Consider the following 52,780-nt stretch of genomic DNA (forward strand, 5'->3'; position numbering starts at 1 on the left):
CCTGGATCTGGCAGGCCTGCTGGGTGGCGGCGCCGATCTCGGCCTTGAAGATGACCTTGCCGTTCTCGATACGGGCGAAGGAGCGGCCGGAGCCGACGAGTTCGGCGACCCGGGCCTGGTAGAGAAGCCCGCCGTCGCCGGCCATCGGGGAGATGCCGACCTCTTCGGTGAACATGGCCACGCACGCGGGCATGATCAGGTCCATCTCGTTCTTGCGGATCCGCCGGACGTACGGATCGGGGGCGATCTCGGCGGCCGGCGCGGTGGTGACCATCAGCGGCTGGTGGGCGCGGATCTCGCGGGCCGGCCCCCAGGACGGCTCCAGGAGCGACCACAGCTCGGCGGTGGACTCCGCGGGGCCGACGATGGAGGAGCAGCGGCGGCCCTGGCGGCGGGCGCGTTCGGCGAAGCCGCGGACGGCTTCGGGGGTGGCGCAGACCGGGACGAGGTTGGCGCCGGCGTAACACAGCGACTCCAGGCGGCCGCCGACGTACCAGCCCCACATCTCGCCGCCCAGCCGCCAGGGGTCGAGGCCGGCGACCTGGACGCGGGCGGCGACGAAGGCGTTGGCGACCGGGTCGCGGTCCAGGACCGCGAGCGCATCGTCGAGGTCCCCGGGCTCGAGGACCTTGATGGTGGTGGTCGTCAGCACGTGTCGGAAAGCCTCACCGTTACGGGCCTGGGAGGCCAGGCGGGAGCAGGTTCTGGCACTTTACCTCCACCTGCGCGGGAGCACCCGGGCGCCGGGGACGGATTGTCCCGGGCAGCTGCGAGCCCCGCGGCCCGGTGCGGGCGGCGGGGCTCGGGGACCGCGGGCGGCGCCGGGTCAGCCGGCGACGGCCACGGTCGGCTCGCCGGAGGCGATGCCGTCCTTCTCCATCTGCTCGGCGATCTTCATGGCCTCTTCGATGAGGGTCTCCACGATCTTCGATTCGGGGACGGTCTTGATGACCTCGCCCTTGACGAAGATCTGTCCCTTGCCGTTGCCGGAGGCGACGCCGAGGTCGGCCTCGCGGGCCTCGCCGGGGCCGTTGACGACACAGCCCATGACGGCGACGCGCAGCGGCACCTCCATGCCGTCCAGGCCCGCGGTGACCTCGTCGGCGAGCTTGTAGACATCGACCTGGGCGCGGCCGCAGGAGGGGCAGGAGACGATCTCCAGCCGGCGCTGGCGCAGGTTGAGCGACTCCAGGATGGAGATGCCGACCTTGACCTCTTCGGCGGGCGGCGCGGAGAGCGAGACGCGGATGGTGTCGCCGATGCCCTCGCTGAGCAGTGCGCCGAAGGCGACGGCGGACTTGATGGTGCCCTGGAAGGCGGGGCCGGCCTCCGTGACACCGAGGTGGAGGGGGTAGTCCGACTGGGCGGCGAGCTGGCGGTAGGCGTTGACCATCACGACCGGGTCGTTGTGCTTGACCGAGATCTTGATGTCGCGGAAGCCGTGCTCCTCGAAGAGGGACGCCTCCCACAGCGCGGACTCGACCAGCGCCTCGGGGGTGGCCTTGCCGTACTTCTGCAGCAGGCGGCGGTCCAGGGAGCCGGCATTGACCCCGATCCGGATCGGGGTGCCGGCGTCGGAGGCCGCCTTGGCGATCTCCTTGACCTTGTCGTCGAACTGCTTGATGTTGCCGGGGTTGACGCGGACCGCGGCACAGCCGGCGTCGATCGCGGCGAAGACGTACTTCGGCTGGAAATGGATGTCCGCGATGACCGGAATCTGCGACTTCCGGGCGATCACCGGCAGCGCGTCGGCGTCGTCCTGCGTCGGGCAGGCGACCCGGACGATCTGGCAGCCGGAGGCCGTCAGCTCGGCGATCTGCTGCAGTGTGGCACCGATATCGGACGTCCGCGTGGTCGTCATCGACTGCACCGAGACCGGTGCGTCTCCGCCCACGGCGACCGGGCCGACCTGGATCTTGCGGCTGACCCGGCGGTCGGCAAGTTTGGTCGGTACGTCCGGCATTCCCAGTGAAATGGCAGTCATCTGGCGAGCAACCCCAAGGTGTGGATCTAGGCCCCGCAACGGCGGGCTCCGGTCTTCGAGATTACGTCACGGGCGTTGCGATGAGCACATCGCGCCCCTGTGCCGCCACGAAAGGAGACGGCCGGACACCTCCAAACGCCACGGAGGTGCCCGGCCGCCGCCAAACGTGCTTTCTAGGTCAGCTTCACCGGGTTCACCACGTCGGCGACGAGCACCAGCAGCGTGAAGCAGATGAAGATCCCGGCGACGACGTAGGCGACCGGCATCAGCTTGGCCACGTCGAAGGGGCCGGGGTCGGGACGCCGGACGATCTTGGCGAAGGCCCGCCGGACGGACTCCCACAGGGCGCCGGCGATGTGCCCGCCGTCCAGCGGCAGCAGCGGCAGCATGTTGAACAGGAACAACGAGAGGTTGAAGCCGGCGACCAGGAAGAGCATGGTCGCCACCCGCTGCTCCGGCGGGATGTGCAAGGAGAAGACCTCGCCGCCGACCCGGGCCGCGCCGACCACGCCCATCGGGGAGTCCTGCTTGCGCTCGCCGCCGTTGAAGGCCGCGTCCCACAGGTCCGGGACCTTCGCGGGGAGGCTTATCAGCGAGGAGACGCCCTGCTCGACCATGTTGCCCATGCGGTCGACGGACTGGCCGAAGGACTGCTGGATGACACCGCTGGCCGGGGTGAAGCCGAGGAATCCGGCGGTGACGAACTGTCCGGGGACATAGCCGCCGTGGCCGTCGGTCTTGGCGACCTTGTTCTCGATCAGGTCGGCGTGCAGCGTCTGCCGTGCGCCGTGCCGCTCGACGACGAGGGTGGCGGGACCCGTGGTGTCGCGGATCTGCTGCTGCAGGGCGCCCCAGTCCGGGACGGCGTGGCCGTTGAACGAGACGATCTTGTCGCCGGCGCGCAGGCCCGCGGCCTTGGCCGGGGAGTCCTTGGCGCCGTGCGGGCACTTGTCGGTCTTGGCGGCGGCCGAGATGACACAGTCCGAGACGGAGCCGACCGAGGTCGTCTGGGTGTTGATGCCGAAGCCCATCAGCACGCTCATGAAGATCACGACCGCCAGGATCAGATTCATGAACGGCCCGGCGAACATCACGATGACGCGCTTCCAGGGCTTGCGGGTGTAGAAGAGCCGCTTCTCGTCGCCGGGCTGCAGCTCCTCGAAGGCCGCCGAGCGGGCGTCCTCGATCATGCCGCGGAACGGCGAGGTGGAGCGGGCCTGCAGCTTTCCGTCGTCGCCGGGCGGGAACATCCCGATCATGCGGATGTAGCCGCCGAGCGGAACGGCCTTGATGCCGTACTCGGTGTCGCCCTTCTTACGGGAGAAGACCGTCGGCCCGAAGCCCACCATGTACTGCGGCACGCGGATACCGAACAGCTTGGCCGTGGAGAGGTGACCGAGCTCGTGCCAGGCAATGGAGAACAGCAGACCGACGACGAAGACGACTATGCCGAGGATGGTCATCCAGGTCGTCATGCGCGAGCCTCCGAAGGTGTCCGTGCCGCACGGGCGGCCAGTTCGCGGGCGCGGGCGCGCGCCCAGGTTTCCGCCTCGAGGACGTCGGCAACCGTCAGGGAAGTTCCCCTGGCCGGCGTCCCGTGCTCGGAGACCACTGCGGCGACCGTATCCACAATCCCTGTGAAGGGCAGCCCGCCCTGGAGGAACGCGTCCACGCATTCCTCGTTCGCGGCGTTGAAGACGGCGGGGGCGGTGCCGCCCAGATCACCGACGTGGCGGGCCAGCGGGACGGAGGGGAAGGCCTCCTCGTCCAGCGGGAAGAACTCCCAGGTCTGCGCCTTCGTCCAGTCCACGCCCGGTGCGGCGTCCGGGACCCGCTCGGGCCAGCCGATGCCCAGCGCGATCGGCATCCGCATATCGGGCGGGCTGGCCTGGGCGAGGGTGGAGCCGTCGGTGAACTCCACCATCGAGTGGATGTAGGACTGCGGGTGGACGGCGACCTCGATGCGGTCGAACGGCACGTCGAAGAGCAGATGCGCCTCGATGACCTCCAGGCCCTTGTTGACGAGGGTCGCGGAGTTGATGGTGACGACCGGGCCCATCGACCAGGTGGGGTGGGCGAGTGCCTGCTCGGGCGTGACCGCGGCCAGCTCCCGCTTCGTACGGCCGCGGAACGGGCCGCCGGAGGCGGTGACCACGAGCTTGCGGACCTCGGCGCGCTCGCCGCCGGCCAGCGCCTGGAAGAGCGCGGAGTGCTCGGAGTCGACGGGGATGATCTGGCCGGGCGCGGCGACGGCCTTGACCAGCGGGCCGCCGACGATCAGCGACTCCTTGTTGGCGAGTGCCAGCACCCGGTCCGCCTTCAGGGCGGCCAGGGTCGGGGCGAGCCCGATGGAGCCGGTGATGCCGTTGAGGACGGTGTGGCAGGGGGAGGCGGCCAGCTCGGTGGCCGCGTCGGGGCCGGCCAGGATCTCGGGCAGCGGCTCGCCCGCGCCGTAGCGGTCGGCCAGCGCGGTGCGCAGCGCGGGCACCGCGTCCTCGCGCGCCACGGCCACGGCGCTCACCCGCAGCTGGTGCGCCTGGTCGGCGAGCAGCTCGACCCGGCCGCCGGCCGCGGAGAGCGCGGTCACCCGGAACCGGTCGGGGTTGCGCAGCACGATGTCGATCGCCTGCGTGCCGATCGACCCGGTCGAGCCGAGGATGACGAGGGAACGGGGGCCGCTCGGGCCGTCGGAATCGGCGGCGGCCGGCTCGAAGCGCAGATGCGGGTGGGCGAGGGAGTCCGTCATGTGGTCCATTGTGGCCGGTCGCCGGGGGGCCGCGGACACCCAGGGCGGGTCATGCCGATCATGCGTGCCCGCTCAGCGCTGTGGGCCGCATGCCCCGGGGCCGGTCCGGGCTTCCGGACCGGCCCCGGGGTGCGGAAAGCCGCGGGCCGCTCAGCGAACGGGCCGCCGGACGTTGTCCGTCCGGCTCGGGCCCGGGGTGGCATCGGCGATCCAGGGGCCGTCGCCGCTGGGGTCGATCATGCCCTCCTCCAGCCAGGTGTAGCTGCCGTCGAGGACCCCGTCGACGACCTTGCGGTCGAGTTCGTCGGTGTTGCTCCACAGCCGGCCGAACAGCTCCTCGACGCGGATCCGCGCCTGCCGGCAGAACACGTCGGCCAGCTGCTGCGCCTCGCGGCCGTGATCACCGGTCTCGGTCAGGTACTCGGCCCGTACGCAGGCGGCGCTCATCGCGAAGAGTTCGGCGCCGATGTCCACGATCCGGCCGAGGAAGCCCTGTTTGGTCTCCATCCGGCCCTGCCAGCGGGACATCGCGTAGAAGGTGGAGCGGGCGAGCTTGCGGGAGGTCCGCTCGACGTAGCGCAGATGGCCGGCCAGCTGTCCGAACTCCTGGTAGGTGCGCGGGAGCTGGCCGGGCCCCGCGACGAGTTTGGGCAGCCAGCGGGCGTAGAACCCACCGGCCTTGGCCGCCGCCCGGCCCTTGTCGGCGAGCGACTTGTCGGGGTCGATGAGGTCCCCGGCGACCGACAGGTGGGCGTCCACCGCCTCGCGGGCGATCAGCAGGTGCATGATCTCCGTGGAGCCCTCGAAGATCCGGTTGATGCGCATATCGCGGAGCATCTGCTCGGCGGGGACGGCGCGTTCGCCGCGGGCGGCGAGCGAGGGGGCGGTCTCGTAGCCGCGCCCGCCGCGGATCTGGACCAGCTCGTCGGCCATCAGCCAGCCCATCTCGGAGCCGTACAGCTTGGCGAGGGCGGCTTCGATGCGGATGTCGTTGCGGTTCTCGTCGGCCATCTGGGAGGAGAGGTCGACGACCGCTTCGAGGGCGAAGGTGGTGGCGGCGATGAAGGAGATCTTGGCGCCGACGGCCTCGTGCTTGGCGACCGGCCTGCCCCACTGCTCACGGGCCGCGGACCACTCCCGGGCGATCTTCAGGCACCACTTGCCGGAGCCGACGCACATCGCGGGCAGCGAGAGCCGGCCGGTGTTGAGGGTGGTGAGGGCGATCTTCAGGCCGGCGCCCTCGGGGCCGATCCGGTTGGCGGCGGGGACGCGTACCTGGTGGAAGCGGGTCACGCCGTTCTCCAGGCCGCGCAGGCCCATGAAGGCGTTGCGGTTCTCGACCGTGATGCCGGGCGAGTCGGCCTCGACGACGAAGGCCGTGATGCCTCCCTTGTTCCCTTCGGAGGCGGGCACCCGCGCCATCACCACCAGCAGGTCGGCGACCACCCCGTTGGTGGTCCACAGCTTGACCCCGTCGAGGATGTAGTCCGTGCCGTCCGGGACCGCCAGGGTCGCCAGCCGGGCGGGGTCCGAGCCGACGTCGGGTTCGGTGAGCAAGAACGCCGAGATGTCCGTACGGGCACAGCGCGGCAGGAAGGTCTCCTTCTGCTCCTTGGTGCCGAACAGCTTCAGCGGCTGCGGTACGCCGATCGACTGGTGCGCGGAGAGCAGCGCGCCGATGGCGGGGCTGGCGGTGCCGACCAGGGACAGGGCGCGGTTGTAGTAGACCTGGGTGAGTCCGAGGCCGCCGTACTTCGCGTCGATCTTCATGCCGAACGCGCCGAGCTCCTTGAGCCCGTGCACGGTCTCGTCCGGAATCTTTCCCTCCCGCTCGATCCGGGCGCTGTCGATCTCGCTCTCGCAGAAGTCGCGCAGCGTGGCGAGGAACTTCTCGCCACGGCGTACGTCGTCGACCGCGGGGGTGGGGTGCGGATGGATGAGGTCGAGCCGGAAGCGCCCCAGGAACAGTTCCTTGGCGAAGCTGGGCTTGCGCCAGTCCTGCTCGCGGGCCGCCTCGGCGACCTGGCGTGCTTCGCGCTCGGAAACGTTGCGGATGGATGGAGCGGTCATCAGGAGCTCACCTCGCCGCGGGATCGGGAGTTCAGCGCCGGCGGGCCGGTCGGCCGCTGGACAGCGCTACTTGTGAGAGTTACCCGATCCGCGCGGGTTGCACCACGGGAGGTGGCGGGAGAGAGCCGCACGGAAGGTCACTCCATGCCAAGTGGGACATACCCCCCTGGCACCGGCCCGGGGCCGCTCGCCGCCCTCCGCCGTTCGGGGGGTACGGCATACCGCGCTGGTTGTACACGGGGCCCCTGCACCTCCCCCGGGGGACCGCCGCGACTCCCTCTCAGACAGGAGGAAGGGAGGGCCCCGTGCCGCTTACCGTCAAGATCCGGCATGACGGGAGAGGTGATGCCGGAAACGGGGGACGCGGCGCGCTCCGGAAACAGGGTGCCGGAGCGCGCCGCGTCGAGGGCCGGCGCCGGGGCGCCGGCCGGGTCCGGTTGGTGTGACGGCCCAAGGGACGGCCGCCGCTGTCCACCTGTCCGGACCAGGTCGGATCGGATCGGATCGGATCGGATCGGATCGGGCGGAGGTTACAGCGCGAGGCCGGTGAGGACCAGCACACGCTCGTAGGTGTAGTCGTCCATCGCGAACCGCACGCCCTCGCGGCCCACACCGGACTGCTTGACGCCGCCGTACGGCATCTGGTCGGCACGGTAGGACGGCACATCGCCGACGATCACGCCGCCGACCTCCAGCGCGCGGTGGGCGCGGAAGGCGGTCTGGACGTCATGCGTGAACACGCCGGCCTGAAGGCCGAACTTGGAGTCGTTGACGGCCGCGAAGGCCTCCGCCTCCCCGTCGACCTTCTTGAGGGTGAGCACCGGGCCGAAGGCCTCCTCGCAGGCGAGGGTGGCGTCGGCGGGCACGTTCTCCAGCACGGTCGGCGCGTAGGAGGCGCCGTCGCGCTTTCCGCCCGCGAGCAGCTTCGCGCCGCGCTCCACGGCCTCGTCGACCCAGCTCTCGACGCGCTTGGCGGCGTTCTCGTCGACCAGCGGGCCGACCTCGGTCGCGTCGTCCGACGGGTCGCCGGTGACCTGTGCCTCGACGGCCGCCACGATCTTGGGCACCAGACGGTCGTAGACGGAGGCGTCGGCGATCACCCGCTGCACCGAGATGCAGGACTGACCGCCCTGGTAGTTGGAGAAGGTGGCGATGCGCTGCGCCGCCCAGTCCAGGTCCGCCTCGGAGGAGAAGTCCGGCAGGACGACGGCCGCGCCGTTGCCGCCGAGCTCCAGCGTGCAGTGCTTGCGCGGCACCGAGTCGAGGATCGCGTAACCGACCTTCTCGGAGCCGGTGAAGGAGACGACCGGCAGCCGCTCGTCCCGGACCAGCGCCGGCATCCGGTCGTTGGGCACCGGGAGGATCGACCAGGAACCGGCCGGCAGCTCGGTCTCGGCCAGCAGCTCGCCGAGGATCAGGCCGGAGAGCGGGGTGGCCGGCGCCGGCTTGAGGAGGATCGGGGCGCCGGCCGCGATGGCCGGGGCGATCTTGTGGGCGCAGAGGTTCAGCGGGAAGTTGAACGGGGCGATGCCCAGGACCGTGCCGCGCGGGAAGCGGCGGGTCAGGGCGAGCCGGCCGGCGCCGCCCGCGTCGGTGTCCAGGCGCTGCGCCTCGCCGCCGTTGAAGCGGCGGGCCTCCTCGGCGGCGAACCGGAACACGGAGATCGCCCGGCCGACCTCGCCGCGCGCCCACTTCATGGGCTTGCCGTTCTCCGCGGAGATCAGCCGGGCGATCTCCTCCGTACGCTCCACCAGCCGGCGGTGCACATGGTCCAGCGCGGCGGCCCGCACATGCGCGGGGGTCGCGGCCAGCTCGTCCTGGACCGCGACGGAGGCGGCGATGGCCTCCTCGACCTGGGCCTCGGTGGGGACGCTCACCGTGCCGACGAGGCGTCCGTCCCAGGGAGAGGTGACGTCGAAGGTGGCCTCGCCGGTGGCCTCGCGGCCGGCGAGCCAAAAGGCGGTGGGGGCTGCATCAGTGGGGATCGGCACAGTGGAACCCGGCCCTTCAGAAGTGGTGGGTGATGCGCATGGCTCAGGGAGCGGCTCTGCGGTTTTGACTCGGGATCCACGGTAGGGGTGCGGCGGCGCCGTGGCGTTTGTCCGAAGCGTAGTAATCGGTGGGGCCGTCTCTCCGTGGTGGAGGGGAGCGTACGGGCTACGTACGGGGCGCGGTGGAGAGAGGCGAGGGGGCGTACGGAGCGCGGCGGAGAAGGTGTCCGGACCGCGGCGGAGAAGGTGTCCGGACCGCGGCGGAGGAGGTGTCCGGACCGCCGTGGAGAAGGTGTCCGGACCGCGTGGAGGGGGCGGAGGGAGCGTACGGGCGCGGTGCAGGGGACGTACGGAGCGCCTGCCGGCAGGCCGGCCCTCACTCCCCCTGGGAACGAGCTACTCCCCCGGTGCGCCCGACGTCGCCTTGAGCGCCAGCCACAGCTCCATCCGGACATCCGCGTCGTCCAGCGAGCGGCCCAGGATCTCCTCCACCCGCCGCATCCGGTAGCGCAGGGTGTGGCGGTGTACGCCCAGGTCGGCGGCGGCCGCGTCCCACTGGCCGTGCCGGGCGAGCCAGGCGCGCAGCGAGGCCACCAGATCACCGCGGCCCCGGGCGTCGTGCTCCCGCAGCGCCCGCAGCAGCCCGTCCGCGAAGGCGCGGACGGCGTCGTCGGCGAGCAGCGGCAGCACGGAACCGGCCGCCACGTCCTCGGGCTCGACCAGCGCACGGCCGCGCCGGCGGGCCACCGACAGCGCCTGCTCGGCCTGGCGGTAAGCGTTCGCGGCGGCCATCGGCCCGGTCGGCGCCGACAGTCCGACGGCCACCCGCTCCGTGTGACCCGCCTCGGCCCGCCCCGCCCGGCCACGCGACCGCGGCTGCGCACCGGTGCGGGCCTCGGCCGCGGCGGCGTACGCCGCACAGGCGTCCGCGGCCGCCCCGCCGTCCGCCACCAGCACGATCAGCCGGCTGCCGTCCGGCACCGCGAGCACCGCCTCACCGGTCCGCGCGGCCGCGGAGTCCATCGCATCGGCAAGCCCGTCGAGGACGCCCGATGCCCCGACGCCCGCGGCCGGCGCCGACGCCTGCTCCTCGCCGGCCACCGCCTCCGCGACCACCATCCGGAACGGCGCGTCCAGCAGCCCGCCGTAGAGCCGGCCCGCCACCGCCCGTGCATGGTCCGGCTCCCCCGCGAGCAGCATCTTGAGCACCGCGGCACCGAGCCGCTGCTCGGCGTCCTGAAGCGCCCGGGACCGCTCGGTGGTCAGGGTGAGCAGCGCGACCGCGGAGTGCACGGCATAGCGCTCGGCCGTGCCGAGCGGCGCACCGGTCCCGACCGCGAGCACACCGCGGGCCCGGCGCCCGGTGCCCAGTGACTGCAGTTCGACCCGGTCGTCGCCGTCGGTGTCGCTGACGACCGAGCTGGCGGGAGCGGGCCGCTCGCGCAGCCGCCCGACGTCGTCGGCGAGCCGGGCCGCGCGGCGGGCCGCCCAGTCGGGGGCGGCGGCCACCACCGCGCCCGACGCGTCGTAGAGCGCGGCCCAGCCGTCCAGGTGCGCCGCGAGCCGGGCCAGCAGTTCGGCCGGCCCCTCGGCGCTGAGCGCCGCCCGGGTCAGCTCCCGCTGCGCCTCGAACCCCGCGGTCACCGCGCGGTACTGGTCGGCGGCGACGGCGGCCGAGACCGCCTTGCTGATCGCGATGAACGGGGTCCTGCGAGGCACCCCGAGCAGCGGCAGCCCCTGCTCCCCGGCCGCCTCCACCAGTGCCTGCGGAACGCCCTCGTAATTGACCCCGACCGCGAATCCCAGCCCGACGACCCCGGCCTCCGCGACCCGCCGCACATACCTGCGGGTCGCCTCGGCGTCCTCCGCGTCCAGCTTGAGCGCGGTGATCAGCAGCAGTTCCCCGCCCTCCATATAGGGCACCGGATCGATCAGCTCACTGGCGTGCGCCCAGCGCACCGGCACCTCCAGCCGCCCCTCCCCCGCGAGCACGGTCAGCTTGAGCGCGGTGTGGTTGACCAGGGAAGCGAGGGTGTGCGGCATGGAACCTTCATGGCGTCGACGACTGCGAGGAACGACCGGCCGGCAACCGGCCACCGACCGGCCACCGACCGGTCACAGACCGATTCTTTACGCCGCCTCGTATGAACGGCCACTGCCGATTCTGCCTCAGCGGAGGAATCCGGGGGAGCTCCGCTCCGGCCAAATCCACCCGGCCCGGCGAGCACGGGCCCCCGACGAGGGGCGACGGGGCCTTGCCACCCCCGTCGCCCCACCGACCACCGACCGACCACCGACCGATCACCGACCGGCCGGCCGACCGGCGCCCACCGCCCTCAGGACCGCAGATCCACCAGCACCGGCGGCGCATGCTCCCCGGCCACCGAGGTCACGGAGAGGACCGCATGACCGGGGGGAACGGCATTGGCGAGATCAGAGGCGGACCACCGCTCGCGCTCCACGGTGCGCACGGTGACGGCCTTGGCGGTGACCGCCTTGCCGGTGACCAGGTGACGAAAGAGGTGGAACGCCTTCATCGCGGCACCCTCCGCAATGATCTGACGGTCCGTGACATCACGGGTCTCCACCCACTCCTTGCCCCACACCTCGGCGAACCGGGCGCCGTCCCACGTCGTCACGCCCGCGAACGCCATCCGGCAGCCGACGGTGCCCAGCAGCGTGCCGCGCAGCGCATCGGGGATGTCGTCCAAAGAGCGCAGCGTCAGCACCGCGCCGGCGTTCGCCGAGCGCAGCCGCTGCAGACCGCGCAGCGCCTCGGCCGTGATCGTGTGGGCGGCCTCGTCGAGCACCAGACAGGCGAACAACGAGCGGTCGGCGCGGGCCACCGCACACTCGGTGAACTGCGCCAGAACTAGCCGGGCGAGGATCCGTGACGCTTCCGCGTGACCGCGCTCGGGCAATTCGATACGGACCCGCAGCGGATGGTCGAGGGCGCGCAGGGAGACCTGGCGGGTTCCTCCCGTGGGGTCGAAGAACGCGGCGAAGGCGGGCCGGTCCAGGAGGGCGAGGCGGTCGGCGAGGAGCACGCCGGGATCGCCGGGGCGCTCCGACTGGCGCACCCGGGCGTCGAGTTCGCGCAGCAGGGTCTGAGCGCCGCCGTCCTGCAGGGCGGTGCGCAGCGCGGACATCGCCGAGGGGGCGCCGTCCAGCAGTTCGCGCAGCTCAGGAACGGTGGGGAAGCGGTCATGGGCGGCGCGGAAGGGGCCGAGCAACTGGGCCAGCGCGGTCGCCGCGCGTCGGCTGTCACCGCCCGGCAGTTGCCCGGCGAGATCGCCGACCAGTGCCTCTGCCAGGATCCCGGCCGCCTCGTCGGGGTCCGTCGTGCCGCCGTACAGGTCGAGGTCGCAGTCCGGATCCGGGCGGCCGACCCTGACCACCACGTCGAACGCCTCGTCAGGACCGAGGTCGGAACCGGCCGGTCCGACGGCGATCACCGCGGACTGTCCGGCCAGCGCCTGCAGACACATCGACTCCACCACCGGCTTGACGACCCGGGTGGTCTTACCGCTGCCGGCGGGCCCGACCGCCAGCAGCGAGGTGCCCAACACCCCCGGATCCAGCGCGCATCCGGCGCCGCGGTGCTGATACGGGTTGCGCTGGTGGTCGGCGGCGGTGCCGATACGGACCTGGTGGGCGAGCAGATCGTGGTGGGCGGTCCGCCGCGGCAGGTCGCGCCGCCCGGAGGGATGCGCACAGGCCGCCGCCCCGTGCCGGAGCACGGTGTCGGTGAAGGAGGCCAGGGAGTTCTTGCCGGACCGCACCGAGCGCCAGGCGCGCTCGATCCTGGCCACGTCCACATCGTTCATCCGGCCGGCCCGCGCCTCGGCGGTGAGCTTGTCGGCGGCGTCCGCTGCGCCGTGTGCCCGCAGGTCGGGCCACTGCGCGCGGTCAGCGGCGGGCTGGGGCCTGGGCACGGCGGGGCCGCGGCTGCGGAAGCGGCCGAGGACCGGTGCCAGGAAGCGGCGGACGAGTTCCGGCCAGCGGCCCATACGGCCGAAGACGACGACCAGAAGCGCCAGCACCAGCCCGTAGTAGAGATAGGTGGCCCAGACGTAGACCATCTTGTCGCCGCCGGCCGACCGCCAGGAGTCCGGGGTGAGCAGCAGCAGCGGCCAGAGCCAGTAACCGCCGAGGTATCCGTTCCACAGCAACGACCACAGCAGCCACCCGCACAGGAACGAGATCACCGCGCCGATGATGAGCTGCCGTCCGGGGACCCGGTCGGACTCCTGCGCGGGACGGGGCCGGTGACCGTAGGTCCAGACGCCGGGCGCGGCGCCCGGACGCGGGGTACGCAGCCAGCTCAGCAGCGCCGGTTCCAAGGCCGCGGAGCCACGGGGCGCGGCGCCCGGCGGGGTGGCGGGCATGGTCGGCACGGTCGGCGGGGCGGCGGGCGGTGGCGGGGTGCGCGGCCCGGCGGCCGGCGGGGCGGGCGGTGCCGCGGGGCGCGGTACCGCGGGTTCGGGTCGGTGCGCTCCGTCCGGCCGCTGGGGAGCGGTGTGCTGTGCGTCGTGCGTGCCCTCGGTGTCCATCCGGTGCCCCTTGTCCCCCTTGAGCCGTGGCCTGCTGCGTCCTGGTGCCGCCGGCCGCGTCGTGCGGACGCGGTGCCATTGTCATGCCCGCGCTGGTGTCCGCCGCTGCCGGGCGCGCCGCCGCACAATCTACTGGCCGCGGCCCGCCGCTATGTCCGGTGCGGACAACGCAACACGCGCACTTCTCCCGAACGGAACATGCCAGACCCGCCCGGCCGCCCCTAGCCTGCGAGAACAACACCTCTGTACGTCCCCCGTTCCACTCCAGGAGACTGCCATGACCGAACTGTCCGGAGGCCCGGCCCTCCCCCAGGAGCGTCGCGTCGTCACCGCGATCCCCGGCCCGAAGTCGCAGGAGCTGTGGGCCCGTAAGCAGGCCACGGTGGCCGCCGGCGTCGGCGCCGTGCTGCCCGTGTTCGTCAAGCGCGCGGGCGGCGGCGTCCTGGAGGACGTGGACGGGAACTCGCTGATCGACTTCGGCTCCGGCATCGCGGTGACCTCGGTGGGCAACAGCGCGGAGGCGGTCGTCCGCCGGGCCACCGCACAGCTCCAGGCTTTCACCCACACCTGCGCCATGGTCGCGCCGTACGAGCCGTACATCGAGGTCTGTGAGCTGCTGGCCGAGCTGACGCCGGGCGACCACGCGAAGAAGTCGGCGCTGTTCAACTCCGGCGCGGAGGCGGTGGAGAACGCCGTCAAGATCGCCCGTGTGCACACCAAGCGCCAGGCCGTCGTCGTCTTCGACCACGGCTACCACGGCCGGACGAACCTGACGATGGCGCTCACGTCCAAGAACATGCCGTACAAGCACGGCTTCGGCCCGTTCGCGCCCGAGGTCTACCGCGTCCCGGTGGCCTACCCCTACCGCTGGCTGACCGGCCCGGAGAACTGTGCGCAGGAGGCCGCCGACCAGGCCATCTCGCAGATCACCAAGCAGATCGGCGCGGAGAACGTCGCGGCGATCATCATCGAGCCGGTGCTCGGCGAGGGCGGCTTCATCGAGCCGGCCAAGGGCTTCCTGCCCGCGATCGCGAACTTCGCGAAGGAGAACGGCATCGTCTTCGTCGCGGACGAGATCCAGTCCGGCTTCTGCCGTACCGGCCAGTGGTTCGCGTGCGAGGACGAGGGCATCGTCCCGGACCTGATCACGACGGCCAAGGGCATCGCGGGCGGCCTGCCGCTGGCCGCGGTCACCGGCCGCGCCGAGATCATGGACGCCGCGCACGCGGGCGGCCTGGGCGGCACCTACGGCGGCAACCCCGTGGCCTGCGCCGCGGCGCTGGGCTCGATCGAGACCATGCGCGAGCAGGACCTCAACGCCAAGGCCCGCCGGATCGGCGAGGTCATGAAGGCCCGGCTGAACGCGATCGCGGAGAAGTACGACATCGTCGGCGAGGTCCGCGGCCGCGGCGCGATGATCGCGATCGAGCTGGTCAAGTCCGGTTCCAAGGACCCCGACCCGGAGGCCACCGCCGCGCTGGCCAAGGCCTGCCACCAGGAAGGCCTGCTCGTCCTGACCACCGGTACGTACGGCAACGTGCTGCGCTTCCTGCCGCCGCTGGTCATCGGCGAGGACCTGCTGGGCGAGGGTCTGGACATCCTCGAAGGCGCCTTCGCCTCGCTCTGAGGCGGCACGCAACGGACGCCCGCGGACACGACGACGGGGCGGCAAGAACCCCGGCGCGGCCCGGGACACGGCTTCTCCCGTGTCCCGGGCCGCGCCCGCGCCCGTTCGTCCCGGGCCGCGCCCGTTCATCCGGAGGGAAAGGCCTGCGCGGTGGCGCGCGGCGGTGCGCGGCGGTGCGCGGCGGTGCGCCGTGACCGGCCACGGTCCGCCGTGACCGGCCACGGTCCGCCGCGATCCGCCGCGATCCGCCGAGATCCGCGGTTGCCCTCGGCGCCCGCCGACGCTCCGGGGCCGCGCCCGCTTCGTACCCGTGGACGCGCCTTGGCCGCCCCCGTGGACGCGCCGGACACGTACCCCGTTCTGTGCCCATTTCTCTGCTCATTTCCGTGCGGACGCGCGTAACTGGAGGCATCGCGTGAAGAAGATGTGCGGGGCCGATGGCGGCCGGGTAATGCGACTGTCCGGGGCGCTCGCGGTGCCGTACGGTTCCTGCAGATGAGAGAAACACCCCGCTCGCAGGGGACTGCGGGCGACGCCCGGTCGGCACTTCCCCGGTTCCGATCAGGCCGTGCCCTCGCGCACAACACCGGTGCCCCTGTCACAGGGAGTTCCGGGAATCCTCACCGATCGGATGTCCGCCCGCCCCATACCCCCCGGGGCGCGCGGGACACCGGTCAGCGCGGCCGCCTCGGAACCACCCCCCCTGTTCCGAGGCGGCCGACCCTTTTCCCCTCCGCCGGCCCGTCGGGTCACGGCTTCCTGCGCATCTCGCCGCTGACGGCCGGTCTGCTCAGCGCCTTGCTCTTCGCGGTGCTCACCTGGCAAGTGGCCGGTCACGGCCCGCTGCGCACCCTCGATGAACGGCTCGGCCGCATCGTCGCCTCCGGGAGCATCCCCGCCGGACTCGCCGAGTTCTTCGCCGATCTCGGCAATACGGCCGTGGCACTGCCGGTGCTGTTGGTCGTCATGGTGTGGGTGGGGTGGACGGGGTGGCTGGGCAGCCAGGGCGTCGAGGGCGTCGAGGGCGTCGAGGGCGTCGAGGGCGTCGAGGGCGTCGAGGGCACCGTCCACGGCTCTGCTCCGGTGCGCTGGTGGCTGCCGCCGCTCGCCGCCGGCCTCGCACTGGCCGCGGTGCCCGCGCTGGTCGTCCCGCTCAAGCTGTGGCTCGCCCGGCCTGGCCCGCCGCAGATGGCCGGCGCTGCGCCCGCCTTCTATCCGTCGGGCCATGGCGCCACGGCGGCCGTGGCGTACGGCGTGGCCGGGCTGTTGCTGCTCCGCGGCCGGCGGGTGATGCGGGCCGGCGACGACGGCGCGGCCGCCGCCCGTCCGCACCGTCCCGCGGCCACAACCCCGCCCACGGCCACGGCCACGGCCTCGGCCACGCCCACCGCCGCGGCCACGATCACGGCCACGGCCACGGCCCCGGTCACCGTCGTGTTCGTCATCCTGCTCAACGCGGGCGTCGGCATCGGCCTGGTGCGCCGGGGCTATCACTGGCCGCTGGACGTCCTCGGCAGCTGGTGCCTGGCCGGCGTGCTGCTCGCCGGGTGGTGTGCGGTGTGCGAGCGGTGGGCCCGTGGCGGGGGCCAGGTGGTGCGCGGTGAGTGACCGGTGGGACGGTGGCCGGGGCCGGGCGGTGCGCCGGGAGGCGTCCGACGGGGCGGGGCCTGACGGCCCCTGACCCCGGCCGTGGCGTGCCGTCCGGCCGCACGAGGGGCGTGCCACGCAACGCCCGCCCCTCCCGCAACGGGGATCGTCGCCCGCCCCGTCATGCGTCAGCTGTCGAAGCCCAGCCCCACCTTGTCCATGGCCTTCAGCCACAGATTGCGGCGTCCGCCATGGGTGTCGGCCCGGGTCATCGACCACTGGGTGATCCCGATACCGGCCCAGCGCAGCGGCTCGGGCGGGAACGGCAGCGGCTTGCTGCGGACCATCTCCAGCTCCGTGCGCTCGGTGCGCTCACCGGAGAGCAGATCGAGCATCACCTCGGCACCGAAGCGGGTGGCGCCCACGCCGAGGCCGGTGTAACCGGCGGCATAGGCGACCCGGCCGGCGTGTGCGGTGCCGAAGAAGGCCGAGAAGCGGGAGCAGGTGTCGATGGCGCCGCCCCAGGTGTGGGTGAAGCGCAGCCCCTCCAGCTGCGGGAAGCAGCGGAAGAAGTGCCGGGCGAGCTTTTCGTAGGTGGCCGGGTGGTGGTCGAACTCGGCTCGGACGCCGCCGCCGTAGCGGTAGACGATGTCGTAACCGCCCCACAGGATGCGGTTGTCCTCGGTGATGCGGAAGTAGTGGAAGTGGTTGTTGGAGTCCGAGAGGCCCTGGCGGTTCTTCCAGCCGATGGCGGCGAGCTGTTCGTCGGTCAGCGGCTCGGTCATCAGGGCGTGGTCGTAGACCGGGACGACGTACGGGCGGACCCGCTTGACCAGCGACGGGAAGGCGTTGGTGCCCAGTGCCACATGACGGGCGAAGACCCGGCCGTAGGGCGTACGGACGGCCATGCCCATGCCTTCGGAGGCGAGGTCGGTGGCCCGGGTGCGCTCGTAGATGCGGACGCCGAGCCCCAGGCAGGCCTGCTTCAGGCCCCAGGCGAGGCGGGCCGGGTTGAGCATGGCGACGCCGTCGCGGTCCCACAGACCGGCGAGGAAGGTCGGCGAGTCGACCTGGGCGCGCAGGGCGTCCTGGTCGAGGAAGGTGTGCCGGTCGAGGCCGAGCCCCGCGGCGTCCTCGGCGAACTCCTCGAGCTCGGCGACCTGGTGGGGCTCGGTGGCGATGTCGATCTCGCCGGTGCGCTCGAAGGCGCAGTCGATGCCGTAGCGGGCGACGGCCTCCCCGATGGCGTCGAGGTTGCGGATGCCGAGCTCTTCGAGGGTGGCCAGTTCGTTCGGCCAGCGGGCCAGGCCGTTGCCGAGGCCGTGGGTGAGGGAGGCGGCGCAGAATCCGCCGTTGCGCCCGGAGGCCGCCCAGCCGATCTCGGCGCCTTCGATGAGGACGACATCGCGCTCGGGGTCGCGTTCCTTGGCGATCAGTGCGGTCCACAGTCCCGAGTAGCCGCCCCCGACGACGAGCAGATCGCAGGTCTCGTCCCCGACGAGGGCGGGCCGGGCGGCCGGGCGGTCCTTGTCGGCCAGCCAGAACGGGGTGGGTTCGGCGTCCGCGAGCGCATGCGCGGCGGACGGGGTCATGGCAGCTCGTGCCATGGTTCTCAGCTCCTTTTGCTCCTCTTGCGGCGGGCCCCGGCCAGCTGGCCCATGACTACGCACAACACGGCGACCAGGAACATCGCCGTGCCGATGACATTGATCTGAACGGGAGTGCCCCGCTGCGCCGATCCCCAGACGAACATGGGGAAGGTCACGGTGGACCCGGCGTTGAAGTTGGTGATGATGAAGTCGTCGAAGGACAGGGCGAAGGACAGCAGGGCGCCGGCCGCGATGCCGGGGGCGGCGATCGGCAGCGTCACCCGCAGGAAGGTCTGGACGGGTGAGGCGTAGAGATCCTGGGCGGCCTGCTCCAGGCGCGGGTCCATGCTCATCACCCGGGCCTTGACGGCGGTGACCACGAAGCTCAGGCAGAACATGATGTGCGCGATGAGGATCGTCCAGAAGCCGAACTGGATGCCCATGTTGAGGAAGAGGGTCGCCAGCGAGGCGGCCATGACGACCTCGGGCATCGCCATCGGCAGAAAGATCAGGGTGTTGACGCCGGAGCGGGCGCGGAAGCGGTAGCGGGCCAGCGCGAACGCGATCATGGTGCCGAGGACGGTCGCCCCGACGGTGGCCCAGAGCGCGATCTGCAGGCTCAGGCCGAGCGAACCGCACAGGTCGGCGACGCCGCACGGATCGCTCCAGGCGTCCGTGGAGAAGCGCTGCCACTGGTAGTTGAAGCGGCCGTTGGGCTTGTTGAAGGAGAAGACCATCACCACGAGGTTGGGCAGGATCAGGTAGCCCAGTGTGCACAGGCCCGCGATCGTGATGATGTTGCGGCGCAGCCAGCGCAGGCCCCGGTTCGGGGTGCGGGCCGCGGTGGCTTCGGTGGTCTCGTGGACGGCCATCAGACCAGATCCTCCGTCCCGGACTTGCGGATGTAGAGCGTGACCATGGCGAGGATGGCCGCCATGAGGAGGAAGGAGAGGGCGGCGGCGGTCGGGTAGTCCAGGACCCGCAGGAACTGCGACTGGATGACGTTGCCGATCATCTTCTGGTCGGTGGAGCCCAGCAGTTCGGCGTTGATGTAGTCACCGGCGGCCGGGATGAAGGTGAGCAGGGTGCCGGCGACCACACCGGGCATGGACAGCGGGAAGGTCACCCGGCGGAAGGTGGTGGACGGGCGGGCGTAGAGGTCACCGGCGGCCTCGTGGAGGCGCGGGTCGATGCGCTCCAGTGAGCTGTAGAGCGGCAGGACCATGAACGGCAGGAAGTTGTAGGTCAGTCCGCAGACCACCGCGAGCGGGGTGGCCAGCACCCGCTGTCCTTCGGTGAGGCCGAGCCAGCTGGTGACGTCCAGGACGTGCAGCGCGTTCAGGAGGCCGACGACCGGTCCGCCGTCGGCCAGGATGGTCTTCCAGGCGAGCGTACGGATCAGGAAGCTGGTGAAGAACGGGGCGATGACCAGGATCATCACGACGTTGCGCCAGCGGCCGGCCTTGAAGGCGATGAGGTAGGCCAGCGGGTAGCCCAGCAGCAGGCAGAGCGCGGTGGCCACGGCGGCATAGCCCACCGAGCGGACGAACTGCGGCCAGTATTCGCCGAGCGCGTCCCAGTAGGTGGCGAAGTGCCAGGTGACCTTGAAGCCCTCTTCGAGGGAGCCGGTCTGGATCGAGGTCGACGCCTGGTAGACGAGCGGGGCGGCGAAGAACACGACCAGCCACAGCATGCCGGGCAGCAGCAGCCAGTAGGGGACGAGGCGTTTGCGGACGGGGGTCTTGCGCACCTCCAGGGGCGCGGACCCGGCCTGCCCGTCCGGTGGCGCGGGCGTCTCGGTCGTGGTCATGCGGCCTCCTCGTCGAGGTCCGCGCCGGCCTGGATGTCCTGGGTGGCGTCCAGCCCGAAGGTGTGTGCAGGGCTCCAGTGCAGGACGACCTCGGCGCCGGGGACCAGGCGTCCGTCGCGCTCGATGTTCTGCTCGTAGACGGCGAGTTCGCCCAGGCCCGGAGCCTCGATCACATACTGCGTGGAGACTCCGATGAAGCTGGCGTCCTTGATCCGCGCCGGCAGCCGGTTGCGGCCTTCGGCGAGGGACCCGGCGTCGTCGGCGTGCGCCAGGGTCACCTTCTCGGGCCGGAATCCGGCGAGCACCTTCTCGCCGGTGCGGGCCGTGGCGCTGCACCGGCCGGCCGGCAGCCGCAGCGTGGCGTCACCGGCCTTGAGCAGCAATTCCTCGCCGCCGGCCTCGACGACCTCGGCCTCGATGAGGTTGGAGGTGCCCAGGAAGTTGGCGACGAAGGTGGTGGCGGGGTTCTCGTAGAGGTCGGCGGGGGCGCCGAGCTGTTCGACCCGCCCGCCGTTCATCACGGCCACGGTGTCGGCCATCGTCATGGCCTCCTCCTGGTCGTGGGTGACATGCACGAACGTGATGCCGACCTCGGTCTGGATGCGCTTGAGCTCCAGCTGCATCTGGCGGCGCAGCTTGAGGTCGAGGGCGCCCAGCGGCTCGTCGAGCAGCAGCACCTGCGGGTGGTTGATCAGCGCACGGGCGACCGCGACCCGCTGCTGCTGGCCGCCGGAGAGCTGCTGCGGCTTGCGGCGCGCCATCGGGCCGAGCTGGACGAGGTCGAGCATCTCCTCGACCTGCTTCTTGACGGACTTGATGCCGCGGCGGCGCAGGCCGAAGGCGACGTTCTCGTAGATGTCCAGGTGCGGGAAGAGGGCATAGTTCTGGAAGACGGTGTTGACCTGGCGCTTGTAGGGCGGCAGGGCGGTGACGTCCTCGCCCGAGAGTTCGACGGTCCCGGTGGTCGGCTCCTCCAGTCCGGCGATCATGCGCAGGGTGGTGGTCTTGCCGCAGCCCGAGGCGCCCAGCAGCGCGAAGAAGGAGCCCGCGGGGACGGTCAGGTCGAGGGGATGCACGGCGGTGAAGGAGCCGTAGGTTTTGCTTATCCCGTGGAGGCGGACGTCGCCGCCGCTGCTCTGGGGGGTCGCGGTGTGGGTCATGTCGGTCGTCCCGTGGGTCGGAGGGCGAAACGGCTCGGGGGCCCGGCAGGTGGGGGTCAGGCGCCGGTGAGGTCGGAGAACTTCTGGGCGAACTCCTTGTTCTCCTTGGCACTCAGGGCACGGAAGGAGTGGGACCGGGCCGCCATCTCCTTGTCCGGGAGGATCAGCGGGTTGTCCGCCGCCTTCTTGTCGATCTTGGCGAGTTCGTCGCGCACGCCGTCGACGGGGCAGGCGTAGTTGATGTACGCCGCGAGCCGGGCCGCCGCCTTCGGCTCGTAGAAGTAGTCGATGAGCCGCTCGGCATTCTGCTTGTGGCGGGCCTTGTTCGGCACCATGAGGTTGTCGGTGGAGACCATGTAGCCGGTCTTGGGGACGGCGTAGGCGATGTCCGGGTTGTCGTTCTGGAGCTGGACGACGTCCCCGGCCCAGGCCACACAGGCGGCGAGGTCGCCCTTGTCCAGGTCGTTGGTGTAGTCGTTGCCGGTGAAGCGGCGGATCTGCTTGGAGTCGACGCCCTTCTGGAGCCGGGCGAGGGCCGCGTCGTAGTCGTCCGCGGTGACGTCCTCGGGCCGCTTGCCCATGTCCAGCAGGGTCAGGCCGACGCTGTCGCGCATCTCGGAGAGGAAGCCGACCCGGCCCTTGAGCTGCGGGTCCTCCAGCAGCTGGCTGATGGAGTCGACCTTCTTCCCGCCGGTGGCCTTCTTGTTGTACGCGATGATCGCCGGGATGCCCTGCCAGACGTAGGAGTGCGCGCGGCCCGGGTCCCAGGCGGGGTCGCGGTACTGCGCCGAGAGGTTGGCGTAGGCGTGCGGCAGGTTGGCCGGGTCGAGCTGCTGGATCCAGCCGAGGGAGATCATGCGTGCGCACATCCAGTCGGTGAGCACGATCAGATCGCGGCCGGTGTCCTGGCCGGCCGCCAGCTGCGCCTGGATCTTGCCGAAGAACTCGTCGTTGTCGTTGATGTCCTCGGTGTACTTGACGGCGATGCCGGTGCGCCGGGTGAAGCGGTCCAGCGTCGGCCGGTGCTTGCCGTCCTTGCTGACGTCCATGTACTCGGTCCAGTTGGAGAAGTTGAGGCGCTTCTCCGCCCTGGAGTGGTCCTCGGAGCGGCCGGCGTCCGTACGGCCCGCGGGCGGGATTCCGCAGGACGCCAGGGCGCCGAGGCCGCCGGCCGCGGCCGCCATGGCGCCCCCCGCGCGCAGCAGGGAGCGGCGGGTCATGGCGAGCCGGCCGTCGGTCGCACTGCGGCGCATGGCGGTGAGTTCGGCCGCGGACAGGGGTTCGGGCTGCTCGTGGTGCTCCATGCGCGGTGCCCTTTCAGGGGATGAGCCCGGCGCTCGGCCGGTGGTGACGAGGCCCGCGGCGCCGGCCGCAGGGAAAGGGCCCAGGGGCCCGGGCGGGACGTCCCTTACGGGCGGTCCCCGAAGACCGTGCGGTGCCAGTCCTTGCGCGCCACCGCGGTGTTGTCGTACATGACGTGCTTGACCTGCGTGTACTCCTCGAAGGAGTAGGCCGACATGTCCTTGCCGAAGCCGGAGGCCTTGGCCCCGCCGTGCGGCATCTCGCTGATGATCGGGATGTGGTCGTTGACCCAGACACAGCCCGCGTTGATCTCGCGGGTGGCGCGGCCGGTGCGGTAGACGTCCCGGCTCCAGGCGGAGGCGGCCAGCCCGTAGGGGGTGTCGTTGGCCAGCGCGATGCCCTCGTCGTCACTGTCGAAGGGCAGCACGACCAGCACCGGACCGAAGATCTCGGACTGCACGACCTCGCTGTCCTGGGCGGCCCCGGCGATCAGTGTGGGCCGGTAGTACGCGCCCTTGGCCAGCTCCCCCTGGGGCGCCTCGCCGCCGGTGACGACGGTGGCGTAGCCGCGTGCCCGCTCGACGAAGCCGGCCACCCGGTCGCGCTGGGCGTGCGAAATCAGCGGGCCCAGGTCGGTGGACGGGTCGAAGGGGTCGCCGAGCCGTACCGTCGCCATCAGATCGGCGACGCCGCTGACAAAGGCGTCGTAGAGCGGGCGCTGGACGTAGGCGCGGGTGGCGGCGGTGCAGTCCTGGCCGGTGTTGATCAGCGCGCCGGCGACCGCTCCGTGGACGGCGGCCTCCAGGTCCGCGTCGTCGAAGACGACGAAGGGTGCCTTGCCGCCGAGTTCGAGATGCAGCCGCTTGACGGTGCCGGTGGCGATCTCGGCGACGCGCTTGCCGACGCCGGTCGAGCCGGTGAAGGAGGTCATCGCCACGGAGGGGTGGCCCACCAGGTGCTCGCCGGCGTCCCTGCCCGCCCCGGAGACGATGTTGATGACGCCGTCCGGCAGCCCCGCGCGCTGGGCGGCCTGCGCGAACAGCAGCGAGGTGAAGGGGGTGATCTCGGCGGGCTTGAGGACGATGGTGTTGCCCGCGGCGATGGCCGGCAGCACCTTCCAGGCGGCCATCTGCAGCGGATAGTTCCACGGGGCGATGGAGCCGACGACGCCGATGGGTTCGCGTCGGATGACGGAGGTGTGATCGGCGCTGTATTCGCCGGCCGCCTTGCCTTCCAGATGACGGGCGGCGCCCGCGAAGAACGCGGCGTTGTCGACCGAACCCGGTACGTCGAACTCCTCGCTGAGCTTGATCGGCTTTCCGCAGTTCAGCGATTCGGCGGCGGCGAGGTCGGCGGCGTCCTCGGCGAGCGCGGCCGCGAAGCGGTGCAGCGCGTCGGAGCGCTCACCCGGCGTGGCACCGCCCCACTCCGCGAACGCCCGCCGCGCGGCCTGCACGGCGGCGTCCACATCCGCCGTACCTGCGAGTTCATAGGAGTACACCGTCTCGCCTGTCGCCGGGTCCACGACGGCCTGGGTACGTCCGGAACTGCCGCTCCGGAGACTGCCTGCGACGAATTGGGCGCCCGCGGCGAACCGCTCGGTGGCATCGAATCGGTGATTCATGGTGTTCTCCTCCGCCGGGCACCGAGGCCGCTCAGCGGCACTGCCTGGCGTAGCTATTTCCGGAATCGATGGCCGATCTTGACAGAGCAGAAGGGTCTCAACAAGGGATTCCGTTGTTGCCTTTTGGTTACGCGACGAATTCTGCGATTCTCGCCATACAAGCCCCGACACGTTGTCAGTGCTCGCTGACAGAATCCCGGCATGATGCACGACGACACGGGGATCACCACGGGGGAGGCCGGCGGACGCGCCGCTGACGGTCCGCGCTCGGTCGGGGAACTCCGCCGCGCCACCGCCGGCGGCGAGCGCGTCAAATACGTCCATTTCTGGGGCCACAGCCCCCGGCGCGACGGCAGCCTCGGCGCGAGCTGCTTCAGCCAGTGGTGGCCCTCCCCCTTCACCGTGGACGGGGTCCGGTACGCCACCGCCGAGCACTGGATGATGGCCGGCAAGGCCCGGCTGTTCGACGACGCGGAGGCGGAGCAGCGCGCGATCGCGGCAGGGCACCCCAAGCAGGCCAAGGACGCCGGGCGCCGGGTCCGCGGCTTCGACGAGGAGATCTGGCAGCGGCACCGCTTCGGCCTGGTCGTCGAGGGCAGTGTCCATAAATTCGGCCAGGACGCCGCACTGCGGGAGTTCCTGCTGGGCACGAACTCCCGGGTGCTGGTGGAGGCCAGTCCGATGGACCGCATATGGGGCATCGGACTCGCCGCCGACGACGAGCGGGCCGCGGACCCGGCCCGCTGGCGGGGTCTGAATCTGCTGGGCTTCGCGCTGATGGCGGCGCGGCAGATACTGCGGGAAGGGGACGGCCCCACACCGCAGGACGGGCTTTCCGGCTCGAAGCCGTGAGCCGGGCTTCGGGGTGGCCGGGCTTCCCGCGGGGCGGGCGCGAGGCCGGTCCGCAGACCTGCGCCCCGCGGCCGCCCGCACCCCGCTTAGCATGACGGGGCCTCTCCGCTCACCCTGCACATCCCTTGACCAGGAGGAACCGTTGTCCGATCTCGATGCCTTCATCGCGGGTCTGCCCAAGGCGGAGCTGCACGTCCACCACGTCGGATCGGCCTCCCCGCGCATCGTCGCCGAGCTGGCGGCGCGGCACCCCGACTCCGCCGTCCCCACCGACCCCGAAGCGCTGGTCGACTACTTCACCTTCCGCGACTTCGCGCACTTCATCGAGGTCTACCTCTCCGTCGTGGACCTGATCCGCGACGCCGAGGACGTCCGGCTGCTGACCTACGAGGTCGCCCGGGACATGGCCCGCCAGAACATCCGCTACGCCGAACTGACCGTCACCCCCTTCAGCTCGACCAGCCGAGGCATTCCGGACGCCGCGTTCGTCGAGGCCATCGAGGACGCGCGCAAGGCGGCGGAGTCGGAGCTGGGCGTGGTACTGCGCTGGTGCTTCGACATCCCCGGCGAGGCGGGCCTGGCGGCCGCCGAGGAGACCGCCCGTATCGCCTGCGACCTGCAGCCCGAGGGCCTGGTCTCGTTCGGGCTCGGCGGCCCCGAGATCGGCGTCGCCCGCCCGCAGTTCAAGCCGTACTTCGACCGCGCCATCGCCGCCGGTCTGCACTCCGTGCCGCACGCCGGGGAGACCACGGGCCCCGGCACGATCTGGGACGCGCTCACCGAACTCCGCGCCGAGCGCATCGGCCACGGCACCAGCGCCCCCCAGGACCCGGCGCTGCTCGCCCATCTCGCCGAGCACCGCATCCCGCTGGAGGTCTGCCCCACCTCCAACATCGCCACCCGCGCGGTGCGCACCCTGGAGGAACACCCGCTCAAGGAGATGGTCGACGCGGGCGTGCTGGTCACGATCAACAGCGACGACCCGCCGATGTTCGGTACGGACCTCAACACCGAATACGGCGTCGCCGCCCGGCTGCTGGGCCTGGAAGCGGACGGTGTGGCCGGCCTCGCCAGGAACGCCGTCGCCGCCTCCTTCATGGACACCGCCGCCAAGACGCGGCTGACGGCCGAGATCGACAGCTACACGGCGGCGTGGCGCGCGGGTAGCCACGACGGCTGACGGCGGGACGGCACAGGGGGCGTACGGCACAGGGCCGCCCCTGTGCCGTACGCCCCCTGCTACCCCTACAGCCCCTACAGCCCCTACAGCCCCACGATCCCGTTCCACTCCTTGGCGAACGCGGGCCGCTCCTTGGACGTGATGTCGCGGGCGATGGCCAGCCGCTTGCGCATCGCGTCATCGGGGAAGATCAGCGGGTCCTCGGCGAGCGCGGCGCGCTCCTTGTCCTTGGACGAGGCCAGCACCTCGCGCGCGGCCGGTACGGGACAGACGTAGTTGACCCAGGCGGCCAGCTCCGCGGCGACCTCCGGCCGGTAGTAGTAGTCGATCAGCCGCTCGGCGCTGCGCTTGTGCTCCGCGAGGTTGGGGATCAGCAGGCTCTCCGCCCAGAGCTCGGCGCCCTCCTGCGGCACCACGAACTCGATGTCCGGGTTGTCCGCCTGGAGCTGGATCACATCGCCCGAGTAGGCCTGCGCCGCGAGCACATCCCCGGAGTCCAGGTCCTTGATGTAGTCGTTGCCGGTGAACCGCCTGATGTGGCCCTTGCTCACCAGGCGGCGTATGCGGTCGGTCATCCGGTAGAAGTCATCGGCCTTCCAGCGGGTGATGTCCACCCCCTCGCCCTGCATCAGCAGCGCGAACGACTCGTCGAGCCCGGACAGCAGGGTGACCCGGCCGCGCAGATCGTCCTTCCACAGGTCGGAGGTGTGCTTGATCTCCCGGCCGAGCTTCTTGCGGTTGTAGGCGATGCCGGTGATCCCGGACTGCCAGGGCACGGAGTGCGTACGGCCCGGGTCGAAGTGCGGGGTGCGCAGCAGCGGATCGAGGTGCGCGGCGACCTGCGGCTGGGCCGCCCGGTCCATTTTCTGCACCCACCCCAGCCGTACGAACCGGGCGCACATCCAGTCGCTGATGACGATCAGGTCCCGGCCGGTGCTCTGGTGGTTCATCAGCGCGGGGCTGATCTTGCCGAAGAACTCGTCGTTGTCGTTGATCTCCTCGGTGTACGTCACGGAGATCCCGGTGCGCCGTTCGAAGGCGTCGAGGGTGGGCCGGCGCTGCTTGTGCCGGTCGTCGACGTCGATATAGAGGGGCCAGTTCGCGAAGACGAGCCTGTGGTCCTGTGCCGACCGGTCCGCTCCGCCGCGGTCCGCCTCCTTGACGTACGCGGGCGGCACCCCGCAGCCGGTCATGGCGGCCAGCGCCCCCGTCACACCCATTCCGCCCATACCCCGGAGCAGCGCACGCCGCGAAAGATCAGCCATGGCGTGCACTCTCACGTGCCGCGGGCGGAGGCGGCAAGAGACAGAGCGTCCATTGCCGCGCCTCCGCCCGCGACGGTGTGTCGAGCGTTCCGCGCCGCCCGGCGGTACAGAACCCCGGATCAGCGGGCGGATCGGCCGGGTCAGCCGTCCAGCGAGGTCATCACGTGCTTGATGCGGGTGTAGTCGTCGAAGCCGTAGGCCGAAAGGTCCTTGCCGTAGCCGGACTTCTTGAATCCGCCGTGCGGCATCTCGGCGACCAGCGGGATGTGGGTGTTGATCCACACACAGCCGAAGTCCAGGGTCTTGGACATCCGCATGGCGCGCGCGTGGTCCTTGGTCCACACCGAGGACGCGAGCGCGTACTCGACGCCGTTGGCCCACTGCACCGCCTGCTTCTCGTCGGAGAAGGACTGAACGGTGATGACCGGGCCGAAGACCTCCTGCTGGACGATCTCGTCGTCCTGCTTGAGGCCCGAGACGACGGTCGGGGCGAAGAAGTAGCCCTTGTCGCCGACCTGTTCGCCGCCCGCCTCGATCTTGGCGTGCGCGGGCAGCCGCTCGATGAAGCCCTTGACCTGCTTGAGCTGGTTGGCGTTGTTCAGCGGGCCGTAGAGCACGTCCTCGTCGTCGACCGCGCCGGTCTTGGTCTCCGCGGCGGCCTTGGCCAGCGCGGCGACGAACTCGTCGTGGATGGACTCGTGGACGAGGACCCGGGTGGCGGCCGTACAGTCCTGGCCGGCGTTGAAGTAGCCGGCCACCGAGATGTCCTCGACGGCCTTGGGGATGTCGGTGTCCTCGAAGACGACGACCGGCGCCTTGCCGCCCAGCTCCAGGTGGACCCGCTTGAGGTCCTTGGAGGCGGACTCGGCGACCTGCATGCCGGCGCGTACGGAGCCGGTGATCGAGGCCATCGCGGGGACCTTGTGCTCGACCATCAGGCGGCCGGTCTCGCGGTCACCGCAGATGACGTTGAACACGCCGCGGGAGTGGCCCAGTTCGTCCAGCACGCTGCCGATGATGTCGGCGATCAGCACCGTGGAGGCCGGGGTGGTGTCCGAGGGCTTGATGACGACGGTGTTGCCCGCGGCCAGCGCCGGGGCGAACTTCCACACGGCCATCATCATCGGGTAGTTCCACGGCGCGACCTGGGCGCAGACGCCGACCGGCTCGCGGCGGATGATGGAGGTGAAGCCGTCCATGTACTCGCCGGACGCGCGGCCCTCCAGCATCCGGGCGGCACCCGCGAAGAAGCGGATCTGGTCCACCATCGGCGGGATTTCCTCGGACCGTACGAGCGCGATCGGCTTGCCGCAGTTCTCGGACTCGGCGGCGATCAGCTCCTCCGCCCGCTCCTCGAATCGGTCGGCGATCTTGAGCAGGACCTTCTGGCGCTCGGCCGGGATCAGGTCGCGCCAGGCGGGGAAGGCGGCCTCGGCGGCAGCCATGGCCGCGTCCACGTCGGCGGCGGCCGAGAGAGGGGCGGTGGCGTACGCCTCACCCGTGGCGGGATTGACCACCTCCGTGGTCCGCCCGTCGGCGGCGTCCCGGAACTCCCCGTCGATGTAATTGCGCAGACGACGCAGTGCGGTGGTCACTGTGCGCCCCCTTCAGTCAGATATCCGGTGATGTGGCTCCACCCTAGCCATGGAACCCACGTTTTCGACACACCCGCCACTCAGGAACAACGGAATCAGTGAAATTTAGATCGCGACACGACTAATTTCATCGTCTGGGGGTTGCACGACAGACGAGGCTCGTGCACAGTGAACGACGTGGCCACTCGTGACAGAAACGGCACTCCGTCGATCGACTCCGTCTCCCTGGCGATCATCGAGCAGCTCCAGGAGGACGGGCGCCGTCCGTACGCCGCGATCGGCAAGGCCGTCGGCCTGTCCGAAGCGGCGGTACGCCAGCGCGTACAGAAACTGCTCGACCAAGGCGTGATGCAGATCGTCGCGGTCACCGACCCCCTCACGGTCGGTTTCCGTCGGCAGGCAATGGTCGGCATCAACGTCGAAGGTGACCTCGACCCCGTGGCCGACGCCCTGACGACCATGGAAGAGGTCGAGTACGTCGTCATGACGGCAGGATCCTTCGATCTCCTCATCGAGATCGTCTGCGAGGACGACGACCACCTTCTGGAAATGATCAACAAGCGGATCCGCACGCTTCCCGGCGTCCGATCCACCGAGAGCTTCGTGTACCTCAAGCTCCGGAAGCAGACCTACACCTGGGGAACGAGATAACGATGAGCGGCGACCTCTCCAAGACGGCCTACGACCACCTGTGGATGCACTTCACCCGCATGTCGTCGTACGAGAATGCCCCCGTGCCCACGATCGTGCGCGGTGAGGGCACCAACATCTACGACGACAAGGGCAAGCGCTACATCGACGGCCTGGCCGGCCTCTTCGTGGTCAACGCCGGCCACGGCCGGGTCGAGCTCGCCGAGACCGCCTACAAGCAGGCGCAGGAGCTGGCCTTCTTCCCCGTATGGTCCTACGCCCACCCCAAGGCCGTGGAGCTTGCCGAGCGCCTGGCCCACCACGCGCCGGGCGACCTCAACAAGGTCTTCTTCACCACCGGCGGCGGCGAGGCCGTCGAGACCGCCTGGAAGCTGGCCAAGCAGTACTTCAAGCTCACCGGCAAGCCGATGAAGCACAAGGTGATATCCCGCGCGGTGGCCTACCACGGCACCCCGCAGGGCGCCCTGTCCATCACCGGTCTGCCCGGCCTGAAGGCCCCCTTCGAGCCGCTGGTCCCCGGCGCGCACAAGGTCCCGAACACCAACATCTACCGCACCCCGATCCACGGCGACGACCCCGAGGCCTTCGGCCGCTGGGCCGCCGACCAGATCGAGCAGCAGATCCTCTTCGAGGGCCCCGAGACCGTCGCCGCGGTCTTCCTGGAGCCGGTGCAGAACGCCGGCGGCTGTTTCCCGCCGCCGCCCGGCTACTTCCAGCGGGTCCGCGAGATCTGCGACCAGTACGACGTGCTGCTCGTCTCCGACGAGGTCATCTGCGCCTTCGGCCGCCTCGGCACGATGTTCGGCTGTGACAAGTTCGGCTACGTCCCGGACATGATCACCTGCGCCAAGGGCATGACCTCGGGCTACTCCCCGATCGGCGCCTGCATCATCTCCGACCGCCTGGCCGAGCCGTTCTACAAGGGCGACAACACCTTCCTGCACGGCTACACCTTCGGCGGCCACCCGGTCTCCGCGGCCGTCGGCGTCGCCAACCTCGACATCTTCGAGCGCGAGGGCCTCAACCAGCACGTCCTCGACAACGAGGGCAACTTCCTGAGCACCCTGCAGAAGCTGCACGACCTGCCGATCGTCGGCGACGTCCGCGGCAACGGCTTCTTCTACGGCATCGAGCTCGTCAAGGATAAGGTCACCAAGGAGTCCTTCAACGACGAGGAGACCGAGCGCGTCCTGTACGGCTTCCTCTCCAAGGCGCTGTACGACAACGGTCTCTACTGCCGCGCCGACGACCGTGGCGACCCGGTCATCCAGCTGGCCCCGCCGCTGATCGCGGACCAGCCGGTCTTCGACGAGATCGAGCAGATCCTGCGCTCCGTCCTCACCGAGGCCTGGACCAAGCTCTGAGCCTCGCGTCACCTCCTGGTGCACTCATCCACAACTGAACATCCAGCGGCCCGGATTCACTCACTTCAAGCCATACGAGTGAATCTGGGCCGTTGTGCTGCCAAGCCACGAATACCGGGGGTCACCAGTCCTTACCGTGCTAGTGACCGATACCCTCCATGGTCGTTCACCCGGTCGGGGGAACGATTCGACGCCTACAACAAGAGGTGCGCAGATGGTGGCCCCGCCTGACAACGACGTTCTCTGGGCCCGCGGCCTGCACCACACGCACGGCGGCACCTCGGCCCTCGCCGGAGTCTCCGTCGGCGTCCGCGAGGGCGAGATCCTCGCCGTCACCGGCCCGCGCGGCAGTGGCAAGACCACCCTTCTGAAATGTCTCTCCGGCCAACTCGTCCCGTCCGAGGGCGAGGTCTGGTTCAACAGCGCGCCCGTGCACACCCTCTCCTCCCCCAGCCGCGAACGGCTGCGTCTGGACCGGTTCGGCTGGATCGACACCGAACCGCACCTCGTCCCCGAACTCACCGCCTGGGAGAACGCCGCCCTCCCCCTCCTCCTGCGCGGCACCGGCACCCGCTCCGCCAAGCACACCGCCGTCGAATGGCTGGACCGCCTCGACGTCGGCATGTGCGCGAACCGCCGTCCCGCGCGGCTCGACCAGTCCCAGCGCCAGCGCATCGCCATCGCCCGCGCCCTCGCCACCACCCCCCAGGTGCTGTTCGCCGACGAGCCGACCGCCCCCCTGCACCGCTCCGACGGCACCCAGGTGCTGCGCACCCTGACCACCGCGGCCCGCTCGCACCAGATCACCGTCGTCCTGGCGACCCACGACCCTGAGGTCGCCACGCTGGCCGACCGGTCCCTGGCGCTCCTCGACGGCCGCCAGTCCAGCGCCGCGGCCGAGGCCGCCGGTTCCTCCGATGAGGAAAGCAGGGCAGCGTGCTCGCTCTCCGTCTAGCCCGCGGCTCCCACCCCCTCGTCCTGCTGCGCCGCCTCTGTGTCGCCGCCGCGGCGGCCGGCACCGGCTTCCTGCTGCTCTCCACCGTCGGCCACGCCGCCGGCCACCCGTCCGCGGCCGACGAGTCGCTGGTCCGGCTGCTGTGGTGCACGGCCCCGCTCGCCGCCACGGCCCAGTTCGCGGTGTCCACGGCTCGCACGGATCCCGCCGCCCGCCTCCAGCGCGGTATGACCGCCGCCGGCCTGGGCCCGCTCCGCCTCACCCTGCTCGCCACCGTCTCCACCGCGCTGACCTGTGTGCTCGGTGTCCTCGCCGCGCTCGTCGCCTTCCTCCGTCTCCGCGGCGACCTCGGCGGCCCCTCCACCGTCCCGCTCTTCGACGACGACCTGCTCGGCGCCGGCCATCCGGTACCGCTCGTCGGCGCCCTCATGCTGCTGGCCACCGTTCCGCTGACCGCCGCGGCGGCCACGGCCGTCGCCCTGCGCCCCCGCCACGAAGCCGGCGCCTGCGAGGACGTGAGCCGCCCCACGATCGCCCCGCCCTCCGGTCTCCCGTGGGGCATCGCCCTGGCCGCGGCCGGCCTGGCGATCGAGGCGTACACCAGCCGCACTCCCGGCGCCCACAGCGGGCTGCTGCCCCTCCCCGGCCGGCTGATCGGCAGCCCGCCGGAAGTCCTGGCCGGCTGGGCGCTGTCGGCTTTCGGCCTGGTGCTGGCCGGACCCGGGCTGGTGCATCTGTGCGGCCGGCTCCTCTGCGCCGGGCGGCCCGGCGCACTGCGCCTGCTGTCCGGGCGGGTACTGCAGGAGGAGTCGCACCGCCTCGGACGCCCGCTCGGTGTCCTGTGCGCGGTCGGCTCCGCCGCGTACGCCGCCATGAAGGTCTACGAAGCCTCGTCCTCCCGTCCTTTCGGGCCGCTCACCGCCGTCGGCGCGGCCGTCGTTCTCGCCTGTGTCACCGCCAGCGCGCTCACCGCCGCGGTGGAATCCCGCTCGGCCCGCGCCCACACCACGGCCGCCCTCCGCCGCCTGGGCGCCTCCGCCTCCGTCCTCTACCGGGCAGCGGCCCTGCGCGCCCTGGCGCTGGTGATCGTCCTGGCTCCGCTGACCTGGACCGTCGCGGAGATGGCCACGCTTCCGCTCGTGCACTGAGGGGGCGGGCGGACCGGGGACGGCCGGCGCGCCGAGGGCGCGACGGATCCCGCCCCGTCTCCGCCCGCGCCGCCCCTCTCACCGCGGCCCGGCACGGCCGGCCGTGCCGCTGGGCCTGGAGTCGTCCGGTCTGACCCGCCGTAACCTGTGCCCCGACGACCGACGCGGGTGTACAGCGTGATCACGGATCAGGGCCGGGACGTCCGCGCACAGGCGCGCCCGACCTACGACGGCGCCCTGCGGGCCGCACTCGACGCGGCGGCCGCGGACGGGCACCTCGGTCCTCCGGTGGCATCGCTGCGGTCCTAACATGACGGACGTGTCGAATGCAGAGTCCTCAGCGTCCCGCCGCTTCCCGGCCCACGACGACAACCACGACCACGAAATCGAATCCCTGGCGGAGTTCGACCGGGTGGTCACCGCCGGCAGTCTCGCCGGACACCGCGTCCAGTCGGTCGATCTGACGGACCGTACGTTCGCGCTGCTCAGCACGGACACCACGGAGTCGGTGTTCCTCGGCTGTGTCATGGAGCCGGACGCCGCCGCCAAGATACGGGCCGGTGGCTCGCTGGTCTTCCCGCCCGTACCGGACCTGCCGTTCGATCCCTACCGTGGCAGTCTGTACGGGCCGGACGAACTCTTCACGCGGCTGGCCGAGGCCGGTTACGACGCCACCCCGGACGCCGGCGCGTACCGCTGGTACCAGGAGACCAAGTCGGACGGCGACATCTTCTCCTCGATGCTGCGCGGCATCCACGACGACGCCGTCTCCGACGCCCTCGACGAACACCTCGCCGGCGCACAGGTGGTGGGCATCATGGGCGGCCACGCCCTGCGGCGCGATGGTGCGGACTACGCGGGTGCGGCCCGGCTCGGCCGCCGGCTCAGCCGGGACGGCCTGACCGTCGCGACGGGTGGCGGCCCCGGTGCGATGGAGGCGGCGAACCTCGGGGCGTACGCCGCGCCCTTCGAGGACGGCATGCTCGACGCGGCGCTGGAACGTCTCGCCAAGGCACCGCACTTCACCGAGTCGATCACCGAATGGGCGCGGGCCGCCTTCGACATCCGGCACAGCCGGCCGGGCGGCGGAGCCTCGGTCGGCATCCCCACCTGGTTCTACGGCCATGAGCCGCCGAACGTCTTCGCGTCCCACATAGCGAAGTACTTCGTCAACGCGGTGCGTGAGGACGGCCTGCTGGCGCGCTCCAATGCGGGCGTCGTCTTCCTTCCGGGCGCGGCCGGGACCGTACAGGAGATCTTCGACAACGCGACGCCCAACTACTACGGGTCGCGGGGCGAGCCGACCCCGATGGTGCTGGTGAACCGCGAGCACTGGACCGAGACGCTGCCCACCTGGCCACTGCTCCGGGCCCTCGCGGCGGACCGCCCCATGGCGGCCAGGATCGCCCTGGTCGACTCGGTGGACGAAGCTCCCGAGGCGCTGTCCCGCCTCCGGTCGGGGGCCGATTCCTGACCCACCGGCGGTCCCTCGCACGCGCCGTGCCGAAGCCCCGGGCACCGTGCACCGCGCATGGGGCACCGTGCACCGGCGCGGCCTCCCCAGCCGGCCGGACGGCGGGTTCGACCGCCGAGGCAACTCCCGTCCCGAAATGCACGTCTGCCAGGCCGGGCACGTAACAGACGGTTCATGTAACAGACGGTTTCACACAGCGGGCGAACGGAGCTCTTGGTGATCATCGGTCTTCTGACGGCCGTGGCGGCATCGGCCTGCTACGGCACGGGATCGGTCCTGCAGGCGGTGGGCTCGCGCAAATCCGCCCGCCGGGAGGCGGCCGAGGCCTCCACCACCGGTGTCACCCAGCACGGCGGCCCCAGCCTGTCGTCCACCGCGAAGGCGGCCGTGACCTGGGAGTTCATGGTCGGCACGGTGCTGGACTTCCTGGGGTTCGGGCTCGGCGCGCTGGCCGCCCGGCTGCTGCCGCTGTTCCTCTCCCAGACCGTGATCAGCGCCAACCTCGTGATCACGGCGGTGCTGAGCATCAAGCTCCTCGGGATCCGGCTCTCCCGGGCCGAGTGGAGCTCCATCGGCGTGGTGTGCGGGGCGTTGGTGCTGCTGGCCACGGCCGCCGGGCCGGAAGGCAGCGGCCACACACCGATCGCCGCCCACTGGTGGCTGCTCGCCGCTTCCGTCGTACTGATCCTCGGTGGCACCCTGATCGTGCGGCTGCTCGGTGGACGGGCCGCGATCCTCGCGGGCCTGCTCTCCGGTCTGGGCTTCGGGGCGCTCGGGATCGGCGTGCGCGTGCTGAACGGCGTGGACCCCTTCCATCTGCCGTCGCTGCTCGGCGACCCCGCCCTGTACGCGATTCTGGTGGCCGGAATCGGGGGCATGTATCTGCACACCGTCGCGCTGCAGATCGGCTCGGTGAACGGCGCCACGGCGGCGCTGGTGGTGGGCGAGACGGTGGTCCCGGGCATTCTCGGGGTGCTGTGGCTGGGCGACTCCTCGCGTCCGGGCTTCGCCTGGGTCGCCGTCCTCGGGTTCGTGGTGGCCGTGGCGGGCGCCGTCGCGGTCGCCTGGTTCGGCGAACCGGAACCGGGGGACGGGCCCGGCGCGCCGACGGCGGATGAGGCGAAGGCGGAAGTGGCGGCACGCTGACACCCCCCGCACCCCGGGAGCCCAGGGGCGCCCGCTCCGTGTGGCCGGCCCGCGGCATCCGGTGTGACCCGCCCGTCGAGTCCGGCGTGACCCGCCCGTCGAGTCCGGCGTGACCTGCCCGTCGAGTCCGGCGTGATCAGTCCGCTGGCTCCGGGGTGATCAGCCCGTCGTACCCGAGGTGATCAGCCCGTAGTACCCGGCGCGCCCAGCACCACCACGTCCTGGGCGGCGAAGGAGATGCCCACCCGCTCCCCCACCTCCGGCGCGTCCCGCAGTGCGCAGGCCGCTTCCACCTGCGGACCCCCGGCCGGCTGCAGCAGCAGCGCGACATGGGTGCCACGGAAGGTACGGGCCGTGACCGTACAGGGCAGGCCTTCCGGGGCGGCGGTCAGCCGCACCCCGGCCGGGCGGACGAGCAGGCGGCACGGCCCGTCGGCCGTACCGTCCGGGACCGGCACCTTGCCCCAGGGGGTGGCAGCGGCCTCGCCCTGCACCGTCGCCGCGACCACGTTGTCGAAGCCGAGGAAGCGGGCGACGAATTCGGTGGCGGGCCGCTGCCAGACCTCCAGCGGGGTGCCGGTCTGTGCGATCCGGCCGTCCTGCATCACCACGACCCGGTCGGCGAGCGCAAAGGCCTCGCCCTGGTCGTGGGTGACCGCCAGCACCGTGGTTCCCAGTTCGCCGAAGAGGCGGCGGAGTTCGACGACCAGCCGTTCGCGCAGGCCGCGGTCGAGCTGGCCGAGGGGTTCGTCGAGCATCAGCAGGCGAGGGCGGGGGGCCAGCGCACGGGCCAGTGCGACCCGCTGCTGTTCGCCGCCGGACAGGGAGGCCACGGCGCGCCGCTGGGCGCCCGGCAGTCCGACGAGGTCGAGCAGTTCGGCGACCGTGCGCTCCCGCTCGGCGCGTGCGGAACCCCGCATCCGCAGCCCGAAGGCGACGTTGCCCTCGACGTCGTGCTGCGGGAAGAGCTGGTGGTCCTGGAACATCAGGCCGACCCCGCGCCGGTGGGCAGGCACCCCGGACTGCTCCCGCCCCTCCAGCAACACCGCTCCCGCGTCGGCCTGTTGGAGCCCGGCGACCACCCTGAGCAGGGTGGACTTGCCGCTGCCGCTCGGCCCCAGGACGCACACGATTTCGTGCGCGGCGACGTCCAGATCCACCGCGTCCAGTGCGGGGCGCCCCGCCGTGCCGAAGCGGACGGTCACCCCGCCCAGCCGCAGCAGTTCCTGCGCCGTGGTCCCGGCCCGTGCCGTCATCTAGAACTCCCCGGAGTGGTCGAGGGGGCGCAGGCGCTCCAGTACCAGCAGGGCACCGGCGCACACCACCATCAAGAGGGTCGACAGGGCCATCGCCTGCCCGTAGTTGAGCTCTCCCGCACGTCCCAGCAGGCGTGCCACGGCGACCGGCAGCGTCGGCTGGTCCGGCCGCGCGATGAAGACCGTCGCGCCGAACTCACCGAGGGAGACGGCGAAGGCGAAGCCCGCGGCGATCAGCAGGGCCCGCCGCACCATCGGCAGGTCGACCTCGCGCCACACCCGCCACGGCGAGGCACCGAGCACGGCGGCCGCCTCCCGCAGCCGTCCGTCGACCGCCCGCAGGACCGGCAGCATCGTCCGGACCACGAACGGCACCCCCACCAGCGCCTGGGCGAGCGCCACCAGCCACCACGAGGCGCGCAGATCGAGCGGCGGTGTGTCGAGACTGATCAGGAATCCGAAGCCGACGGTCACCGCGGACACCCCGAGGGGCAGCATCAGCAGGGCGTCGAAGCCCCGGACGAACCGGCTCACCAGGGCCGTCCGCCCGGATGGGCCTCTGCTCAGGCGGGGGAGGGTCAGCGCCGCGGCCGCCAGTCCGCCCACCACCAGCGCGATCGCCGTGGCGGCCGCCCCATAGGTGAGGGAGTTCCACAGGGCGTCCAGGGGCGCGACGGCGAAGGTGCTGTCGGCGCTCGCGGCCGACCGCAGCGAGGTGTAGAACACCGCTCCGTAGCCGTCCGGCCCGGCGAACGATCGCTCCACGAGCACGAGGAGCGGCACGATGAGGAGGACGGTGATGACGGCGAGCGTCGCCCACAGCAGCGTCCACTGGCCGCGGCCGCGTGGCCGGTGTGCGGTCTGCGACGCCGGCACGAGCCGCAGGGCGGTCTCCCGGCGGCGCACCGTCCAGGCATGCACCGCCAGCACGCCCAGCACCGCCGCGAACTGGACCATGGTGAGGACGGCGGCCGTCGGAAGATCCAGGAACTCCGCTGTCTGCCGGTAGATCTCCACCTCCAGCGTCGCAAAGGTGGGCCCGCCCAGAATCTGCACCACCCCGAAGGAGGTGAAGGTGAAGAGGAAGACCATGAGCGCGGCGGCCGCGACGGCGGGCCCCAGGGCGGGCAGTGTCACCCTGCGCCAGGCCGCGAACCGGCCGGCCCCCAGCATCCGCGCCGCCTCTTCCTGACGCGGGTCGAGCTGGGCCCAGAGCCCGCCGACGGTCCGGACGACCACGGCGTAGTTGAAGAACACATGCGCGAGCAGGATCGCCCACACCGAGGTGTCCAGGCGCAGGCCCCACAGCTCGTCCAGCAGCCCGCCCCGCCCGGCCAGCGCCAGGAAGGCCGAACCGACGACGACGGTCGGCAGCACGAACGGCACCGCCACCACCGCCCGCAGCACCTGCTTGCCGGGGAAGTCGAACCGCGCGAAGACATAGGCACCGGGCAGCGCGATCAGCAGGGTCAGCCCCGTGGAGGCCGCCGCCTGCCAGACGGTGAACCACAGCACCTGGACGATGTCCGGGTCGCTCAGCACTGCGCCGAACCGGCCCAGCTGCCACTGTCCGCCGTCGGTGAGGCCCCGTCCGACGATCGCCACGACGGGATAGGCGAAGAACAGCGCGAAGAAGGCGAGCGGCACCGCCATCAGGCCGAGCCGCGCCGCCGTTCCCCGCACGGGCCGCGGGCGCCGGCCGCGGACTACTTCAGAACGAGCGAGGACCACTGCTTGATCCACTGTTCGCGGTTCTTGGTGATCGTCTCGGGAGGCAGGGTCGTGGGCTTGTCGATCGTCGTGCCGTACTTGGTGAACAGCTCCGGCACCTTGGCACCTTCGCGTGCCGGGTTGACGAACATCTGCAGCGGTACGTCCTCCTGGAACTTCTTGCTCAGCAGGAAGTCCAGCAGCGCCTTACCGCCCTTCTCGTTCTTCGCCCCCTTGAGCAGGCCGCCGAATTCGATCTGGCGGAAGCAGGTGCCCGCCGCGACCCCGGTGGGCGCCTCCTTGGGCGCGGGCTTCTTGCCCAGCACCTCGGCCGGCGGGCTGGAGGCGTAGGAGACCACCAGCGGCTTGTCGCCCTTGCCCTTGGCCTTGCCGGCCGCGGAGCCCGAGAACCGGTCGTAGTAGGCCTGTTCCCAACCGTCGACGACCTCGACGCCGTTGGCCTTGAGCTTCTTCCAGTAGCCCTGCCAGCCGGACTGCCCGTACTTGGCGATGGTGCCGAGCTGGAAGGCGAGCCCCGGGGAGGAGGTGGCGGAATTCTCCGTCACGAGCATCCCCTTGTACCGGGGCTCGAGCAGATCGTCGAAGGTCTTCGGCGGCGCGGTCTTGTGCCGGGCGAAGTAGCCGCGGTCGTAGTTGACGCAGATGTCGCCGTAGTCGAGCGGGGTGACACGGTGCTCGCCCTTGTCGAGCTGCAGCCCCGCCGGCACGTCCGCCAGCCCCTTGGCCTTGTACGGGCTGAAAATCCCCTCGTGCAGACCGCGCGAGAGCAGCGTGTTGTCGATACCGAAGAACACATCGCCCTGCGGATTTCCCTTGGACAGGATCGCCTGGTTGACGGCCTTCCCGGCATCCCCGCCCTTGAGGATCCTGACCTTGTAGCCGCTCTCCTTCTCGAAGGCGCGCAGGACCGACTTGGAGACGTTGAACGAGTCATGGCTGACGAGCGTGACGGTCTTGGCGTCCGCTCCCCCGCCGCCCGGGGCACCGCAGGCGGCCAGCGCGGACATGCCGACCGCGGCGGCGACCGCCGTGGCGGTGATTCTGCTCGTGGTGCTCACTGATTTCCTCCTGGCTGGCCAGGAAGAGACGCGGCCCCGCCCGGTGTCCGCGACTCTCGGCGTCCGAAGACGCAGGAAGGCGGCCCGGGGCGGGGCGCAAACAGCATGAGTGACGACCGAACTTCCTACCCGGAATGACCCGGGCGAGGTTCAAGGGTCTGCGGGCACCGTAGCTCTACGACGCTTCCGCACTCTCAGCGCTGTGGCGCTCCCCTGTCGGATGATGCATTTGTTCGATCACACAGTACCAGCGGGCGGTCAGCGTTCCGAGGCCGCGAGCTGCCCGCAGGCGCCGTCGATCTCCTGGCCGCGGGTGTCGCGGACGGTCACCGGCACGCCGTGCGCCTCGATGGCCTGGACGAACGCCCGCTCGTCCTCGGGACGCGAGGCGGTCCACTTCGAGCCGGGCGTCGGATTCAGCGGAATGAGGTTCACATGGACGCGCTTGCCCTTCAGCAGCCGTCCCAGCAGGTCACCGCGCCACGCCTGGTCGTTGATGTCCCTGATCAGCGCGTACTCGATCGAGATCCGCCGCCCGGACTTCTCCGCGTACTCCCAGGCCGCGTCCAGTACCTCACGCACCTTCCAGCGCGTGTTGACGGGCACCAGGGTGTCGCGCAGCTCGTCATCGGGCGCATGCAGCGACACCGCCAGCCGGCACTTGAATCCTTCGTCGGCGAACCGCAGCATCGCCGGCACCAGCCCGACCGTCGAGACGGTGATCCCCCGCTGGGACAGCCCCAGCCCGTCGGGCTCGGGGTCGGTCAGCCGCCGGATCGCCCCGACCACCCGCTTGTAGTTGGCCAGCGGCTCGCCCATCCCCATGAAGACGATGTTCGACAGCCGCGCCGGCCCGCCCGGCACCTCGCCGTCGCGCAGCGCACGCATCCCGTCGACGATCTGGTGCACGATCTCGGCGGTCGACAGATTACGGTCCAGGCCCGCCTGCCCCGTTGCGCAGAACGGACAGTTCATCCCGCAGCCGGCCTGCGACGAGATGCACATGGTGACCCGGTCCGGGTAGCGCATCAGCACGGACTCGACGAGCGTGCCGTCGTGCAGCTTCCACAGGGTCTTGCGCGTGGTGTCGTCGTCACACGAGATGTGCCGCATGACCTTCATCAGATCCGGCAACAGCTCGCTCGCCAGCTTCTCGCGCGCCGCCGCCGGGATGTCGGTCCACAGCGCAGGATCGTGCGCATAACGGGCGAAATAGTGCTGCGACAGCTGCTTGGCGCGAAACGGCTTCTCCCCGATCGCGGCCACCGCTTCGCGACGCTCGACGGGACTGAGATCGGCAAGGTGCCGCGGAGGCTTCTTGGCCCCACGCGGCGCGACGAAAGTGAGTTCTCCGGGTGCAGGCATGGTGCGTCCAGTGTGGCAGATCATTTACGGGCGCCCAGGTGGGAGGGGTGAGGGGGCGGTCACCCGCTGTGGCCCCGGTCGCCGGTGACCGGCCTCGCACGGCCCCGAGGCGGCCCAGGACGTCCTCCGGTCACGTGGCGCTGCCGGCGGACCGCGGGCGGCCCGGCCACTGAGGAACGGCTCTTCCCCTGCTCGGGAGGCGATCCCCGGTTGATCTAGCCTTTCGGCGATGCGCATTGATCAGATCGAACTCTGGCTCCGTGAGCATGGCGCGGACGTACAGCCCATGCTCCTGTCTGCCCGGTTCGATGCCTACCTCAGCGCACTCCCGTGGGAAGGCGGCGGCATCGACTGGCGAGACCTGCCGCACCGGTCGCTGGCACTGGATGGCGTCTCGGACGAAGACGTAGTGGGCTGGGCCCGCCAGACACCTGTGGCCCTGCACAGCCACGTGCTGGTCATCGACTCCGCAACCGAGCCAGGCGTGGTGTGCCGGTTCGCAGACGCCATGCGGGATTTCGAGCTGCTGTCGAACCGCCCCGAGCTCTTCATCTGCGGCGTCGATCTCGTGAATGGCGAGGTGCAACCGGCCTTCGAGCACTTCATCGAGCGGCGTTCGTTCGTGACCCTCCACGCTCTAACCTGAGATCAGCTGCAGCAGAGCCAGACGGGCTGATCACTGCTTAGTAAGCCTGGTGGTGATCTCCACGATGGATCGGCAGGTCAGTAGGCGGGCGACCAACCCCGGCTCCTCCAGTACCCGAGCTGTAGATCGTGATCTTCTTCGGTGTCGTCGCCCTCCGGCGTGAGGTCCCCCGACCACTCGTCGATCCCGAAGGCAGCAGCCAACGCGGAAGGGTGCTGCTCGGAGTCGATGTGCGGGGCAGAAAGTTGCGCTCGCCGGCATCAACGCTGGCCACATCACAGCCAGTGGCGGCACGGCAGGCGATCTGTCGCGGATTGTTCGAGCCGATGCACTCGCATCGTTGCCGGAGCAGACACGTGAATCCGGGATATCCGAGCACGCTACTGGCTCCGACCCTGCGACCCCACGGTCTCCGGCCCTATCCACATGCCGGCGGGCGTCGCCTCAGCCGGGGCGGAGGGGGCCGGACGCTGGAGCGGCGCCCCGAGCGGAGCCGGGAAGCCCGCCCGCCGGAGCGGAGCGCAGCCGGGAGCTTGAACTCGTGGAGAAAGCTGTTGCTCAAGCTCCGGACGGGATGTGCCAGAGCGGGGCTTGGTACTGCTCCGGGCGGCTGCTGAGCAGTAGGGCTCTGAGGTCCTGGCGCTGGTTGCCGCTGAGGCCGAAGGCTTCGGTGAGCCGGCGGAACGTGGTGTGGGTGATCCCGCGGGACCGGGCGTCGGCTTCGAACTCGTCGAGCTGGTGGAGTACGGCTTCCGGACCGAGCTTTTGGGCGGGCTGGCTGCCGGGCCGACTGGCCTTGTCGCGTTCGTGGTCGATTTCGGAGAAGCCGCAGATTTCCCGGCTGTGCTGCTCGACCTGGTGCAGGTTCTCCGTGGCGAGGATCGCTCCGGCGAGCTGGTTGCGGTTCAGGGCCTCGTCGAGATCGGCCTCGTACACGGCAGGGCCGTCGTCGGTGAGCGGGACCGGCAGGCCGACGTCCCTCACTTCGCACAGACCGCGGACGCCTCGTGCCGTGACGGCCAGCATGGCCGTTGCCTCGGAAGGGTGCCATTCCAGTACCACGCCGGCGGGTGTGACGTGCTCGGCCCTGAGCCTCAGGACAACGGGACCCAAGCGATCACGCAGGACGTCGGCGGGCAGTTCGCCGTCGAGGCCGGGACCGGCGACCAGGAGCCGTACGGGGAAGTTGAGTTCGCAGCACCCCGCGAGGGTGAGGGCATCGGCAAGGGGACTGCGAAGGGTGGGCTCGTCACCCTGAGCGAGGATGTCGCCGCCCACGTCAAGGAGGTCGACGGAGTCCGGCTCCAAGTGCTGAACCAGCTCTTCGAGCTGGCGAACAATTCCCTCGGCGCCATGGTGCGGATCGATCAGCGCGAAGGTCTGCGGGAGCTCTGCGGCCAGCCGGGGAAGCGTCGAGCCCGCGGGAGCAATCGGTGCGGCGTCGGCGGGTACGGCCTGGACGCTGCGGGTGAGCGGGCGGAGGCCGGTGAAGTTGGCCGGCCCTCTTGGGCCCGGCACGGGGTCCACCAAGAGACGGTCCCACGAGTAGGTGAGGACCACCGCCGGACTCTCGCCGCCATAGAGGGCGGCATCCAGCATCGCCGCGGCAACAGCGTCGCCGCCTCCTCCTGCTGCCACAATCAAGCGCGTCACGTGCGTCAGCGTACGGGCTGCTGTACCGGCCCACGGCCTACGACCTGCCGTTCCGGTCATGCGGCGACCCGCGGAGGGCACACCCTCCCCTCATTCTTCGAGCACGGGGACCCCAGGCGCCGCCATCACTCGCCGCGCTCCGCGTCGACTCCGTCCTCCGCCTTGCGTCAGCACGCTCCACACCCCGCCCAGCCTCCGCCGGTAACGCCCCGCGCCCCGACGCTCAAGCGTCTTGGCGATGACCTGCTCGACGTCGGTATCGGTGACCTTCCGGGGGACGCCGTCCGGCGCGCCCGCTTCGCCGTCGGCCGCGAGGCTGATGTCAACCGCTGCTTGTGCCGGCCAGGAGAGACGGATTTACATGGGTTCAGACCGACAGCAATAGCGCCTCCCTTCCTCTTCCCCTCCCCCTCCCCCTCCCCCTTCCCCTTCTCCTCCTCCATCCAATTCTCATTGCGATAGCTGCCGGATTTCTGCCGAGGTCGGCTCAATGAGTGGCTTTCCCGGACCGGACCGGCGTGCTGCAGCAACGGTCGGAACCAGCCCTGTACCCCTGTGGACGTCACATGAGGCGGCGGAGGGCTGAAGACGATGTTCGGGCGAAGGAAATTCCTCATGGCCGGCGCCACGGCCGGTGCCCTGGGTGGTGCGGGCATGATGCTCTCACGGGGTGTTCTGGGAGCTCAGGAGGATGCGTCACCCGCTCACGGAACCGGGTCCGCGGACAGCGCGGTGCCGCAGACCCCTCCGCTGGAGAGGTACGTCGATCCGCTGCCCAGGCCGATGACGGCCATCTCGGATCCTTCCGTCTATCCGGGCGCCGACTACTACGAGATCACGATGCGGAAGGGCTCGTGGCGCTTCCACCGCGATCTCGGGCCGGCAACCGTATGGGGGTACTGGGCCACGAACCCGCACGACCCTCGCAGGCCGATCGGCATGGGCTATCTGGGGCCGACGCTCAGCGTGACCAGGGACCATCCGACGGTCGTCAAATACCGCAACAAGCTGCCGACCACCCACCTGTTCCAGTCCGTGATCGACGGCATTCGCAACGGGGACCCCCAGCTCGCCCCGAGCCCTCCGCCGCCCTACAAGAGCGAACCGCCCTTTCCCCCGAATATCAACGTGTGGAACGTCGTGCACCAACACGGTGGTTTCACGGCGCCACAGTCCGACGGAATGCCGCTGCATTCGTTCAGCCCGGACGGCTTCCATGCCGAGTCCTACACCACCCTGGACCCGAGCCGGGTCAAACCCAACGAAGCGATCTGCGCCTACACCAATCACGACCGTTCGTGCATGCTCTGGTATCACGATCACGGCATGGGAATGACCAGCGTCAATGTCTATGCGGGCCTCGCCGGTCTCTACCTCATTCGTGACCCCGCCGACGAGCGGCTCAGGCTGCCGCGAGGCGAATTCGAGGTCCCCCTCATCCTGCAGGACCGGACCTTCCACCGGGACGGCTCACTCGCCTACACCATGGCCCAGAGGGAGGGCGAGGACACCCCGGTCGTCAACGGGAAGGCGTACCCCTTCCTGGCGGTCGAGCCGCGACGCTACCGGCTGCGCATTCTCAACGCGTCGAACGAGCGTTTCTGGCGGCTGAGGTTCGACGTTCCCAGGGACGTACTGCCTCAGCCCACACTGCCGTTCTGGCTGATCGGCACCGACGGCGGCTTCCGTGCTCCCTTGCAGATGCTGAACTTCCTGATCTCGCCGGCCGAGCGGTACGACCTGATCGTCGACTTCAGTCAGATGCCCATGGGAACGAACATCACCTTGCAGAATTACCACGCACCGGTCCACTACCCCGGCATGCCCGGCATGGGGCCGGTGATTTCGGAAATCATGCAGTTCCGGGTCACCAAACGATTGTCCGGAGGCGCGGACAGGACGACTCCGCCCAAGAAACTCCAGCTGCCGGCGGTCGCGCCCATCGAGCCGAAGCCGGGCATCCGCCGGCGGGAATGGGTCACGTACCAGCACAAGCTCTTCGGCACCATGACGTTCAACGCGCTGCCCTTCATGGAGCCGTCCCAGGACTTCATCAAGGCGGGCTCGGCAGAAATCTGGGAGTACATCAACCCCAACCACGACGCCCACCCGATGCATGTTCACCTCGTCAACTTCCAGGTGCTGAACAGGCAGCCGATCGATGCAGCCGCCTACCAGGCGGATTACGAAAAGTGGCTCGACGGCGGCCGCAAACCGGAGGACCGGCCGGTGTTGGCGCACTATCTCACCGGCCCACCGAGTCCGCCGGACCCGGACGAAGCACGGTCCGACAAGGACACCTTCAAGTCCTATCCGGAGACGGTGACCAGAATCATCGTTCAGGAATTCAGCCCGCCGACGGAGACAATCGCGTCGATCCCGAACAGCGGCACGAAGCTGCCGGCGACGTACGTCCACCACTGCCACATCCTCGAACACGAAGACGACGACCTGATGCGCCCGTGGACCATCGTCGCCCACAACGACCACAGCGGCACCGACCACAGCGGCGGCCACGGCCACTGAGAGAGCGGCTGACCGGATGTACCGGCACCGGCTCGGAGGCGGGATCCCTCTGCCCGGGCAAGGGCGGCCGGTCCACTTGCCTCTCCCTCCCGCCTGCGCATGCGAAAGGGGCCCGCCGCTCGGTGCGGCGGGCCCCTCACAGGCATCAGGAGACCCCTGGGTTCAGCCGGACCCCACGAAGATCACGAACAGCAGCCACACCACCGGCGCCGTCGGCAGCAGGGAGTCGAGGCGGTCCATGATGCCGCCGTGGCCGGGGAGCAGGGTGCCCATGTCCTTGATGCCGAGATCGCGCTTGATCATGGATTCGCCGAGGTCGCCGAGGGTGGCGCTGGCCGCGACGGCGAGGCCGAGCAGCAGGCCCTGCCACCAGGCCCCGTGCGCGATCAGGAATTCCATGCACAGTGCGCCGGCCACCATCGCGAAAAGCACCGCGCCGGCAAGTCCCTCGCGGGTCTTTCCGGGGCTGATGCGCGGCGCGAGCTTGTGCCTGCCGAACCGCCAGCCGACCGCGTACGCGCCGGTGTCGCTGACCACCGTCAGCATCAGGAAGGTCAGCACCCGCTCCGGCCCGTCGGGCTCGGCCGCGAGCATCAGCGCCACGAACGTCGCGAGGAAGGGCACGTAGAACGCCGCGAAGACGCCCGCGGTGACATCCCGCAGATAGTTTTCGGGGGCCTCGGTCATCCGCCAGACGAGGACGGCCAGCGCGGTGAGCGCCATCGCCACCCAGGCGCCCTCGGCGCCGCGGACATATCCGGCGGCCACCATGGCGGTCCCACCGACCGCGAGCGGCACCAGCGGCACCTTGATGTCCTTGCGCTCCGCCAGCCGCGAGGTCAGCTCCCACAGGCCCACCACTACGGCGATCGCTATCACGCCGATGAAGACAGGCTTGTAGACGAAGAGCGACGCAACGATGATCGCGCCGAGGCCGATACCGACCCCTATCGCGGCGCGCAGATTGCGGCCCGCGCTCTTCTTCTTCGGCTTCTCTGAGTCCGGCGAGTTGTCGGACCCGGAAAGAGGGGTGGGCATGGGCTCCTGCGGCTTTTCGTCGCGGAACAGGGGGCCGCTCGGTCGAGCAGCCCCCCGGTCGTCCAGGTGATCCCGGTTATCCCGGATGTCCCGATATCCCCGGTCGTCGTCCTGGTGTCCGCCTGGCCCCGGCACGAAGGGCAGGGGCCGAGTCCGGTCCGGGTCGCCCCAGTCGTGCCCGGGACCCGCCGGGGCGGGGGGCGCCGCCCCGCGGAGCGAGGAGGCCGGTCCGTGGTCGGGCGATGCCCGGGGTCCGGCGGCGGGCGGGGCGGCCCCCCAGGAAGACTCGTTCATCAGACCTCGAGGAGCTCGGATTCCTTGTGCTTGAGCAGCTCGTCCACCTGCGCGACGTACTTCGCGGTGGTGTCGTCGAGCTCCTTCTCGGCGCGGCGCACCTCGTCCTCGCCGGTTTCCTTGTCCTTGACGAGCTTGTCGAGCGTTTCCTTGGCCTTGCGGCGGACGCTGCGGATCGAGATCTTCGCGTCCTCGCCCTTGTTCTTCGCGACCTTGATGAACTCCTTGCGGCGCTCCTCGGTCAGCTCGGGGAACGTCACCCGGATGATGTTGCCGTCGTTGCTCGGGTTGACGCCGAGGTCGGAGTCGCGGATGGCCTGCTCGATGTTGCGCAGCGCGCTCTTGTCGAACGGGGTCACCACGGCCATCCGCGGTTCGGGAACCGAGAACGACGCCAGCTGGTTGATCGGCGTCATCGCACCGTAGTAGTCCGCCACGATCTTGTTGAACATCGCCGGGTGCGCACGCCCGGTGCGAATCGCGGCGAAGTCCTCCTTGGCGACCACGACGGCCTTCTCCATCTTCTCCTCGGCCTCGAGGAGGATCTCTTCGATCACCACTTGCTCCTGGTCTTTTCGGTAAGAAGCAGAGCCTCGCCCCTGCCGCGCGTCTTCTCCTGCACGGTGTCCGACCGGCAGGCCGTTGTCCATCCCCGTACCGGGGTCTTCCCCCGGCCGGGAGCTGCCGCCCGTACCGGCCGATGCCCGTACGGAACCACGGCAGTTGGGGCCGTCAGGCCCGGGTGCCCTGATCGCTGACGAGCGTGCCGATCTTCTCACCCTTCACGGCGCGCGCGATGTTGCCCTCGGCGAGCAGCTCGAAGACGAGGATCGGGAGCTTGTTGTCCCGGCAGAGCGTGATGGCCGTGGCGTCGGCGACCTTGAGGTCCCGGGTGATGACCTCGCCGTATTCGAGGGCGTCGAACTTCACCGCGTCGGGGTTCTTCTTGGGGTCGGAGTCGTAGACGCCGTCCACGCCGTTCTTGCCCATCAGCATGGCCTCGGCGTCGATCTCCAGGGCGCGCTGGGCGGCGGTGGTGTCGGTGGAGAAGTACGGCATGCCCATGCCGGCGCCGAAGATCACGACCCGGCCCTTCTCCAGATGGCGCACCGCACGCAGCGGAATGTACGGCTCCGCGACCTGGCCCATGGTGATCGCCGTCTGGACGCGGGAGTCGATGCCCTCCTTCTCCAGGAAGTCCTGGAGGGCCAGACAGTTCATGACCGTGCCCAGCATGCCCATGTAGTCGGAGCGTGCCCGGTCCATGCCGCGCTGCTGGAGTTCGGCGCCGCGGAAGAAGTTTCCGCCGCCGATCACGATGGCGATCTCGTAGCCGTCGCGCACCACGGCGGCGATCTCGCGGGCCATGGCGTGCACGACGTCGGGGTCGACTCCCAGTCCGCCGCCGCCGGCGAATGCTTCGCCCGACAGCTTCAGCAGGAAGCGTCGCCTGCCGCCGTGGCCGGCATGGTCTGCGTGCGCGCCGTCGGCACCGTGAATCATTGAGCTCTCCTCGTGCACATACGAAGAAGGCCATTGCCGTGGGTCTGGTTCAGATCCCTGTGCGGCAATGGCCTCCTCGTCACATCTGCGGCCGGCCGTTGAGCGGCCGACTGCCTACGACCCTAGCGGGGTCGCAGGTCATTCGCTGCCTTCGCGACAGGCTCAGATGCCGACCTTGATGCGCGCGAAGCGCTTCAGGGTGACACCGGCCTCCTGCAGGACCTTCTCGACGGACTTCTTGTTGTCGAGCGCGTACGGCTGGCCGAGCAGCGTCGCGTCCTTGAAGAAGCCGTTGAGGCGACCCTCGACGATCTTCGGCAGGGCAGCCTCGGGCTTGCCCTCCGCGCGGGTGGTCTCCTCGGCGACGCGGCGCTCGGCCTCGACGACCTCGGCCGGGACGTCGTCCTTGGCGAGGTACTTCGGGGCGAACGCGGCGATGTGCTGCGCAATGCCCTTGGCGACCTCGGCGTTCTCCTTGTCGAGCTCGACAAGGACACCGATCTGCGGCGGCAGGTCGGGCATGGTGCGGTGCATGTAGACCGACACGTAGCCGTCGGAGAACTGCGCGAAGCGGTCCAGGACGATCTTCTCGCCCAGCGTGGCGTTGGCCTCGTCGACGAACGCCTGGACGGTCTTGCCGGCCTCGATCTCGGAGGCGAGCAGGGCCTCGATGTCGGCCGGGGAGGTCTTCGCGATGTGCGCGGCGATCTCGTTGGCGACGGCCTGGAACTTCTCGCCCTTGGCGACGAAGTCCGTCTCGCACTTCAGCTCGACGATGACACCGGAGGCGTTGTCGTCGCCGACCAGGGAGACCACGGCGCCGTTCTCGGCGGAGCGGCCCTCGCGCTTGGCGACGCCCTTCTGGCCCTTGATGCGCAGCGCCTCGACGGCCTTGTCGACGTTGCCCTCGGCCTCGTCCAGGGCCTTCTTGCAGTCCATCATGCCGGCGCCGGTGAGCTCGCGGAGCTTCTTGACGTCAGCGGCGGTGTAGTTCGCCATGGTCTGTGAATCTCTTCTCGAAATCTCGAAGTCGAAAGATCTACGGGTGGACGGCGGGGGCGGCGCTTGTGGCGCCCTCCCCCGCCGTCATCAGCCGGATGTTGCGGGTCAGGCCTGCTCGGCGTCCGCGGCCGGCTTCTCGGCCTCGGCGGCGGGAGCCTCGGCGGCCGGGGCGGCCTCCTCGGCGGGCTTCTCCTCGGCCTTGGGGGCCTCGTCGTCAGCCTTCTTCTCGCCCTCGAGCAGGTCGCGCTCCCACTCGGCCAGCGGCTCGGCGGCAGCAGCCTTCTCGCCGGGCTTCTGGTCGCCGGTGGCGGCACCGGAGCGGGCGATGAGGCCCTCGGCGACGGCGTCGGCGATCACGCGGGTGAGCAGGGTGACGGAGCGGATCGCGTCGTCGTTGCCCGGGATCTTGTAGTCGACCTCGTCCGGGTCGCAGTTGGTGTCGAGGATCGCGACGACCGGGATGTTGAGCTTGCGCGCCTCACCGACGGCAATGTGCTCCTTCTTGGTGTCCACGATCCAGACGGCGCTGGGCACCTTCTGCATCTCGCGGATACCGCCGAGGGTCTTCTCCAGCTTGGCCTTCTCGCGGGAGAGGACCAGGAGCTCCTTCTTGGTGAGGCCGGAGGCGGCCACATCCTCGAAGTCGATCTGCTCGAGCTCCTTCAGGCGCTGCAGGCGCTTGTAGACGGTCGAGAAGTTGGTCAGCATGCCGCCGAGCCAGCGCTGGTTCACGTAGGGCATGCCCACGCGGGTCGCCTGCTCGGCAATGGCCTCCTGGGCCTGCTTCTTCGTGCCGACGAACATGACCGAGCCGCCGTGGGCGACGGTCTCCTTGACGAACTCGTAGGCGCGGTCGATGTACGACAGCGACTGGAGCAGGTCGATGATGTAGATGCCGTTGCGCTCGGTGAAGATGAAGCGCTTCATCTTCGGGTTCCAGCGGCGGGTCTGGTGCCCGAAGTGGACGCCGCTCTCCAGCAGCTCCCGCATCGTGACGACGGCCATGGCCGTACTCCTTGTTTTGCTCGGTTCCACTGCGGCCGGTCGGCCGCGGTGCCTGACGCCCCGACGCGCCTGCCGGGGAAAGCACCTTGCGGGGCCGTCCGAGGACCGAGGAGCGCGGCCGTCGTGCTGCCCGAAAGGGACTGGTGCACTGACGGCGGGGCGTGCGAAGTCGACCCGGTGACCCGGATCGCCATCAGAAGTGTACGGGACGGCCGATGCACCGGGCGACACACACCATTTCGATCCCCGCACGGGTGACACCGTTGTCCACAACCGCCCGCCGATCCACAGCTTCAGACCAAGATCCCCGCGCCCCGGCGAACCGCGCCACCGTCGGGACATGCGACGGAACACACAACCGAACCCGCAACCCGCTCCGCGACCGGCCACTCGGCGAAGCCCTGGACCACACTCCGGCGAGACCGCGATCCGCCACGCCGTCAGCCGCTTCCGCGGACACCGGCCCGACCCGGCCCGCCGCGGCCGGCCCTGTACGGCCCGCGGCATCCGACTCGGGCGGGCCCGGAGCGAGAGGCACGAGCCGGACGGCAACAGGCGACACGATCCGGACCACAGCCGACCGCAGCGCCCGCCGGACCTCGTCCCGTCTCCCGCCCCATTCCAGTCCCCGCTCACCTCCCCGCCCCTGTTCCCTTCCCCTCCTCTTTCTCCAGCTCCGCCTCCCTCTCCACCACGCCGTCCTCTCCCTCCTCTGGTCCTCCCTCCTCTGGTCCTCCCTCCTCCGGTCCTCCCTCCCCGGCCGCGCTTCCGGCCGCCGACGCCCTTACCGCCGACGCCGCGCGCGGAACCGACCGGATATGGGCCGAGCTGCTTCTTCCCGGCCCGTGCTCTGCGTGTACTCCTGGCCCCTGCTGCGACTGCGGTGCTCACCGCTCTGTTTCCCGTACCGGCGAGCGCTACCGCCGCCCCGTCCTTGGTCGCGAGGGAGGAGCGCGGGGTGCACAGGGTGGAACAGGTGGCGGATGAGTCTGCGGGTGCGGCACGTGACGACGGGGTGAGGCAGCCGGGCAGCGGAGCAAGCGCCCTGGAGGCGCCGGAAATGCCCCGTGACGAGCCGGTGACACGCCCTGGAGGGGTGGCACGTCGTGAGGCAGTGGCGCGGGCCGGCACCTCTGGTGGGAACAGAGCGTGGCCGGTGGGAGGGGCCGGAGGGGGCATAGGGCCCACGGTGGTACGCGGCTGGGAGCCGCCTCCTTCGCCCTGGGCGGCCGGGCACCGGGGTGTGGACCTGGCCGCCCCCGCCGGCGCACTGGTACGGGCAGCGGCACCCGGCCGGGTGGCGTATGCCGGAACCGTCGCAGGCCGTGGTGTCCTGACGATCGAGGTGTCCCGCTCGGGCCGTCCCCCGTTACGCACCACCTACGAGCCCGTGCGGCCCAGGGTCCACAAGGGCGAACACGTCACCGCAGGTCAGCCGGTCGCCGTCCTGCAGCACGGTCCGTTCCACTGCCGGGCACCATGCCTCCACTGGGGCCTGCGCCGAGGCAAGAGCTACCTGGATCCGTTGTCCCTGCTGCCCCGCAGCATGCTCCGCGGTGGCCCCTCGCGGCTGCTGCCCGTCTTCGGGGTTCCCGTACCCGCGGGCGACCGCATGGCCCCCCGGCATTCGGGTCCGGCAGAACCGAAGCATTCAGCGGTACCGGCGAAACCAGCAGCTCAGCAACGCAGGCCTGCGCCTACAGGAGCTGCCCTCATAGGAGCAGCCGGGCTCGCGGCGGCAGCCGTCTGGGCTCTGGGCCGGCTCCATCGGGGGGCAGGGTCGGCTGAGGCCGAAAAGGACGTGCCGTGCCCCGGCAGCCGGATGGAGGGTGGCACGGCCTTCGGCAGGTCGGTGCGTGATCACGAAGCAGCCGCGACAACCGGGAGCGGGGGCCGGAGCCGGAACAGAAGAGCAGAGGGAGCATCGACGCTTCGGTCGTAGTGCCGGTCTGCCACAGAGGCAGCCCAGGAGAGCGAAGCATGCCATCGCTTCGCGACAAGGCTGACGACCGACCGACCGACCGGCTGCG

41 protein-coding genes and 1 riboswitch (1 of these 42 running past the window's edge) are annotated in these 52,780 nt (G+C 70.6%); of the genes, 14 read left to right on the plus strand and 27 right to left on the minus strand.

Features of this window, described 5'->3' with window-relative positions:
* From ACGFR7_RS17685 to ACGFR7_RS17720, 8 genes are all read right to left on the minus strand, one after another.
* Positions 1–652 carry the 5' portion of a GNAT family N-acetyltransferase gene (locus ACGFR7_RS17685; RefSeq protein ID WP_393319553.1) on the minus strand. The gene continues 194 nt to the left of window position 1, outside the view, so only the first 652 of its 846 coding nucleotides appear in the window; it begins with the start codon at positions 650–652; its stop codon lies off the left edge, out of view.
* Positions 653–826: 174 nt separating this feature from the next.
* A complete protein-coding gene (gene ispG, locus ACGFR7_RS17690; protein WP_393319555.1) occupies positions 827–1,984 on the minus strand; it encodes a flavodoxin-dependent (E)-4-hydroxy-3-methylbut-2-enyl-diphosphate synthase in 1,158 nt (385 codons plus the stop codon).
* A 173-nt stretch (positions 1,985–2,157) separates the two neighbouring features.
* Positions 2,158–3,459, minus strand: coding sequence for a M50 family metallopeptidase (locus ACGFR7_RS17695; RefSeq protein WP_393319558.1), 1,302 nt, complete (start codon positions 3,457–3,459; stop codon positions 2,158–2,160).
* Positions 3,456–4,730, minus strand: coding sequence for a 1-deoxy-D-xylulose-5-phosphate reductoisomerase (dxr, locus tag ACGFR7_RS17700; protein WP_393319560.1), 1,275 nt, complete (start codon positions 4,728–4,730; stop codon positions 3,456–3,458). Before dxr ends, ACGFR7_RS17695 begins: the two co-directional genes overlap by 4 nt.
* A 150-nt stretch (positions 4,731–4,880) precedes the next feature.
* A complete protein-coding gene (locus ACGFR7_RS17705) occupies positions 4,881–6,800 on the minus strand; it encodes an acyl-CoA dehydrogenase family protein (protein ID WP_393319563.1) in 1,920 nt (639 codons plus the stop codon).
* Between the two features lie 530 nt (positions 6,801–7,330).
* Entirely contained in the window at positions 7,331–8,791 is a 1,461-nt protein-coding gene (locus ACGFR7_RS17710) for an aldehyde dehydrogenase family protein (RefSeq protein WP_393319566.1), read from the minus strand.
* Positions 8,792–9,187: 396 nt separating this feature from the next.
* A complete protein-coding gene (locus ACGFR7_RS17715; RefSeq protein ID WP_393319569.1) occupies positions 9,188–10,834 on the minus strand; it encodes a PucR family transcriptional regulator in 1,647 nt (548 codons plus the stop codon).
* A gap of 293 nt (positions 10,835–11,127) precedes the next feature.
* Positions 11,128–13,344, minus strand: coding sequence for an ATP-binding protein (locus ACGFR7_RS17720; protein ID WP_393319572.1), 2,217 nt, complete (start codon positions 13,342–13,344; stop codon positions 11,128–11,130).
* 277 nt (positions 13,345–13,621) lie between these two features.
* Here ACGFR7_RS17720 and gabT point away from each other — a divergent pair, with 277 nt between their 5' ends.
* Positions 13,622–14,971, plus strand: a complete 1,350-nt coding sequence (gabT, locus tag ACGFR7_RS17725) for a 4-aminobutyrate--2-oxoglutarate transaminase (RefSeq protein WP_393319575.1) — start codon at positions 13,622–13,624, stop codon at positions 14,969–14,971.
* 810 nt (positions 14,972–15,781) lie between these two features.
* Positions 15,782–16,579 carry a phosphatase PAP2 family protein gene (locus tag ACGFR7_RS17730; protein ID WP_393319578.1) on the plus strand — a complete coding sequence of 266 codons (798 nt, stop codon included), beginning with the start codon at positions 15,782–15,784 and terminating at the stop codon, positions 16,577–16,579.
* 167 nt (positions 16,580–16,746) lie between these two features.
* Here ACGFR7_RS17730 and ACGFR7_RS17735 read toward each other — a convergent pair whose 3' ends face one another.
* From ACGFR7_RS17735 to ACGFR7_RS17760, 6 genes are all read right to left on the minus strand, one after another.
* Entirely contained in the window at positions 16,747–18,165 is a 1,419-nt protein-coding gene (locus ACGFR7_RS17735) for an NAD(P)/FAD-dependent oxidoreductase (RefSeq protein ID WP_393319580.1), read from the minus strand.
* 5 nt (positions 18,166–18,170) lie between these two features.
* On the minus strand, positions 18,171–19,019 hold the full coding sequence (locus ACGFR7_RS17740) for an ABC transporter permease (RefSeq protein WP_393319582.1): 849 nt from the start codon (positions 19,017–19,019) through the stop codon (positions 18,171–18,173).
* Entirely contained in the window at positions 19,019–19,957 is a 939-nt protein-coding gene (locus tag ACGFR7_RS17745; protein ID WP_393319585.1) for an ABC transporter permease, read from the minus strand. Before ACGFR7_RS17745 ends, ACGFR7_RS17740 begins: the two co-directional genes overlap by 1 nt.
* Positions 19,954–21,117 (minus strand): ABC transporter ATP-binding protein, encoded by a 1,164-nt coding sequence (locus ACGFR7_RS17750; RefSeq protein WP_393319588.1) that lies wholly within the window; start codon positions 21,115–21,117, stop codon positions 19,954–19,956. The genes ACGFR7_RS17745 and ACGFR7_RS17750 overlap by 4 nt, the downstream gene beginning before the upstream one ends.
* Before the next feature lie 56 nt (positions 21,118–21,173).
* Positions 21,174–22,421, minus strand: coding sequence for a spermidine/putrescine ABC transporter substrate-binding protein (locus ACGFR7_RS17755; protein WP_393319591.1), 1,248 nt, complete (start codon positions 22,419–22,421; stop codon positions 21,174–21,176).
* A 104-nt stretch (positions 22,422–22,525) separates the two neighbouring features.
* Positions 22,526–24,043 (minus strand): gamma-aminobutyraldehyde dehydrogenase, encoded by a 1,518-nt coding sequence (locus tag ACGFR7_RS17760; RefSeq protein WP_393319593.1) that lies wholly within the window; start codon positions 24,041–24,043, stop codon positions 22,526–22,528.
* Positions 24,044–24,244: 201 nt separating this feature from the next.
* Between ACGFR7_RS17760 and ACGFR7_RS17765 the strand changes: the two genes are divergently transcribed.
* Entirely contained in the window at positions 24,245–24,895 is a 651-nt protein-coding gene (locus tag ACGFR7_RS17765; RefSeq protein ID WP_393319596.1) for an NADAR family protein, read from the plus strand.
* A gap of 142 nt (positions 24,896–25,037) precedes the next feature.
* Complete coding sequence (locus ACGFR7_RS17770) at positions 25,038–26,075, plus strand: adenosine deaminase (RefSeq protein ID WP_393319599.1); 1,038 nt, start codon at positions 25,038–25,040, stop codon at positions 26,073–26,075.
* Positions 26,076–26,158: 83 nt separating this feature from the next.
* On the opposite strand, the gene ACGFR7_RS17775 is transcribed toward ACGFR7_RS17770, so the two are convergent.
* Together ACGFR7_RS17775 and ACGFR7_RS17780 are read right to left on the minus strand one after the other, a co-directional pair.
* Positions 26,159–27,340 carry a spermidine/putrescine ABC transporter substrate-binding protein gene (locus ACGFR7_RS17775; protein ID WP_393319602.1) on the minus strand — a complete coding sequence of 394 codons (1,182 nt, stop codon included), beginning with the start codon at positions 27,338–27,340 and terminating at the stop codon, positions 26,159–26,161.
* A 140-nt stretch (positions 27,341–27,480) separates the two neighbouring features.
* Positions 27,481–28,935, minus strand: coding sequence for a gamma-aminobutyraldehyde dehydrogenase (locus ACGFR7_RS17780; RefSeq protein ID WP_393319604.1), 1,455 nt, complete (start codon positions 28,933–28,935; stop codon positions 27,481–27,483).
* Positions 28,936–29,112: 177 nt separating this feature from the next.
* Between ACGFR7_RS17780 and ACGFR7_RS17785 the strand changes: the two genes are divergently transcribed.
* From ACGFR7_RS17785 to ACGFR7_RS17815, 7 genes are all read left to right on the plus strand, one after another.
* On the plus strand, positions 29,113–29,586 hold the full coding sequence (locus tag ACGFR7_RS17785) for an Lrp/AsnC family transcriptional regulator (RefSeq protein WP_042150015.1): 474 nt from the start codon (positions 29,113–29,115) through the stop codon (positions 29,584–29,586).
* 2 nt (positions 29,587–29,588) lie between these two features.
* Positions 29,589–30,950 (plus strand): aspartate aminotransferase family protein, encoded by a 1,362-nt coding sequence (locus ACGFR7_RS17790; RefSeq protein ID WP_393319607.1) that lies wholly within the window; start codon positions 29,589–29,591, stop codon positions 30,948–30,950.
* 214 nt (positions 30,951–31,164) lie between these two features.
* On the plus strand, positions 31,165–31,905 hold the full coding sequence (locus ACGFR7_RS17795; RefSeq protein WP_393319610.1) for an ABC transporter ATP-binding protein: 741 nt from the start codon (positions 31,165–31,167) through the stop codon (positions 31,903–31,905).
* Positions 31,887–33,053, plus strand: a complete 1,167-nt coding sequence (locus tag ACGFR7_RS17800; protein WP_393319613.1) for a hypothetical protein — start codon at positions 31,887–31,889, stop codon at positions 33,051–33,053. The genes ACGFR7_RS17795 and ACGFR7_RS17800 overlap by 19 nt, the downstream gene beginning before the upstream one ends.
* Before the next feature lie 177 nt (positions 33,054–33,230).
* On the plus strand, positions 33,231–33,362 hold the full coding sequence (locus tag ACGFR7_RS17805; RefSeq protein ID WP_393319615.1) for a hypothetical protein: 132 nt from the start codon (positions 33,231–33,233) through the stop codon (positions 33,360–33,362).
* A 10-nt stretch (positions 33,363–33,372) separates the two neighbouring features.
* Positions 33,373–34,527 carry an LOG family protein gene (locus tag ACGFR7_RS17810; RefSeq protein ID WP_393319618.1) on the plus strand — a complete coding sequence of 385 codons (1,155 nt, stop codon included), beginning with the start codon at positions 33,373–33,375 and terminating at the stop codon, positions 34,525–34,527.
* Between the two features lie 216 nt (positions 34,528–34,743).
* Positions 34,744–35,673 carry a hypothetical protein gene (locus ACGFR7_RS17815; protein ID WP_393319620.1) on the plus strand — a complete coding sequence of 310 codons (930 nt, stop codon included), beginning with the start codon at positions 34,744–34,746 and terminating at the stop codon, positions 35,671–35,673.
* A 182-nt stretch (positions 35,674–35,855) separates the two neighbouring features.
* On the opposite strand, the gene ACGFR7_RS17820 is transcribed toward ACGFR7_RS17815, so the two are convergent.
* The 4 genes from ACGFR7_RS17820 to rlmN all read right to left on the minus strand — a co-directional run bounded on the left by ACGFR7_RS17820 (position 35,856) and on the right by rlmN (position 41,083).
* Positions 35,856–36,929 (minus strand): ABC transporter ATP-binding protein, encoded by a 1,074-nt coding sequence (locus ACGFR7_RS17820; protein WP_393319623.1) that lies wholly within the window; start codon positions 36,927–36,929, stop codon positions 35,856–35,858.
* On the minus strand, positions 36,930–38,660 hold the full coding sequence (locus ACGFR7_RS17825) for an ABC transporter permease (protein WP_393320169.1): 1,731 nt from the start codon (positions 38,658–38,660) through the stop codon (positions 36,930–36,932).
* Complete coding sequence (locus ACGFR7_RS17830) at positions 38,636–39,718, minus strand: thiamine ABC transporter substrate binding subunit (RefSeq protein ID WP_393319626.1); 1,083 nt, start codon at positions 39,716–39,718, stop codon at positions 38,636–38,638. Before ACGFR7_RS17830 ends, ACGFR7_RS17825 begins: the two co-directional genes overlap by 25 nt.
* A gap of 104 nt (positions 39,719–39,822) precedes the next feature.
* Positions 39,823–39,943: riboswitch (TPP riboswitch) on the minus strand.
* A gap of 33 nt (positions 39,944–39,976) precedes the next feature.
* Entirely contained in the window at positions 39,977–41,083 is a 1,107-nt protein-coding gene (gene rlmN, locus ACGFR7_RS17835; RefSeq protein ID WP_393319629.1) for a 23S rRNA (adenine(2503)-C(2))-methyltransferase RlmN, read from the minus strand.
* Between the two features lie 229 nt (positions 41,084–41,312).
* Here rlmN and ACGFR7_RS17840 point away from each other — a divergent pair, with 229 nt between their 5' ends.
* Complete coding sequence (locus ACGFR7_RS17840; RefSeq protein ID WP_393319632.1) at positions 41,313–41,729, plus strand: hypothetical protein; 417 nt, start codon at positions 41,313–41,315, stop codon at positions 41,727–41,729.
* 77 nt (positions 41,730–41,806) lie between these two features.
* Here the strand turns inward: ACGFR7_RS17840 and ACGFR7_RS17845 are convergent, their stop codons facing one another.
* A complete protein-coding gene (locus ACGFR7_RS17845) occupies positions 41,807–41,932 on the minus strand; it encodes a hypothetical protein (protein WP_393319635.1) in 126 nt (41 codons plus the stop codon).
* 355 nt (positions 41,933–42,287) lie between these two features.
* On the minus strand, positions 42,288–43,382 hold the full coding sequence (locus ACGFR7_RS17850) for a DUF1152 domain-containing protein (RefSeq protein ID WP_393319637.1): 1,095 nt from the start codon (positions 43,380–43,382) through the stop codon (positions 42,288–42,290).
* A 732-nt stretch (positions 43,383–44,114) separates the two neighbouring features.
* Here ACGFR7_RS17850 and ACGFR7_RS17855 point away from each other — a divergent pair.
* Positions 44,115–45,908: a multicopper oxidase family protein gene (locus ACGFR7_RS17855; RefSeq protein WP_393319640.1), complete on the plus strand. Its 1,794-nt coding sequence runs from the start codon at positions 44,115–44,117 to the stop codon at positions 45,906–45,908.
* A 162-nt stretch (positions 45,909–46,070) separates the two neighbouring features.
* Here ACGFR7_RS17855 and ACGFR7_RS17860 read toward each other — a convergent pair whose 3' ends face one another.
* The 5 genes from ACGFR7_RS17860 to rpsB form a co-directional block, all read right to left on the minus strand.
* On the minus strand, positions 46,071–47,240 hold the full coding sequence (locus ACGFR7_RS17860; protein ID WP_393319643.1) for a phosphatidate cytidylyltransferase: 1,170 nt from the start codon (positions 47,238–47,240) through the stop codon (positions 46,071–46,073).
* Positions 47,240–47,797 (minus strand): ribosome recycling factor, encoded by a 558-nt coding sequence (gene frr, locus ACGFR7_RS17865; RefSeq protein WP_030087489.1) that lies wholly within the window; start codon positions 47,795–47,797, stop codon positions 47,240–47,242. Before frr ends, ACGFR7_RS17860 begins: the two co-directional genes overlap by 1 nt.
* Before the next feature lie 175 nt (positions 47,798–47,972).
* Positions 47,973–48,743, minus strand: a complete 771-nt coding sequence (gene pyrH, locus ACGFR7_RS17870) for a UMP kinase (RefSeq protein ID WP_088800294.1) — start codon at positions 48,741–48,743, stop codon at positions 47,973–47,975.
* Positions 48,744–48,905: 162 nt separating this feature from the next.
* Positions 48,906–49,742, minus strand: a complete 837-nt coding sequence (tsf, locus tag ACGFR7_RS17875) for a translation elongation factor Ts (RefSeq protein ID WP_393319647.1) — start codon at positions 49,740–49,742, stop codon at positions 48,906–48,908.
* A 108-nt stretch (positions 49,743–49,850) separates the two neighbouring features.
* On the minus strand, positions 49,851–50,750 hold the full coding sequence (gene rpsB / locus ACGFR7_RS17880) for a 30S ribosomal protein S2 (RefSeq protein ID WP_018087132.1): 900 nt from the start codon (positions 50,748–50,750) through the stop codon (positions 49,851–49,853).
* Positions 50,751–51,810: 1,060 nt separating this feature from the next.
* Here rpsB and ACGFR7_RS17885 point away from each other — a divergent pair.
* Positions 51,811–52,692: a murein hydrolase activator EnvC family protein gene (locus tag ACGFR7_RS17885; protein WP_393319651.1), complete on the plus strand. Its 882-nt coding sequence runs from the start codon at positions 51,811–51,813 to the stop codon at positions 52,690–52,692.
* The last annotated feature ends 88 nt before the right edge of the window (positions 52,693–52,780 follow it).

Origin of the sequence: Streptomyces sp. NPDC048516 (assembly GCF_043199875.1) — a bacterium.
Lineage (GTDB): Bacteria > Actinomycetota > Actinomycetes > Streptomycetales > Streptomycetaceae > Streptomyces.

What these genes read in the sequence shown, in the direction of transcription:
- gabT (WP_393319575.1), top strand. Translation starts at nt 13,622, where the DNA reads ATGACCGAACTGTCCGGAGGCCCGGCCCTCCCCCAGGAGCGTCGCGTC.
- ACGFR7_RS17715 (WP_393319569.1), bottom strand. Translation starts at nt 10,834, where the DNA reads ATGCCGCACACCCTCGCTTCCCTGGTCAACCACACCGCGCTCAAGCTG.
- ACGFR7_RS17755 (WP_393319591.1), bottom strand. Translation starts at nt 22,421, where the DNA reads ATGGAGCACCACGAGCAGCCCGAACCCCTGTCCGCGGCCGAACTCACC.
- ACGFR7_RS17745 (WP_393319585.1), bottom strand. Translation starts at nt 19,957, where the DNA reads ATGACCACGACCGAGACGCCCGCGCCACCGGACGGGCAGGCCGGGTCC.
- ACGFR7_RS17720 (WP_393319572.1), bottom strand. Translation starts at nt 13,344, where the DNA reads ATGGACACCGAGGGCACGCACGACGCACAGCACACCGCTCCCCAGCGG.
- ACGFR7_RS17760 (WP_393319593.1), bottom strand. Translation starts at nt 24,043, where the DNA reads ATGAATCACCGATTCGATGCCACCGAGCGGTTCGCCGCGGGCGCCCAA.
- ACGFR7_RS17795 (WP_393319610.1), top strand. Translation starts at nt 31,165, where the DNA reads ATGGTGGCCCCGCCTGACAACGACGTTCTCTGGGCCCGCGGCCTGCAC.
- ACGFR7_RS17885 (WP_393319651.1), top strand. Translation starts at nt 51,811, where the DNA reads ATGCCCCGTGACGAGCCGGTGACACGCCCTGGAGGGGTGGCACGTCGT.
- ACGFR7_RS17750 (WP_393319588.1), bottom strand. Translation starts at nt 21,117, where the DNA reads ATGACCCACACCGCGACCCCCCAGAGCAGCGGCGGCGACGTCCGCCTC.
- ACGFR7_RS17765 (WP_393319596.1), top strand. Translation starts at nt 24,245, where the DNA reads ATGATGCACGACGACACGGGGATCACCACGGGGGAGGCCGGCGGACGC.
- ispG (WP_393319555.1), bottom strand. Translation starts at nt 1,984, where the DNA reads ATGACTGCCATTTCACTGGGAATGCCGGACGTACCGACCAAACTTGCC.
- ACGFR7_RS17790 (WP_393319607.1), top strand. Translation starts at nt 29,589, where the DNA reads ATGAGCGGCGACCTCTCCAAGACGGCCTACGACCACCTGTGGATGCAC.
- pyrH (WP_088800294.1), bottom strand. Translation starts at nt 48,743, where the DNA reads ATGATTCACGGTGCCGACGGCGCGCACGCAGACCATGCCGGCCACGGC.
- ACGFR7_RS17695 (WP_393319558.1), bottom strand. Translation starts at nt 3,459, where the DNA reads ATGACGACCTGGATGACCATCCTCGGCATAGTCGTCTTCGTCGTCGGT.
- tsf (WP_393319647.1), bottom strand. Translation starts at nt 49,742, where the DNA reads ATGGCGAACTACACCGCCGCTGACGTCAAGAAGCTCCGCGAGCTCACC.
- ACGFR7_RS17860 (WP_393319643.1), bottom strand. Translation starts at nt 47,240, where the DNA reads ATGAACGAGTCTTCCTGGGGGGCCGCCCCGCCCGCCGCCGGACCCCGG.
- ACGFR7_RS17775 (WP_393319602.1), bottom strand. Translation starts at nt 27,340, where the DNA reads ATGGCTGATCTTTCGCGGCGTGCGCTGCTCCGGGGTATGGGCGGAATG.
- dxr (WP_393319560.1), bottom strand. Translation starts at nt 4,730, where the DNA reads ATGACGGACTCCCTCGCCCACCCGCATCTGCGCTTCGAGCCGGCCGCC.
- ACGFR7_RS17735 (WP_393319580.1), bottom strand. Translation starts at nt 18,165, where the DNA reads ATGGCACGAGCTGCCATGACCCCGTCCGCCGCGCATGCGCTCGCGGAC.
- rlmN (WP_393319629.1), bottom strand. Translation starts at nt 41,083, where the DNA reads ATGCCTGCACCCGGAGAACTCACTTTCGTCGCGCCGCGTGGGGCCAAG.
- ACGFR7_RS17705 (WP_393319563.1), bottom strand. Translation starts at nt 6,800, where the DNA reads ATGACCGCTCCATCCATCCGCAACGTTTCCGAGCGCGAAGCACGCCAG.
- ACGFR7_RS17840 (WP_393319632.1), top strand. Translation starts at nt 41,313, where the DNA reads ATGCGCATTGATCAGATCGAACTCTGGCTCCGTGAGCATGGCGCGGAC.
- rpsB (WP_018087132.1), bottom strand. Translation starts at nt 50,750, where the DNA reads ATGGCCGTCGTCACGATGCGGGAGCTGCTGGAGAGCGGCGTCCACTTC.
- ACGFR7_RS17820 (WP_393319623.1), bottom strand. Translation starts at nt 36,929, where the DNA reads ATGACGGCACGGGCCGGGACCACGGCGCAGGAACTGCTGCGGCTGGGC.
- ACGFR7_RS17740 (WP_393319582.1), bottom strand. Translation starts at nt 19,019, where the DNA reads ATGGCCGTCCACGAGACCACCGAAGCCACCGCGGCCCGCACCCCGAAC.